The 57,671-nt window shown below is 34.5% G+C and carries 56 protein-coding genes, 1 tRNA gene and 3 pseudogenes (1 of these 60 running past the window's edge); 29 read left to right on the top strand and 31 right to left on the bottom strand.

Going from position 1 to position 57,671, the window contains the following annotated elements; translation table 11 throughout:
• The 4 genes from H3S88_RS09770 to H3S88_RS09755 all read right to left on the bottom strand — a co-directional run.
• Positions 1 to 1,468, bottom strand: partial view of a glycoside hydrolase family 3 protein gene (locus H3S88_RS09770; RefSeq protein ID WP_086327541.1) — the 5' portion only. It extends 494 nt beyond the left edge of the window; the window shows 1,468 of its 1,962 coding nt (coding positions 1-1,468); the start codon lies at positions 1,466 to 1,468; its stop codon lies off the left edge, out of view.
• A 407-nt stretch (positions 1,469 to 1,875) separates the two neighbouring features.
• Positions 1,876 to 2,499: a LysE/ArgO family amino acid transporter gene (locus H3S88_RS09765; RefSeq protein ID WP_370528604.1), complete on the bottom strand. Its 624-nt coding sequence runs from the start codon at positions 2,497 to 2,499 to the stop codon at positions 1,876 to 1,878.
• 90 nt (positions 2,500 to 2,589) lie between these two features.
• On the bottom strand, positions 2,590 to 3,939 hold the full coding sequence (locus H3S88_RS09760) for an APC family permease (RefSeq protein ID WP_198228776.1): 1,350 nt from the start codon (positions 3,937 to 3,939) through the stop codon (positions 2,590 to 2,592).
• 111 nt (positions 3,940 to 4,050) lie between these two features.
• Positions 4,051 to 4,470: an OsmC family protein gene (locus tag H3S88_RS09755; protein ID WP_198228775.1), complete on the bottom strand. Its 420-nt coding sequence runs from the start codon at positions 4,468 to 4,470 to the stop codon at positions 4,051 to 4,053.
• Positions 4,471 to 4,766: 296 nt separating this feature from the next.
• Between H3S88_RS09755 and H3S88_RS09750 the strand changes: the two genes are divergently transcribed.
• Positions 4,767 to 5,573 carry a sulfite exporter TauE/SafE family protein gene (locus H3S88_RS09750; RefSeq protein WP_198228774.1) on the top strand — a complete coding sequence of 269 codons (807 nt, stop codon included), beginning with the start codon at positions 4,767 to 4,769 and terminating at the stop codon, positions 5,571 to 5,573.
• A 1,210-nt stretch (positions 5,574 to 6,783) separates the two neighbouring features.
• On the opposite strand, the gene mltB is transcribed toward H3S88_RS09750, so the two are convergent.
• Positions 6,784 to 7,863, bottom strand: coding sequence for a lytic murein transglycosylase B (gene mltB / locus H3S88_RS09745; RefSeq protein WP_144091616.1), 1,080 nt, complete (start codon positions 7,861 to 7,863; stop codon positions 6,784 to 6,786).
• A gap of 53 nt (positions 7,864 to 7,916) precedes the next feature.
• Positions 7,917 to 8,921, bottom strand: a complete 1,005-nt coding sequence (locus tag H3S88_RS09740; RefSeq protein WP_144091615.1) for a 2-hydroxyacid dehydrogenase — start codon at positions 8,919 to 8,921, stop codon at positions 7,917 to 7,919.
• Positions 8,922 to 9,183: 262 nt separating this feature from the next.
• Here H3S88_RS09740 and H3S88_RS09735 point away from each other — a divergent pair, with 262 nt between their 5' ends.
• From H3S88_RS09735 to H3S88_RS09670, 14 genes are all read left to right on the top strand, one after another.
• Positions 9,184 to 10,446, top strand: coding sequence for an AmpG family muropeptide MFS transporter (locus tag H3S88_RS09735; protein WP_086327044.1), 1,263 nt, complete (start codon positions 9,184 to 9,186; stop codon positions 10,444 to 10,446).
• Between the two features lie 8 nt (positions 10,447 to 10,454).
• Positions 10,455 to 11,111: an NAD(P)H-dependent oxidoreductase gene (locus tag H3S88_RS09730; protein ID WP_198228773.1), complete on the top strand. Its 657-nt coding sequence runs from the start codon at positions 10,455 to 10,457 to the stop codon at positions 11,109 to 11,111.
• A 488-nt stretch (positions 11,112 to 11,599) separates the two neighbouring features.
• Positions 11,600 to 12,553 carry a thioredoxin-disulfide reductase gene (gene trxB, locus H3S88_RS09725; protein ID WP_198228772.1) on the top strand — a complete coding sequence of 318 codons (954 nt, stop codon included), beginning with the start codon at positions 11,600 to 11,602 and terminating at the stop codon, positions 12,551 to 12,553.
• Positions 12,554 to 12,567: 14 nt separating this feature from the next.
• Complete coding sequence (cydD, locus tag H3S88_RS09720) at positions 12,568 to 14,283, top strand: cysteine/glutathione ABC transporter permease/ATP-binding protein CydD (RefSeq protein ID WP_198228771.1); 1,716 nt, start codon at positions 12,568 to 12,570, stop codon at positions 14,281 to 14,283.
• Positions 14,277 to 15,920, top strand: coding sequence for a cysteine/glutathione ABC transporter ATP-binding protein/permease CydC (gene cydC / locus H3S88_RS09715; protein ID WP_198228770.1), 1,644 nt, complete (start codon positions 14,277 to 14,279; stop codon positions 15,918 to 15,920). Before cydD ends, cydC begins: the two co-directional genes overlap by 7 nt.
• Positions 15,921 to 16,058: 138 nt before the next feature.
• Entirely contained in the window at positions 16,059 to 16,376 is a 318-nt protein-coding gene (gene rsfS, locus H3S88_RS09710) for a ribosome silencing factor (RefSeq protein WP_086326647.1), read from the top strand.
• A gap of 4 nt (positions 16,377 to 16,380) precedes the next feature.
• Positions 16,381 to 16,851, top strand: coding sequence for a 23S rRNA (pseudouridine(1915)-N(3))-methyltransferase RlmH (gene rlmH / locus H3S88_RS09705; protein WP_025314901.1), 471 nt, complete (start codon positions 16,381 to 16,383; stop codon positions 16,849 to 16,851).
• Between the two features lie 23 nt (positions 16,852 to 16,874).
• Entirely contained in the window at positions 16,875 to 17,342 is a 468-nt protein-coding gene (gene ybeY / locus H3S88_RS09700; protein WP_039128837.1) for an rRNA maturation RNase YbeY, read from the top strand.
• 82 nt (positions 17,343 to 17,424) lie between these two features.
• On the top strand, positions 17,425 to 18,288 hold the full coding sequence (gene corC, locus H3S88_RS09695; protein ID WP_039128840.1) for a CNNM family magnesium/cobalt transport protein CorC: 864 nt from the start codon (positions 17,425 to 17,427) through the stop codon (positions 18,286 to 18,288).
• Between the two features lies 1 nt (position 18,289).
• Positions 18,290 to 19,831: an apolipoprotein N-acyltransferase gene (gene lnt, locus H3S88_RS09690; protein WP_039128843.1), complete on the top strand. Its 1,542-nt coding sequence runs from the start codon at positions 18,290 to 18,292 to the stop codon at positions 19,829 to 19,831.
• Positions 19,832 to 20,058: 227 nt separating this feature from the next.
• On the top strand, positions 20,059 to 20,967 hold the full coding sequence (locus H3S88_RS09685) for a glutamate/aspartate ABC transporter substrate-binding protein (protein ID WP_039128847.1): 909 nt from the start codon (positions 20,059 to 20,061) through the stop codon (positions 20,965 to 20,967).
• Between the two features lie 80 nt (positions 20,968 to 21,047).
• Entirely contained in the window at positions 21,048 to 21,782 is a 735-nt protein-coding gene (locus H3S88_RS09680; RefSeq protein WP_039128850.1) for an amino acid ABC transporter permease, read from the top strand.
• A 1-nt stretch (position 21,783) separates the two neighbouring features.
• Positions 21,784 to 22,485 carry an ABC transporter permease subunit gene (locus H3S88_RS09675; protein WP_039128854.1) on the top strand — a complete coding sequence of 234 codons (702 nt, stop codon included), beginning with the start codon at positions 21,784 to 21,786 and terminating at the stop codon, positions 22,483 to 22,485.
• Positions 22,482 to 23,207 (top strand): amino acid ABC transporter ATP-binding protein, encoded by a 726-nt coding sequence (locus H3S88_RS09670; protein ID WP_144091608.1) that lies wholly within the window; start codon positions 22,482 to 22,484, stop codon positions 23,205 to 23,207. The genes H3S88_RS09675 and H3S88_RS09670 overlap by 4 nt, the downstream gene beginning before the upstream one ends.
• A 106-nt stretch (positions 23,208 to 23,313) precedes the next feature.
• Here H3S88_RS09670 and recD read toward each other — a convergent pair whose 3' ends face one another.
• From recD to H3S88_RS09655, 3 genes are read right to left on the bottom strand one after another with little or no spacing between them, the layout of a single operon-like run.
• A complete protein-coding gene (gene recD, locus H3S88_RS09665) occupies positions 23,314 to 25,164 on the bottom strand; it encodes an exodeoxyribonuclease V subunit alpha (RefSeq protein ID WP_198228769.1) in 1,851 nt (616 codons plus the stop codon).
• A gap of 9 nt (positions 25,165 to 25,173) precedes the next feature.
• Complete coding sequence (locus H3S88_RS09660) at positions 25,174 to 25,557, bottom strand: DUF4139 domain-containing protein (protein WP_198228768.1); 384 nt, start codon at positions 25,555 to 25,557, stop codon at positions 25,174 to 25,176.
• 23 nt (positions 25,558 to 25,580) lie between these two features.
• Complete coding sequence (locus H3S88_RS09655; RefSeq protein WP_198228767.1) at positions 25,581 to 25,721, bottom strand: hypothetical protein; 141 nt, start codon at positions 25,719 to 25,721, stop codon at positions 25,581 to 25,583.
• Between the two features lie 242 nt (positions 25,722 to 25,963).
• On the opposite strand from H3S88_RS09655, the gene nadR reads away from it, so the two are divergent.
• Together nadR and pnuC are read left to right on the top strand one after the other, a co-directional pair.
• Complete coding sequence (gene nadR / locus H3S88_RS09650) at positions 25,964 to 27,199, top strand: multifunctional transcriptional regulator/nicotinamide-nucleotide adenylyltransferase/ribosylnicotinamide kinase NadR (RefSeq protein ID WP_198228766.1); 1,236 nt, start codon at positions 25,964 to 25,966, stop codon at positions 27,197 to 27,199.
• 2 nt (positions 27,200 to 27,201) lie between these two features.
• Positions 27,202 to 27,891: a nicotinamide riboside transporter PnuC gene (gene pnuC / locus H3S88_RS09645; RefSeq protein WP_086327552.1), complete on the top strand. Its 690-nt coding sequence runs from the start codon at positions 27,202 to 27,204 to the stop codon at positions 27,889 to 27,891.
• A gap of 362 nt (positions 27,892 to 28,253) precedes the next feature.
• On the opposite strand, the gene H3S88_RS09640 is transcribed toward pnuC, so the two are convergent.
• Genes H3S88_RS09640 through H3S88_RS09615 form a run of 6 tightly spaced genes read right to left on the bottom strand, consistent with a single transcriptional unit; the run spans position 28,254 to position 31,770 of the window.
• Positions 28,254 to 28,883, bottom strand: coding sequence for a protein-L-isoaspartate(D-aspartate) O-methyltransferase (locus H3S88_RS09640; protein WP_198228765.1), 630 nt, complete (start codon positions 28,881 to 28,883; stop codon positions 28,254 to 28,256).
• A gap of 5 nt (positions 28,884 to 28,888) precedes the next feature.
• Complete coding sequence (gene truD, locus H3S88_RS09635) at positions 28,889 to 29,911, bottom strand: tRNA pseudouridine(13) synthase TruD (RefSeq protein WP_198228764.1); 1,023 nt, start codon at positions 29,909 to 29,911, stop codon at positions 28,889 to 28,891.
• 21 nt (positions 29,912 to 29,932) lie between these two features.
• The gene (gene ispF, locus H3S88_RS09630) at positions 29,933 to 30,418 is read right to left on the bottom strand and encodes a 2-C-methyl-D-erythritol 2,4-cyclodiphosphate synthase (RefSeq protein WP_039128040.1); all 486 of its coding nucleotides are present in this window, start codon (positions 30,416 to 30,418) and stop codon (positions 29,933 to 29,935) included.
• 18 nt (positions 30,419 to 30,436) lie between these two features.
• Positions 30,437 to 31,138 carry a 2-C-methyl-D-erythritol 4-phosphate cytidylyltransferase gene (gene ispD / locus H3S88_RS09625; protein WP_370528603.1) on the bottom strand — a complete coding sequence of 234 codons (702 nt, stop codon included), beginning with the start codon at positions 31,136 to 31,138 and terminating at the stop codon, positions 30,437 to 30,439.
• Positions 31,135 to 31,431 carry a cell division protein FtsB gene (ftsB, locus tag H3S88_RS09620; protein ID WP_039128044.1) on the bottom strand — a complete coding sequence of 99 codons (297 nt, stop codon included), beginning with the start codon at positions 31,429 to 31,431 and terminating at the stop codon, positions 31,135 to 31,137. Before ftsB ends, ispD begins: the two co-directional genes overlap by 4 nt.
• Before the next feature lie 21 nt (positions 31,432 to 31,452).
• On the bottom strand, positions 31,453 to 31,770 hold the full coding sequence (locus H3S88_RS09615; protein ID WP_198228762.1) for a TusE/DsrC/DsvC family sulfur relay protein: 318 nt from the start codon (positions 31,768 to 31,770) through the stop codon (positions 31,453 to 31,455).
• A 192-nt stretch (positions 31,771 to 31,962) separates the two neighbouring features.
• Here H3S88_RS09615 and H3S88_RS09610 point away from each other — a divergent pair.
• The 3 genes and pseudogenes from H3S88_RS09610 to H3S88_RS09600 form a co-directional block, all read left to right on the top strand.
• Positions 31,963 to 32,050, top strand: a tRNA-Ser gene (locus H3S88_RS09610).
• Between the two features lie 70 nt (positions 32,051 to 32,120).
• Entirely contained in the window at positions 32,121 to 32,399 is a 279-nt protein-coding gene (locus tag H3S88_RS09605; RefSeq protein ID WP_198228761.1) for a hypothetical protein, read from the top strand.
• A 12-nt stretch (positions 32,400 to 32,411) separates the two neighbouring features.
• A pseudogene (locus H3S88_RS09600) lies at positions 32,412 to 32,663 on the top strand (Arm DNA-binding domain-containing protein); the annotation flags it as partial.
• Between the two features lie 271 nt (positions 32,664 to 32,934).
• Here the strand turns inward: H3S88_RS09600 and H3S88_RS09595 are convergent.
• On the bottom strand, positions 32,935 to 34,002 hold the full coding sequence (locus tag H3S88_RS09595; protein ID WP_198228759.1) for an NAD(P)/FAD-dependent oxidoreductase: 1,068 nt from the start codon (positions 34,000 to 34,002) through the stop codon (positions 32,935 to 32,937).
• A gap of 412 nt (positions 34,003 to 34,414) precedes the next feature.
• Here H3S88_RS09595 and H3S88_RS09590 point away from each other — a divergent pair, with 412 nt between their 5' ends.
• Positions 34,415 to 35,590: an efflux RND transporter periplasmic adaptor subunit gene (locus tag H3S88_RS09590; RefSeq protein WP_198228758.1), complete on the top strand. Its 1,176-nt coding sequence runs from the start codon at positions 34,415 to 34,417 to the stop codon at positions 35,588 to 35,590.
• Positions 35,591 to 35,598: 8 nt separating this feature from the next.
• Complete coding sequence (locus tag H3S88_RS09585) at positions 35,599 to 37,128, top strand: DHA2 family efflux MFS transporter permease subunit (RefSeq protein WP_198228757.1); 1,530 nt, start codon at positions 35,599 to 35,601, stop codon at positions 37,126 to 37,128.
• Positions 37,129 to 37,334: 206 nt separating this feature from the next.
• Here H3S88_RS09585 and H3S88_RS13565 read toward each other — a convergent pair whose 3' ends face one another.
• Positions 37,335 to 37,646: a hypothetical protein gene (locus H3S88_RS13565; RefSeq protein ID WP_370528602.1), complete on the bottom strand. Its 312-nt coding sequence runs from the start codon at positions 37,644 to 37,646 to the stop codon at positions 37,335 to 37,337.
• Between the two features lie 323 nt (positions 37,647 to 37,969).
• On the opposite strand from H3S88_RS13565, the gene H3S88_RS09575 reads away from it, so the two are divergent.
• A complete protein-coding gene (locus tag H3S88_RS09575) occupies positions 37,970 to 38,788 on the top strand; it encodes a helix-turn-helix domain-containing protein (protein WP_198228755.1) in 819 nt (272 codons plus the stop codon).
• Between the two features lie 11 nt (positions 38,789 to 38,799).
• Here the strand turns inward: H3S88_RS09575 and H3S88_RS13560 are convergent.
• Positions 38,800 to 39,656 (bottom strand): annotated as a pseudogene (locus H3S88_RS13560) (KilA-N domain-containing protein).
• Between the two features lie 766 nt (positions 39,657 to 40,422).
• On the opposite strand from H3S88_RS13560, the gene H3S88_RS09565 reads away from it, so the two are divergent.
• Positions 40,423 to 41,391, top strand: coding sequence for a DUF2971 domain-containing protein (locus H3S88_RS09565; protein WP_198228754.1), 969 nt, complete (start codon positions 40,423 to 40,425; stop codon positions 41,389 to 41,391).
• 746 nt (positions 41,392 to 42,137) lie between these two features.
• On the opposite strand, the gene H3S88_RS09560 is transcribed toward H3S88_RS09565, so the two are convergent.
• From H3S88_RS09560 to H3S88_RS13450, 4 genes are all read right to left on the bottom strand, one after another.
• Positions 42,138 to 42,596 (bottom strand): lipocalin-like domain-containing protein, encoded by a 459-nt coding sequence (locus H3S88_RS09560; protein ID WP_198228753.1) that lies wholly within the window; start codon positions 42,594 to 42,596, stop codon positions 42,138 to 42,140.
• A gap of 48 nt (positions 42,597 to 42,644) precedes the next feature.
• Positions 42,645 to 42,941, bottom strand: a complete 297-nt coding sequence (locus tag H3S88_RS09555; protein ID WP_198228752.1) for a hypothetical protein — start codon at positions 42,939 to 42,941, stop codon at positions 42,645 to 42,647.
• 3 nt (positions 42,942 to 42,944) lie between these two features.
• On the bottom strand, positions 42,945 to 44,669 hold the full coding sequence (locus H3S88_RS09550; protein WP_198228751.1) for a CocE/NonD family hydrolase: 1,725 nt from the start codon (positions 44,667 to 44,669) through the stop codon (positions 42,945 to 42,947).
• A 71-nt stretch (positions 44,670 to 44,740) separates the two neighbouring features.
• The gene (locus H3S88_RS13450) at positions 44,741 to 44,866 is read right to left on the bottom strand and encodes a hypothetical protein (protein ID WP_307785770.1); all 126 of its coding nucleotides are present in this window, start codon (positions 44,864 to 44,866) and stop codon (positions 44,741 to 44,743) included.
• Between H3S88_RS13450 and H3S88_RS09545 the strand changes: the two genes are divergently transcribed.
• Both H3S88_RS09545 and H3S88_RS09540 read left to right on the top strand, forming a co-directional pair.
• Positions 44,818 to 44,937: a LysR family transcriptional regulator gene (locus H3S88_RS09545; RefSeq protein ID WP_307785769.1), complete on the top strand. Its 120-nt coding sequence runs from the start codon at positions 44,818 to 44,820 to the stop codon at positions 44,935 to 44,937. The genes H3S88_RS13450 and H3S88_RS09545 overlap by 49 nt on opposite strands.
• 34 nt (positions 44,938 to 44,971) lie before the next feature.
• Complete coding sequence (locus H3S88_RS09540) at positions 44,972 to 45,694, top strand: LysR family substrate-binding domain-containing protein (protein WP_198228749.1); 723 nt, start codon at positions 44,972 to 44,974, stop codon at positions 45,692 to 45,694.
• A 371-nt stretch (positions 45,695 to 46,065) separates the two neighbouring features.
• On the opposite strand, the pseudogene H3S88_RS13555 reads toward H3S88_RS09540, so the two are convergent.
• From H3S88_RS13555 to H3S88_RS09530, 3 genes and pseudogenes are all read right to left on the bottom strand, one after another.
• Positions 46,066 to 46,348, bottom strand: a pseudogene (locus H3S88_RS13555) (YciI family protein).
• A gap of 123 nt (positions 46,349 to 46,471) precedes the next feature.
• The gene (locus H3S88_RS09535) at positions 46,472 to 46,612 is read right to left on the bottom strand and encodes a hypothetical protein (protein WP_172397845.1); all 141 of its coding nucleotides are present in this window, start codon (positions 46,610 to 46,612) and stop codon (positions 46,472 to 46,474) included.
• Between the two features lie 307 nt (positions 46,613 to 46,919).
• The gene (locus H3S88_RS09530) at positions 46,920 to 47,663 is read right to left on the bottom strand and encodes a DNA-binding transcriptional regulator YciT (protein ID WP_198228787.1); all 744 of its coding nucleotides are present in this window, start codon (positions 47,661 to 47,663) and stop codon (positions 46,920 to 46,922) included.
• Positions 47,664 to 48,138: 475 nt separating this feature from the next.
• Between H3S88_RS09530 and H3S88_RS09525 the strand changes: the two genes are divergently transcribed.
• Entirely contained in the window at positions 48,139 to 49,014 is an 876-nt protein-coding gene (locus tag H3S88_RS09525) for an aspartyl protease family protein (protein WP_198228748.1), read from the top strand.
• A 90-nt stretch (positions 49,015 to 49,104) separates the two neighbouring features.
• On the opposite strand, the gene H3S88_RS09520 is transcribed toward H3S88_RS09525, so the two are convergent.
• Both H3S88_RS09520 and H3S88_RS09515 read right to left on the bottom strand, forming a co-directional pair.
• Positions 49,105 to 51,537, bottom strand: coding sequence for a formate C-acetyltransferase/glycerol dehydratase family glycyl radical enzyme (locus tag H3S88_RS09520; protein ID WP_198228747.1), 2,433 nt, complete (start codon positions 51,535 to 51,537; stop codon positions 49,105 to 49,107).
• A 14-nt stretch (positions 51,538 to 51,551) separates the two neighbouring features.
• Complete coding sequence (locus H3S88_RS09515) at positions 51,552 to 52,451, bottom strand: glycyl-radical enzyme activating protein (protein ID WP_198228746.1); 900 nt, start codon at positions 52,449 to 52,451, stop codon at positions 51,552 to 51,554.
• 345 nt (positions 52,452 to 52,796) lie between these two features.
• Here H3S88_RS09515 and H3S88_RS09510 point away from each other — a divergent pair, with 345 nt between their 5' ends.
• Positions 52,797 to 53,072 (top strand): ROK family protein, encoded by a 276-nt coding sequence (locus tag H3S88_RS09510; protein WP_198228786.1) that lies wholly within the window; start codon positions 52,797 to 52,799, stop codon positions 53,070 to 53,072.
• A gap of 72 nt (positions 53,073 to 53,144) precedes the next feature.
• Positions 53,145 to 53,315 carry a hypothetical protein gene (locus tag H3S88_RS09505; protein ID WP_198228745.1) on the top strand — a complete coding sequence of 57 codons (171 nt, stop codon included), beginning with the start codon at positions 53,145 to 53,147 and terminating at the stop codon, positions 53,313 to 53,315.
• Between the two features lie 334 nt (positions 53,316 to 53,649).
• Here the strand turns inward: H3S88_RS09505 and H3S88_RS09500 are convergent, their stop codons facing one another.
• From H3S88_RS09500 to H3S88_RS09485, 4 genes are all read right to left on the bottom strand, one after another.
• Positions 53,650 to 53,934: a hypothetical protein gene (locus H3S88_RS09500; protein ID WP_198228744.1), complete on the bottom strand. Its 285-nt coding sequence runs from the start codon at positions 53,932 to 53,934 to the stop codon at positions 53,650 to 53,652.
• An 825-nt stretch (positions 53,935 to 54,759) separates the two neighbouring features.
• A complete protein-coding gene (locus tag H3S88_RS09495; RefSeq protein WP_198228743.1) occupies positions 54,760 to 55,563 on the bottom strand; it encodes a PoNe immunity protein domain-containing protein in 804 nt (267 codons plus the stop codon).
• A 20-nt stretch (positions 55,564 to 55,583) separates the two neighbouring features.
• On the bottom strand, positions 55,584 to 56,990 hold the full coding sequence (locus H3S88_RS09490; RefSeq protein ID WP_198228742.1) for a hypothetical protein: 1,407 nt from the start codon (positions 56,988 to 56,990) through the stop codon (positions 55,584 to 55,586).
• A gap of 118 nt (positions 56,991 to 57,108) precedes the next feature.
• The coding region (locus tag H3S88_RS09485) for a DUF2345 domain-containing protein (protein WP_198228741.1) at positions 57,109 to 57,671 on the bottom strand (563 nt) is incomplete at its 5' end.

Here is a 57,671-nt window from a genome sequence, read left to right as displayed (position 1 = left end):
GTGGTAAAGTTTGTTGTTCATTTTCAAGCAATACCATTGAGTTAAATTGTGCCTTATTTGCAATTTGTTGGAATTGTTGATTGCCAACAAATTTGCTTGCTTCAGTTGGATCATTATAAGGTGTTTCAAATTGGCCTAAAGCAAATTTTTGCGTCAAAATTGCCAATACTGCACTGTCTATTAGTTTCTCATCTAGTTTTTTATTTTTAACTGCCGAGACAATAGTTGAACTGTCGCTTACGCCTCCAAATTGTTGAACACCCGCTAGGATAGCTTTAATAAAACGCTCTTCTACTGTTAGATCCTCAACCCCCCAAGGCATTCCTTCTGCTTTAGGTGCAACACCTTGAGGTGATCCATTAATACATACTTCATTACAATCTTTAGTAATATTCCAATCACTCATGATGACACCTTTAAATTTATAGGTATCACGTAATAAATCTTTCAATAAATAATTATTAAAACCTGCACCAACAGGATCGATTTCATGATTATTTATTTGAGCATTTTTCAATATGGAATATGTCGGCATTATAGCGGCCACATTCACCTCAAAAGCACCAGTAAATGGAATAATATGCTGTTTCAAACTATCATTTTGTGTAAATAAAGCATATTTGCCATAAAAACTATGGCTATCTAGCCCTTCTTCGGCAGCACCATACCCCACCCAATGTTTAACAACGGCAGAAACACTTTGTGAATTTAATCCATTTTTACCATTTTGCATGCCTGATATATAACCGCGCACCATCTTTTTACTTAATTCAGGGTTTTCGCCAAAGGTACCCTCAAAACGAGCCCAACGCGGTTCAGTACCTAAATCGGCCATCGGTGATAATGCTTGAGTTACTCCCAAAGATCGATATTCTTGTCGAATAATATCGCCATATTCATTAATATCTTTTTCACTGCCAATTGCAGCCATTCCTAATGTACCCGGCCATTGGCTAAAACCACTTTTACTGGTCACTTCATTACCATAATAGAATGTATTTCGAGGATCGACACTGATAGTTAAAGGAATAGAGAGGCGTGATAGTTCAGCAATTTTTTGCAACTGATTATTTTGTTGTGCAAAATCTTCTGGGCTGACTTCTAAACGAGTGATTAAACTATTTACTTTATCATTTAATACTAGATCCTTGATCTCTTCTAAATTATATTTATCACCATGACCAAGTTCATCATTTAAACTTCGAGCATTGCCATGCATCATCATGCCTGCTTTTTCTTCAAGCGTCATTCTAGCAAGTAGATCTTTTGCGCGCTGAGCCGGTGTTAAACGCCAATCTTCATAAGGCGTTAGTTTGCCATCTTTATTCATATCTTTAAATTTAAGATTATCAACGGTAATGATTTTTAATTCTTGGCTTTCAATTTTAACCTGCTCAATTGCCCATAATGTGTTGGATACAAGTGCAGCGCTAATCAACAATGCTAGCTTTATGGATTTACATTTCATATTATACTCCTTGAATAACTTATTATATTTAAGCTAATTTTTGTGCGCTTAAAACAACAAAAACCTAAGCACTTTGCTAACCAAAGTGCTTAGGTTTTGCCTGCATACTTGTTAAGTTTTACAGTAACAATCCAAAATTATGCTCAATAAATTAGCATTAATCATAGAAATAAGAAATCAACAATTAAAACTAAATGATACAATTGTGATAATAATCACATTTTTTATGTTATTACTTCAACAAAACATCAATTTTATATATCTCTTTAATATTTATGGAAAAAAGTGATATGACAAAGAAAGGAAAGAGAAAAGAGTTTAAACAAATCAGAACAAAAATAAGGCACAATATGCTTTAGCTAATGCTGTAACTCACTGAAATTGCGCTTAGAATAGATAATTTTAGCCTAATTACCACAATATACGTACATAATTAAACGATAAGCAATATAAAACATTACCAGACCAACTAAACAATCTAAAATCACCCACATTCTTTTTTGTTTAAATAAAGGAGTAAGTAATCTTGCACCATAACCAATACTGAAAAACCAGATGAATGAAACACATACAGCCCCAATCAGAAAAGCAATTTTTTGTTCACTGCTTAACGTTCCAGCAATACCGCCAACAATAACGACAGTATCTAAATATACGTGTGGATTAAGTAAAGTAATGGCCAATGTTGCCAAAATCACTTTGACTAAACTGTTGTCATTTGAGTTTTGAGATTGAACTTGCATACTACTGGTACCTTTAATTGCACTTTTAAACGCCTTAAAGCCATACCAAAGTAAAAAAAGTGCACCTAATATTGCTAATATATTCGTAATTAAGGGATTAGTACTGATAAATGTCCCAACCCCAAGAATACCAATTGACATCAATACAAAATCACAGATAAAACAGATCCCCGAAACATAAAATATATGATTTCGTAATAATCCCTGTTTTAATACAAATAGATTTTGTGCACCAATGGCAATAATTAAACTCGCTGAAATTAAAGCCCCTCGTAATATTTCTGAAATCATTTTGTTATAATATTGAGTTAAAATGGACAAGCATTGTTATATAATTAATATCATTAATCAATAGTTCAAATTATTTCAATCAGATAACTAATATTTAACTTTTTCTAACCAATTTAATTGAGCTTTATATCTATTAAAATAAAGAATTATCAAACCGATTGCTAACCAGACAATACCTACAATTTTTGCATAATTATCAATGTGTAATAGCACGGGTAATAGCACTAAAATACCCACAATAGGTATAAACACATCAAGAAACCATGAAAGTGCTCCTTTTGAAGCTTTCTTGAATTTAAAGTAACCAATAACTGAAATATGTAACATAATAAATGCGGTTAAGGCTCCAATATCAACAAATGACACTAACGTCGGTAATCCCTTAGCATTATTAGCAGCAATAATCACTAAACATAAATTAAATAGAGCTGCAAATAAGATTGCCATTGTCGGAACACCGCTTTTCTGGCTTACTTTAGCAAAAAAAGGTGGTAAGCGCTTATCACGTCCCATACTGAATAAAAGACGACTTGCGGCAGCCTGCCCTACCATTGCAGCAAATGATGCTCCGATCGCTTTCATTAAACTTAATGCCCATCCCAACCATAAATTTATCTCTTGATTGACAATATGATAGTAAGCTTTTCCTTGTAGTTCAGGATGATTACGCAAATATTCAGAATCATAAGGAGAAAGTAAGGATGCAACGTAAATCTGCAAAACAAATAGACAACCGGCTAGAATTAAACAAGTAATAATAGCCTTACTAACTAAGTTGCGCTGACCACTATTTTCTTCCGAAAAAGTGGCAATAGCATCAAATCCCAAATAGGATAAAACAGCAATCGATACGGCATTAAATAGATTACTCCAAGTAAATGCTGCTCCACCAATAAAAGATTGTAACCAATTTCGGTTAAGATCCGTAGTCACTATGATCCAAATACCCACCAATAACACCACAAACAGTACTAGGATTTCAAGTAACAAAATGATTAAAGTAATTATGGCAGATTTTTTTGCTCCAATTAAATTTAGAGTAGTTGTTAACACTACCGCCAAACAAGTCCATAGCCATACTGGCACACCAGGTATCAAAGCGTTGAGTGAAATTCCACTAAATAAGTAAGCAACGGCTGGAATAAACATGTAATCAAGAAGTAACAGCCAACCGACTAAAAAACCCGCATTGGGATGAATGCCTAAAGAACAATAAGCATAAACGGCCCCGGCATGAGGTAAAGCATTCGTCATTCTGGCATACGAATAAGCAGTAAATGCCATCACTAAAGTTGCAACAATATAAACTAAAGCAATAGCACCATCGCTTATCGCATCTAAAACACCAAACAAACCCACTGGTGCGGCAGGGCCAATAAAAAGCAATCCCAAAATAACCATATCTCGAAATCGCATATTTTTACTTAACTGTTGCATAATCATTCCTTTGTAACAATCTATCAATTAAATAAAATGTTAAATGATTACTGCAAAACTCACTAATATTAGCTAGTTATTAGATTATAATTTTTTGTTATAAGAAGATATTTACTCATGTACACGTATTTCATAGGTGTAGGACATTTTCGCTGTCTTACCTAACATGATAGAGGCACTGCAATATTTTTCAGAAGCAAGTTTTATCGCATTTTCAACCGCTTCGTTATCCACATTCATACCTGTAATTACGATATGAAAATTAATTGCGGTATAAACTTTTGGTGAAGATTCTGCCTGAGTTTTATCAATTTCAATCCAAAGATCACGCACATCCTTTTTTTTATTTTTTAATATAGCGATAATATCATACGCCATACAACCAGCAGCGCCGTGCAATAAAAGTTCCATAGGACGAGCACCACGATTACGCCCACCATGCTCAATTCCGCCATCCATCACTAATGAATGACCACTTGCGGTTTCGCCTAAAAAACCAAAATCATCAATCCACTTTAAACGATCTTTCATTTTTCACTCCTTTCAATTTAAATTTTTCTTAAAACTTTTATCAATTAGGCTAAATAACATAAGATTTTTTAAGCACTATGTCATCTTTTAGCTGATTACTTTGTTAATCAATTAAAACTTAGCGTTAATTACTTTGCTAATCGATTTCTCGTTATATATTAAACAACTCGGATAGAATAACCAAATTATTTGCAACAAGAATGAAACATATTTACAATCAATTGGCTAGCTTAGATTTTTATTTTTGAAACAAATAGGCTGGCTAATGACGTTATCCCATCTTAAGGATTAAAAATATGATTTTTGAGTTTGTTATCTTCCTCATTATCGGTGCTGCGACTGGTTTGCTTGCAGGTATGTTCGGCGTTGGTGGGGGAGCATTGATTGTACCGGCTCTAATTTTTACGCTCAATTATTTCAATCTGGGTAACCATTGGACTCACCATATTGCTATAGCTTCATCCTTAGCGACAATTATTGGCACTAGTTTATCATCAAGTTGGACCCAAAATAAAAACAAAAACATTGAATGGTCAATTCTAAAAAAGATGGTAATAGGTTGCATTATCGGTACAATTGCCGGTTCTTACATGACCCCTTATATTCCAGGTATATGGTTAAAATGGCTATTTATCGTTTTTCTAATTTATGTTGGTAGTAAATTTATTTTTAAAACCAATAAAGTGATACAAAATCAAATATCTGAAGTAACTTCGTTGGGTAACAGTATTTTTATTGCTGTTGGTACATTAATTGGTGTTTTTGCTGCGCTGGTCGGTGTGGGTGGCGGTGTACTGGTTGTACCGTTTTTGAAAAAATGCGGAGTCGATATGCGTAAAGCAATTGGAACATCAGCAGCATTCACCTTACCCGTCGCTTTTGGTGGCACTATTGGTTACATTATTGCGGGTTGGAATATCCAAGAACTTCCTGAATATAGCTTAGGTTTTATCTATTTACCTGCGGTATTTTCAATTATGCTCACCAGTATACCTATGGCAAAAGTCGGTGTGCAAATTTCGCAAAAATTACCAGTAAATAAACTGATTACCTATTTCGGTATTTTTTTATTAATGCTTGCAGTAAAGCTTATTGTTTCTTAACGTTCACCCCTACTCTTGTTAAGTTTTTTGAAAGAGTTAATTTTTATATTTAAACAGATCGCATTAGTGACTTTTTGTTTGGATAGAAAAACACGGTAGGCTTAGTGCCTCTTTTACCGCTAAGTTTTTGCCATACCGCCATAAGATGCGAGCAGTGGTTATAGCATGTGATGACGGAGAAGTTTAGAGAGTTTCTTACTAATAATATTGATATAACAGATAGCTTTGTAAAAATTATTCAGGAGTCTATACCGTTTCAATTTTAAATAATTAAAAAGGTCGCTAATGCAACTTATTGATTTAGTTACTAAATATGCTAGGAATTATCGCGCCTTTTTCACCGCTAAGTTTTTTGCCATACGGCCATAAAATGCGTGCAGTGGTTATAGCATGTGATTGCAGAGAAGTTTAGAGAGTTCTAACTAATGATATTGATATAACAGATAACTTTGTAAAAATTATTCAGGAGTCTATACCATTTCAATTTAAAACAATTAAAAAGGTCGCTAATGCAAATTATTGATTTAGTTACTAAATATGCTAGGAATTATCGCACTTCTTTCACCACTAAGTTTTTTGCATACCGCCATAATAGGATCAGTAGTTATAGCATGTGATTGCAGAGAAGTTTAGAGAGTTCTAACTAATGATATTGATATAACAGACAGCTTTGAAAAAATTATTCAGGAGTCTATACCGTTTCAATTTTAAATAATTAAAAAGGTCGCTAATGCAAATTATTGATTTAGTTACTAAATATGCTAGGAATTATCGCACTTCTTTCACCACTAAGTTTTTTGCATACCGCCATAATAGGATCAGTAGTTATAACATGTGATCACAGAGAAGTTTAGAGTATTCTTACTAATTTTATTGATATAACAGACAACTTTGTAAAAATTATTCAGGAGTCTATACCATTTCAATTTTAAATAATTAAAAAGGTCGCTAATGCAAATTATTGATTTAGTTACTAAATATGCTAGGAATTATCGCGCCTCTTTCACCACTAAGTTTTTTGCATACCGCCATAATAGGATCAGTACTTATAACATGTGATCACAGAGAAGTTTAGAGTATTCTTACTAATTTTATTGATATAACAGACAACTTTGTAAAAATTATTCAAGAGTCTATACCGTTTTAATTTTAAATAATTAAAAAGGTCGCTAATGCGACCTTTTGTTTCAGTTACGAAATATGCTTGGCATTATCGCGCCTCTTTCACCGCTAAGCCTAATTGCCATACGGCCATAGCATAATGCGTACTATGATTGTATCGAGTGATGACATAAAAGTTTGGTAAGCCATACCAATATTGATAGCTATCGCCCATATCCAACCGCAATAAACTGACCTTATTATGGCCATCTAATGAACTTTTTGGTTTTAGTCCTGCTTTAGCTAACGTTTCAACGGTGTATTTTGTACTAAAACCCGTATCAAGTGATAGCGCTTGCCCATCGGCGATAACCGCGACTTTTTTACCACTTTGCCAACCATGTGCTTTAAAGTAGTTAGCCACACTGCCGATTGCATCAACCGGATCCCACAGATCGATGTGTCCATCATTGTTAAAATCGACAGCATGATTTCTGAACGCTGATGGCATAAATTGACCATATCCCATCGCCCCAGCGAATGATCCACTCAGATCAAATGGGTCAACGCTTTCATCACGGCACATAACTAAAAAGTGCTCTAACTCATCTGTAAAATATTGTGCTCGTCTTGGATAATAGAAAGCAAGAGTTGAGAGTGCATCAATGATTTTGGTTTTACCCATCACTCGCCCCCAACCCGTTTCTACACCAATAATGCCCACAATAATTTCAGGTGGTACACCATATTGGTCATACGCTTGTTGTAACTCTTTTTTATAATTATTCCAAAATTCTACCCCACGAGGTAAATTACTTGGCGTGATAAATTTGTTTTTATAACGGATCCATGCACCATTAGGTTTAGATACTGTAGAAGAACCTGATGTTGGCGCTTGCTTATCCATTAAATTAATTACCCAGTCAAGTTTGTTGGTTTGCGAAAGCACTTCGCGTAATTGCTCACGATTAAATCCATGTTTATTGACCATTCTGGTAATAAAATTTTCTTGATCAACAGCCAACGGTTCACTGTTGTTTTTTGGAGGATTGTGTTCTTCTTCTAAATAGACACCCCCTTCGACATTAGGATGTCCGCGATGTTCTTGCATAGGCGATATTGAAGATTTCTCACTACCACAAGCTGTAAGCAACAATATTATATTAATTAGAATGATGATTCGCTGCATATAAAACCTATATTTTATGTTATTAAAAAATCGTTAACGTCAAAAAGTATTTATTATTTTTCAACAATATTTGGACAATCTTTACCTTCAGCAACCTGTTTAATATTCGTTAAAGTCGTATCAGAAATATTTAACAGTGCTTCTTGAGTTAAAAATGCCTGATGTCCAGTAAAGATAACGTTATGACATGATGATAAGCGACGAAATACGTCATCTAATATTACATCGTTTGATTTATCTTCAAAAAATAGATCGCGTTCGTTTTCATATACATCCATACCGAGAGCGCCGATTTTGGTCTGTTTTAATGCATCAATTGCGGCTGTAGCATCCAGTAATGCTCCTCGGCTAGTATTAATAATCATGACGCCATCTTTCATTTTTTGGAAAGATTCTTTATTCAGTAAGTGATAATTTTCGGGTGTCATTGGACAATGTAATGTGATGATATCCGATTTGGCATAAAGTTCGTCTAATTCGACATATTGTGCGCCAAGTTCGACAACAATGTCATTTGGATACGGGTCATAAGCCAAAATATGCATGCCAAAACCTTTTAAGATGCGAATCGCTGCTTGTCCAATTTTACCTGTGCCAATCACGCCTGCAGTGCGGTTGTGCATATTAAAGCCTGTTAATCCATCTAAAGAAAAATTAGCATCGCGTGTGCGTTGATAAGCCTTATGGGTACGGCGATTAAGAGTCATCATTAACGCAACTGCATGTTCAGCAACCGCTTCAGGTGAATAAGCGGGTACACGCACAACGGTAATACCTAATTTTTTTGCCTCAGCAAGATCAACATTATCGAATCCAGCACAACGTAATGCTAGAATTTTTATGCCATATTCAGCCAATTTGTGTAAAACTTTTTTATCAACTTCATCATTCACAAATACACAAACTGCATCATAACCTTGCGCAGTAACCACCGTTTTTTGGCTTAATTTGTGTTCATAATATTCGATATCGAAACCAAATTTTTTATTGGCGATTTCAAGATGCTCTTTGTCATAATGTTTACTACTGAATACAGCAATTTTTGTTGGATTTTTCATATTATCACACCCCTTTGAATGGTGATTAGTTGATCTATTAATCGGTCGTTTTCTTTGATGCTTGATTAATAACAGCGTTTTGAAGCATTTCTTGCATGCTCCAAATAAGTGAAGTTTTTATTTCAAAACATCCATTGTCACAGTTTTCCTACTTTAGAATCAGGCTTGAGATAATCCGTTTTATCTTGGCTTGCAGAATTATTTTTTATAGTTGTATGCTATGATAACACTTTGCGAAAAAACTAATCAATAAAGTTAAAGAATGACTAATGAGCAAAATTCACTTATAAAAACAATTTTTACCGAAAAAATGCTAATCTGTATTTTTACTGGATTTGCATCTGGTTTACCTTTTTATTTATTGTTGCAATTATTACCTGCTTGGCTAGAGAGCGAAGGTATCAATATCAAAACAATTGGCGCGTTTTCGTTAACACAATTTCCCTATATTTTGAAATTTGTCTGGGCGCCATTTATGGACAATATTTCGCTTTTCAATATAGGTAGAAGACGAGGATGGATGCTTGCTTCGCAAATTGTATTAGTATTCTTTATCACAATTTTAGGTTTTTTCTCGCCTACATTAAACATTTGGGTAATCGCTGCTATCTGTTTTATTATTGCTCTATTTTCAGCCACACAAGATATTGCCCTTGATGCATTTAGGCGAGAATTACTTTTAGATAACGAACAGGGACTTGGCAACAGTATTCATACCAATGCTTATCGTGTTGCTGGTTTAGTACCAGGTTCGCTATCATTAATTTTATCCAATTATCTACCTTGGAACAGTGTTTTTATTATTACTGGGCTATTTATGTTACCAGCAATTATTATGACATTGAAAGTTAAAGAGCCTATCAATCAAGCGCCAAAAAACCATAGTATTGAAGATATCATCATTAAGCCATTTAGTGAATTTATTAATCGTCAAGGTATAAAAAGTGCACTCACGATTTTGGCTTTTATCTTCCTTTATAAATTGGGTGACAGTATGGCAACCTCACTAGCAACTCCTTTTTATTTACAGATGGGTTTTAGCCGTTTGGATATTGGCTGGATTGCTAAAAATGCATCATTATGGCCAAGTGTATTTGGTGCATTAATGGGCGGCATATTGATGATCAAAATTGGGATTAATCGTGCACTTTGGCTATTTGGTTTTGTACAAGTTATTTCTATTTTAGGGTTTGCATGGTTGTCTGTTGAAGGTCCATTTACTGAAATTACCTACCACGCTAAAATTTTATTAGCTTTAGTGATTAGCTTTGAAGCGTTAGGCGTTGGGCTAGGATCAGCGGCCTTTGTAGCTTTTATAGCAAAAACAACTAATCCCCTTTATACAGCAACACAATTTGCATTATTTACAAGTATTGCTTCTATCCCAAGAACATTAATTAATGCCACTACAGGCATTATGGTTAATTATTTAGGATGGACAACTTTCTTTGGTTTATGTACGATTCTTGCCATACCTGGTATGTTACTATTATTAAAAGTTGCCCCATGGAATACAAAAGAATAGGAGAAAACATGGATAAATTAACACAAGCCTTATATTTTCGACACGCATGTAAAAAATTTGACAAGACCAAAAAGATTGATCCTGCTGAAATTGAATATATTTTAGATGCAGGTCGCTTATCCCCTTCAGCATATGGATTGGAGCCTTGGCATTTTGTGGTGGTTGATAGCCCTAAAATTAAAAACGAATTATCTGAGGTTTGTTTCAAGCAAGAGCAAGTGACCAGTTGCTCACATTATGTGATCGTACTTTATCGTAAATCAAACAGTTTTTCGATACAAAGTGAGTATTTCCGTAAGGCGGTTGCTCGTACTTTACCTGACCCAGATGATCAAAACAGTATTGATGTTATGTGTCAATCAAGGCTCAACTTTTATGAAAATGGTTTAGCCAGCGGCCTAACTATGAATCATTCATTTGAAATGCAGGCTTATCTAGCTTGTGCCAATATGCTCACAGCTGCCGCTTATCATAATATTGATTCCTGTGCGATTGGTGGATTTCAACATGATGGTGTTATTAAAATTTTAGAAAATCACATACCATCATTTAGTGGTGAAAATTTCGGTGTAGCACTCTGTTTAGCATTTGGCTATCGCATCAATGAACCAAAACCTAAAATACGCTGGCCACTCAAGGATATCACCACATATCTATCTGAATAAATATAAATCGTCTGTTACTTTATGCCACAAAGGTATAAAGTAACAATAAAATTAATGGATATTTAATTGATTAATAACGTGCCAAGATCGTTTGTAACTTAATCCACCCAAAACAAATTTCTCAAAAGAAAATAACTCGTTGGTAACTTATTAACCTTTTGGTATTATGGGCTTTATATTTCTTTTTCTGAGTTATTTTTTATACAACTTCTAAATTTTTCATGAGCAATCTATCTTTCTTTCATTCTTTTTATAAACAATGTCAAACAAATCGATAATTTAAATTCATTTATTAATTGTTTTTAAAAATTAAGTGAACAATAAAAGAAGATAACTTTTGCCAACTGTTGAAAAAATATCTTATCGTCATTACCTATCACTATAATAATCAATTTTTTTGCACTATAAAGATTGATAATGTTAGACTTAACAATTATTAATTGAGCGAGTTCTGTGTTAACAGCCAGAATATAAATAAGGATTTAAAGATGAAAACTAAACATGCACGTTTACTAATACTTGGTTCTGGCCCTGCTGGCTATACCGCAGCCGTTTATGCCGCTCGAGCAAATCTTTCACCTGTTTTAATTACTGGGATACAACAAGGTGGTCAACTCACAACCACGACTGAAATTGAAAACTGGCCAGCTGGAGCACCTGAATTAACTGGGCCTGATTTAATGGTTAAAATGAAAGAGCATGCCGAAAGATTTAATACTGAAATCATTTTAGATCATATCGATCAAGTCGATTTTAGTAGCAAACCTTATAAACTCTATGGCAGTGAAACAGAGTACAGTTGCGATGCATTAATTATTGCGACCGGTGCCTCTGCTCAATATCTCGGTTTACCCTCTGAAGAAGCGTTTAAAAGTAAAGGTGTATCAGCATGTGCAACCTGCGACGGGTTTTTCTATCGCAATCAAAAAGTAGCAGTAGTAGGAGGCGGAAATACTGCCGTTGAAGAAACGCTTTATTTAGCCAATATTGCCAGTGAAGTACATTTAATACATCGTCGCGATAGCTTTAGAGCAGAAAAAATCTTAATGGATCGTTTAGCTGAAAAGATACAAGAAGGTAAGGTAATCTTACATACTCATCAAATTGTTGATGAAATATTAGGTGATAATATGGGCGTTACAGGGGTTAGACTGCGTAGAACCCAAGATCCTAATCTTACTGAGGAACTATCTGTTATGGGCGTATTTATTGCCATTGGTCATAAACCCAATACCACTATTTTCGAAGGTCAACTTGAATTAAATGGTGGCTACATCAAAGTTAAATCTGGTACACATGGTAATGCGACACAAACCAGTGTCGAAGGTATTTTTGCCGCAGGTGATGTGATGGATCATATTTATCGCCAAGCGATCACTTCAGCTGCAACTGGATGTATGGCTGCACTCGATGCTGAACTTTATTTGGATAATTTGAAATAAACTAAAATATCATCATGTCACTAGATAAAAAACGTCAAACTTATCTACTTGGCTGGTTGAAACAGCATGCAAAAATGCATAAAGCAGATTTGCGTGCTTCTGCTTTAACTGGTTTTGCATTGACTTTATTGGTTATTATGCAAGCGGCTCTACTCGCTGTTATTTTACAAAAACTGATTATTGAGCAACAACATTTTGTCGATATCCTACCTTACTTTGGCTCACTTATTATTATTTTATTAGGTAGAGCGCTGTTAATGTATGTGCGCGAAAAGATCAACTTTGCACTAGGGAAAAAGGTACGAAAACAAATTCGCAATGACTTAATTAATCAACTTGAAGCTTATGGCCCTGCTTATTTAAATCAAAGTACTACAGGCGCTTGGAGCACGTTACTTATAGAGCAAGTAGAAAATCTGCATGACTTTTTTGCTCGTTATCTGCCACAAATGCGTTTAGTCAGTATCGTCCCTATTTTAATTTGCATTGCTATTTTACCGTTTAACTGGGCAGCAGCCGCTATTTTGTTATGTACTGCCCCACTGATTCCAATCTTTATGATTTTAGTTGGTATGGGCGCAGCAGATATTAACCGTCGTCATTTTAAAGCTCTGGCATATTTAAGTGGTCACTTTTTAGATCGCTTAAAAGGACTTAATACTATCCGTCTATTTAATCAAGGAGAAAAACAAGCCAACGAAATTGCTCAAGCATCCGAAGACTTTCGCGTTAAAACCATGCAAGTATTAAAAATGGCTTTTTTATCCTCAGCTGTGTTGGAATTTTTTACGTCAATTTCGATCGCTATCGTAGCGGTGTATTTTGGTTTTTCGTATTTAGGTGAATTTAATTTCGGTTCATATAATGGTACTGTGACCTTATTTGCGGGTTTTTTTACGTTAATTTTAGCACCCGAATATTTTCAACCATTGCGCGATTTAGGAACTTACTATCATGCCAAAGCCGAAGCCATTGCAGCAGCGGACAATATTGAAGCTTTTTTAAGTAAAGATATCTTGTTAAATCAAGCTCATCATGATGCCAACCCAATTCAAATCAATCAACCATTACATACTATTGAAGCAAGTAATTTGATTGTACTGTCTAGCGAACAGCAACCCATTGTTGGACCATTATCATTCACTTTACAAACACCTTTTAAATTAGCTTTAGTCGGTAAAAGTGGTGAAGGTAAAACTTCGTTAATGCACGTTTTGCTTGGCTTTTTACCTTATCAGGGTTCGTTAAAGATTAATGGGATCGAATTTAATCAATTAGATATTACCCATTGGCAACAACAAATCAGTTGGATCGGACAGAGTCCTTATCTTATTAATGGTTCAGTGCGTGAAAATATTTTATTAGGAAAACCGAATGCTTCTGATGATGAAATTGAAACTGTAATTGCCAAAACCCAGTTAGTGTCTGTTATTGATAAATTACCTCAAGGATTAGATACCCAAGTAGGTGAAGACGCAGTGCGTTTGTCAGTCGGACAAGCACAACGTGTGGCAATCGCTCGAGCAATGTTAAAACCATGTCAATTACTCATTCTTGATGAGCCTACGGCAAGCTTAGATAGACAAACCATGCAAAACATAGATCAGCAACATATCGCACCAAATACAATTACCATTACCCATCAAACCGATGATATGCACATTTATAACCAAGTTTGGCAGTTAGCAGATGGTCAGTTACATTGTGATAGCAAGGAGGATTTATGTTAGCCATATTACGTCCTTATATCGCACTGTATAAACACTATTTTTGGCAGATTTTGTGTGGTCTATCTTTAGCGCTTTTGACGCTTTTTACTAGTGTATTTTTACTCTCTTTATCGGGTTGGTTTCTAGCTTCAACGGCAGTTGTTGGGGTTGCTGGCTTATATACTTTTAACTATATGTTACCGGCAGCGGGAGTGCGTGGGGCAGCAATTACTCGCACAGCAGCACGCTATATGGAACGCTTGGTGGATCATAATACGACATTTAAGATCTTGGCCTATTTAAGGACATTAGCTTTTCGTAAGATTTTACCACTGAGTGCCAATCAGTTAGCTCAATATCAAAGAGCCGATTTACTTAACCGCTTTATTGTTGATATTGATGCGCTGGATCATCTTTATCTCAAACTGTTTTCGCCTATTGTGACCGCCTTGCTCACGATTGGTATAATCTTTATTGTGCTAAGTAATATCAATCTACCGGTAGCGCTTGTTATCACTATTATTCTGACCCTTACTTTATTAGTCGTACCCGTTATTTTTTACCAAGCTGGAAAAGAACTGGGCAAGAACTTAGCAAAGCAACAAAGTGAATATCGCTTATTACTGATCAATTATTTACAAGGACAAGCTGAACTTACTCTTTTCAATGCTCAATCACGCTATCGTCACAAACTGGATGAACTGGAAACAAATTGGCTTCGTAATCAACAGCAGCAATCAACTTTAATGGCACTTTCAAGTGCATTAGTATTATTGATCGCTGGCTTTTTAACTCTATTGGTTCTTTGGTTAATTACGCAATATACCCTTTCACCTCTAGTTGCCTTATTTGTATTTGTGAGTCTTGCCAGTGCCGAAATTCTAGCACCAATTCCTGGTGCGTTTATCTTTTTAGGGCAAGTATTAACCTCCGCTACGCGCACAACAGCAATTTTTAATCAAACACCTGATATTAAATTTATCTCGGAAAGCGAAAGCAAAAAAGTTGATTTAAGTTCAGCAACACTACAATTTGAAAACATCAATTTTAGTTATCCCAATCAACCTTTCGCGGTATTAACAGATTTTTCGTTAACGGTTAATCAAGGGGAACATATTGGATTAATTGGAAAAACTGGGTGCGGTAAATCAACATTATTAAATCTCGTTAATCGCGCTTGGGAACCCACCTCAGGCAATATCTATTTTAATGGTACACCATTGAATCTATTGGACGAAAAAACCTTACGACAGGCGATTGCGATGGTACCGCAAGTTATTGCAATTTTTAGTGATACCTTAAGGCAAAACTTGTTGATAGGCAATGCACAAGCTACTGAGCAACAACTTATCGAAGTCTTAAAACAAGTTGAACTTGAAAAATTGTTAAATACAGATCAAGGTTTGAATTTGCCTATCGGTCAAGGTGGTCGCGCTTTATCGGGTGGAGAAATTCGTCGTATTGGTATTGCCAGAGCTTTACTGCACAACTCTCCACTCATTTTGATGGATGAACCAACAGAAAGCCTTGATCAGCAGACCGAGCAACAAATTATTCAATTGATCAAACAAACTTGTAAAAATAAAACGTTAATTATGGTTACCCATCGTTTAACGGATAATCCATTATTTGATAGAGTAATTGCTCTTAATAGTTAAATTGATACAATAATTTTTACTCAAACGTATAGTGAATCTGAAACTTCTTGACAAAATATACAAGGTCAATGTTATCTTCACCGTTATTTTTTAAAAATATGATATACTGATGCTTTAATTTTTTATGATAGAGAGATTATTTTGCAACAGTCGTTACAAGATTTTATTATCGATAAGATTGATGATCTAAAAGGCAAAGATATTGTTACTTTAGATGTGCGTGGTAAATCAAGCATTACCGATTATATGATTGTCTGTACGGGCACTTCAAACCGTCATGTCTCATCCATTGCCGGGCATTTACTTGATGAAGCGAAAAAACATGGGCTTCTTGTTTTAGGTAGCGAGGGCAAAAATGATGCTGATTGGGTAGTGGTTGATATGGATTCAGTCATTGTACATATTATGCAAGAAGAAACCCGTCAACTTTACGAACTCGAAAAACTTTGGAGTTAGTGGCGTGAAGATACAGCTTATCGCTGTTGGCAACAAAATGCCAAGTTGGGTTACCACCGCTTTTGAAGATTATCGTTCGCGCTTCCCTAAAGATATGCCACTAGAACTTATCGAAATTCCAGCTGGAAAACGAACTAAAAATGCAGATATTGCCCGAATTTTAGATAAAGAAGGCGAACAAATGTTAGCAAATTGCGGTAAAGGCAACTGCATTATCACATTAGATATTCCAGGTAAACCTTACACTACGCATAATTTAGCACAACAGTTAGAACGTTGGAAAACCGATGGCCGTGATGTGAGCTTGCTCATTGGGGGGCCTGAAGGCTTATCTCCTGCTTGTAAAGCTGCGGCAGAGCAGAGCTGGTCGCTCTCGCCTCTTACGCTTCCACATCCTTTAGTGCGTGTCATTGTCGCAGAAAGCCTTTATCGAGCATGGAGCTTAACCACTAACCATCCTTATCATCGTGAATAAATAAATTAGGTAAACACAGTAAAATGAGTGCAATTATTTTAGATTTGCAAATAGCTACAGACGATAACCAAAATTTGCCAACTGAAGAACAAATTATGCAATGGTTAAACGTGATTTTGCCTCAATTTATGGATAATGCTGAAATCACTATCCGAATTGTGGATGAACAAGAAAGCCAGCAGTTAAATAATACATACCGCCACAAAGATAAACCCACCAATGTACTCTCTTTTCCATTTGAATCACCGATTGAAATTGAGGTACCACTGTTGGGTGATTTGATTATTTGCAAACAAGTGGTGGAAGCTGAAGCGAAAGAACAACATAAATCGTTAACTTCACATTGGGCACATATGATCGTGCATGGTTGTTTGCATCTATTAGGATATGATCATATTCTTGACGAAGAAGCCGAAGAAATGGAAAATATCGAAATTGATATAATGCAACAACTAGGATTTAATAATCCATATCAACCGATTGACGAATAACTGTGTTTAGTTATCATCATTGATGATAACTAAACTGAAGTAAAAATAATTAAATACAATAAATTAGTAAAGGAAAAAGCAAATGAGCGATGATAATCCCCGGAGATCCAAAAAAGGGTTTGCCTTATGGTTAAGTCAGTTATTTCATTCAGAACCCAAAGATAAAGAAGAACTGATTGAAGTTATACGCGAAGCTGAAGAAAACGAACTTATCGATCCAGACACACTTGATATGATTGAAGGTGTCATGGATATAGCCGAACAACGCATTCGCGATATTATGATCCCCCGCTCACAAATTGTTACTATCAAAGACAATTATTCACTCGATCAATGCTTAGATATTATTTCTGAACATGGTCACTCTCGTTATCCTGTCATTAGTGAAGATAGAGATCACATTGAAGGTGTGTTACTGGCGAAAGATTTACTCATATTTATCCGCCAAGGTATTGACGGTTTCGATTTAAAAAAAATACTACGACCAACGGTTATTGTGCCAGAAAGTAAACGTGTTGATCATATGTTAAAAGAGTTTCGTATGCAACGTTACCATATGGCAATAGCGATTGATGAATTTGGTGGAGTATCAGGTCTTGTTACAATTGAAGATATTTTAGAGCTCATTGTAGGTGATATTGAAGATGAATATGATGAAGTTGAAGATCGGGATGTTCGTCGCTTATCTCCTTTGGTTTACACCGTACGTGCGCTCACTCCTGTAGAAGATTTTAACGAAATTTTTGCGACACATTTTAGTGATGACGAAATGGATACGATTGGTGGTTTGGTAATGCAACATTTTGGCCGCTTACCTTTACGTGGTGAAAGTATAATCATTGACGGTTATCAATTTAAAGTAACTATAGCCGATAAAAGACGTATCATCCAACTGCATGTAACTATTCCGGAAGATGCCACAGTGCCTAATTTAGAGTTGCCATAACATGCTTAAATATCTGCTACTAAGTTTTATTTACGGTTGCATCGCTGTTTTTAGTTATGCACCCTTTCATATTTGGCCTTTAGCATTTATCTCTTTTGCTGGCCTATTATGGCTTATTGCAAATAAAACTAAAAAACAAGCAATGTTATTAGGATTGACTTGGGGAATTGGTTATTTTACCTCAGGAGTCCATTGGGTTTATATCAGTATTAAACAATATGGGGAACTACCTACACCTATTGCGATGGTGATACTAGGCTTTCTGATCCTATATTTGTCACTTTACCCGATGTTATTTGCTTTTTTACTTAGAAATGCAGATCGTTTAGCACCTCAATTTTCATTCAAGCAATTGGCATTAGCTGCACCTATCTTATGGCAATGTACTGAATTTTTACGTGGTTACATTTTAACGGGTTTTTCATGGTTACAACTTGGTTATAGCCAACTTGATAGCCCACTGCGGGCCTATTTTCCTATCGTTGGTATAGATGGTGTGAATTTGCTAACTTGTTTTTTATGTGGACTAGCTATTTACAGTTTATATAAAATTAAGCAACATCAATCCCAAAAGCACGCGCTTGGTGCAATAATTGCACTATTAACGATCTTCATTGCACCAATTTTATTCAAAGATAAAAACTGGACCGAAGTTGATCATCATCGTATAGCGAATTTTTCATTAATTCAGGGCAATATTCCACAAACTTTAAGGTGGAGCAGTGAACAATTAAATAATACTTTAGAAACCTATTATCAACTTACCCAACAAAGTTTTGGTAAAGATAAGATTATAATATGGTCAGAAGCCAGCATTACAGATTTTGAAACCAATCAACAACCTTTTTTATATTATCTAGATAATCAAGCAAGAGCGAATGATTCTGAAATTGCCGTTGGTATTATTGATTATCGTTTTAATGAACCAGACAATCGAAATAAAGGTAATATTTATAATTCGTTAATTGTATTGGGCAAAAAAGAACCCTATCAATACCCAACAGCTCATCGTTATCAAAAACATCATTTAGTACCATTTGGTGAATTTACACCATTTGAATCTTTACTTGAACCCATTACTGAACTGCTTAATATTCCAATGTCTTCAATGAAAGCAGGCGATGAAACACAGCCCCAATTAACCATGAAAGGGTTTAAATTCACAACCGCTATCTGTTATGAAGTAATTTTATCCGATCTTATATGGGAAAACTTTAAGCCTGATACAGATTTTTTACTCACTGTCTCAAATGATGCTTGGTTTGGTGATAGTATTGGTCCAAAACAGCATTTGCAAATGGCACAAGCTAGAGCATTAGAGTTTGGTCGTCCATTAATTCGCAGTACTAATAATGGTATTACCGCAATAATTAACCAGCAAGGAAGAATCATAAAACAAATTCCAGCATTTACCACCACTGTTTTAACTGAGAGTCTATCACCAACTACTGGCCTAACTCCTTATGCTAGATGGGGAAATAAACCTTATTTATTGTTCATGATATTAATGTGTATCCCAATATTTATAAAAAGACGTTCATAATTTACGATAATGGCATAAATATTGCTTAACTATACCTAGTTTCAAATAAAATCATGTTCAGAAATAATTGCTTATAAAGCATAATTATAGCTACGCATTTGGAGCCAATGATATATAAATAAACAGTAAAAAGTACTTTTATGCTAAAAAATAAGTTATAATATACGCCCTTTGTAAAAATATTAAATAAATTTAATATGATACAAATCAAACAGTAGGAGACGAGAATGAACAAAAAGACAAAATTAACCAAATTAGTTTTATCACTTGCAATGTTAGGTCTAATGACTGGTTCGGCATTAGCTGAAGAACTTACTGGCACGTTAGCTAAAATTAAAGAAAGTGGTGTTATTGTTGTTGGTCATCGTGAATCTTCTATTCCATTTTCCTACTATGGCGATAAGCAAGAAGTGATTGGCTATTCACAAGATTACTCTAATCTAATCGTAGATGCAGTGAAAAAAGAGTTAAACTTACCTGACCTTAAAGTAAAATATTTACCTGTTACTTCTAAGACACGTATTCAACTTCTTAACAACTATACTTACGATTTTGAATGTGGTTCAACTACTAACAATCTTGAACGCCAAAAAACAGTTGATTTTTCAGACACCATCTTTATTGTAGGTACGCGCTTTTTAGTTAAAGCAGATAGTAATATCAATACTATTGAAGATTTAAAAGGCAAAAATGTAGTAACGACTGCGGGTACTACTTCTGAAATCCGTTTAAATCAAATCAACAATAAAGAAAAATTAGGTATCCGGATCATTACCCCAAAAGATCATGGTGATGCATTTAATGCACTTGAAACTGGTCGTGCAGCTGCATTTTTAATGGATGATGCTTTATTGGCTGGTGAACGTTCACGTGCAATTAATCCTGCTGAGTGGAAAATTGTTGGTGAACCTTTATCTTATGAATCTTACGGTTGTATGTTAAGAAAGGGTGACACTCAATTTAAACAACTAATGGACAACGCCATTGCTGAAGCCCAAAAATCAGGAAAAGCATTAGAGTCTTATAACAAATGGTTCACTCAACCAGTACCACCAAAAGGTGCAAATATGGAACTTGAAATTTCACCGAAAATGGTTGAGCTTTTTGCAAACCCTAACGATAAAGCATTAGATTAATACTTTTCTTATCTTTCTAATCCATGTACTAAATGCCGTAGCATTTAGTACATAATCTAAATTAGTGAATTAAATATATTATGAGTTTTAATTGGACACTATTTTTTGAACCCACCCCTTATGGTGATGGGATTTATTTAAATTGGCTGTTAGATGGCATTTTTGTGACCGTTTCATTAGCCATTACAGCATGGATCATCGCCTTTGTGCTGGGTTCATTGGTTGGTATCTGTAGAACACTTGACAACAAGTTTCTAAGTAATTTTGCGGCAAGCTATATTCAGCTATTTCGTAATATCCCCTTACTTGTACAAATGTTTTTATGGTATATGCTATTTCCTGAACTTCTGATAGGCAGTTTAAGAACGTGGTTTGTATCTGGTTTATCACCAAATATTAGTTCGTTCATCATCGCCGCAACTGCTTTAGGATTGTTCACATCTGCGCGAATTGCCGAGCAAGTAAGAACGGGTATTCAAACTTTGCCTAAAGGCCAAAGATATGCAGCAATCGCACTTGGTTTAACCAATCGTCAAGCATATAGATACGTTTTATTACCTAATGCTTATCGTCGCATTATTCCACCATTAACATCAGAAATGACTAATATTATTAAAAACTCATCTGTTGCTTCAACAATTGGGTTAATAGATTTAATTGGACAGATTGATCGTATTAATGAATCAACCAATAGTATTGTCGAAATTTTGTGTGGTGTAACGATCGCCTTTATGCTAATAAATTATGCGGTACTCACTATTATGCGTATTGTTGAAAAACATACTCGCTTACCTAACATGAATCATGGAGGATAAAATGCAGCTTTTTGATTGGATTGCAAATATACCTTCATTGGTATTTGATAATTATCATTTACTATTAAGTGGTTTATGGTTAACAACAAAAATCACCCTTAATGCGGTCATTTTTGGTATTGTTTGGGGTACTATGCTTGCGTTAATGCGTTTATCAAATAATAAATTGCTTAATATTTTTGCTAAATGCTACGTAAATTTATTTCGTTCCATTCCACTATTATTAGTGCTGTTATGGTTCTATTTAGCATTGCCACAAGTTATTAAATATATATTTAATTTACCACCTTATGCGGATGTACGTATTGTTTCAGCAATGATCGCTTTTGCACTTTTTGAAGCAGCTTATTATTCAGAAATCATTCGCGCGGGTATCAATGCAGTGAACAAAGGCCAATATCATGCTGCTTATGCTTTAGGTATGACTAAAGGTCAAGCCATGCGCTTAATTATCTTACCTCAAGCATTTCGGTCTATGGTGCCACTGTTACTAACTCAAGGTATTATCTTATTCCAAGACACCTCGTTAGTTTATGTGATGAGTTTAATTGACCTTTTCGGTGCAAGTGTAACTCAAATTGGTAATGTTCAAGGCGGTACGGTTAAATATTCAATGATTATTTTTGCAGCAGCAAGTTATTTTGTAATTTGTTTTACTGCTTCACTGTTAGTTAATTATTTTAAGAAAGGGATAAATCGATGATCTCCTTAGAAAATATATCAAAATGGTATGGACAATTTCGAGTTTTAAAGAACTGCACAACAAGAGTAGGTAAAGGTGAGGTTGTCGTTGTTTGTGGACCTTCTGGTTCAGGTAAATCAACATTAATCAAAACTGTTAATGGTTTAGAACCCGTACAACAAGGTAAAATCATTATTGAAGGGACAGAAATAACCGATCCCGCAACTAATTTAGCGAAATTACGATCAAAAGTGGGTATGGTATTTCAACATTTTGAACTCTTCCCTCATTTAACCATTTTAAAAAATTTAACGCTTGCCCAAATTAAAGTATTAGGTCGAGCGGATGAAGAGGCTCGTGAAAAAGCTCTTAATCTATTAGCACGTGTGGGTTTACTTGCTCATGCTGATAAATACCCTGCCCAGCTTTCTGGTGGTCAACAGCAACGTGTTGCGATTGCTCGAGCACTTTGCATGGATCCAATTGTTATGTTATTTGACGAACCAACCTCAGCGCTTGATCCAGAAATGGTTAATGAAGTACTTGATGTAATGGTTGAACTTGCTTATGAAGGCATGACGATGATGGTTGTTACTCATGAAATGGGCTTTGCGCGTAAAGTTGCACACCGTGTTATCTTTATGGATAAGGGAGAAATTATTGAAGATACCTCAAAAGAACAATTCTTCTCTAATCCACAATCAGATCGTGCTAAAGACTTCTTAGCTAAAATTATTCATTAATACCAATTACAGGGCGATATGCCCTGTACTCTCTTCGTGCCTATATAATTTTTTATTTTTAATATCTAATAAAATAATCAATCTGCTAACTTTTATTTATAGAACTTTATCCTTTATTCAGTAATAAATTAACTAAACCACTGTGCCTTTGTGTTTGAGATTTTATTGCTTCTTGCAGAATTTGTTCCGTTGCATAAATTGAAACCGTTTTTTTAGCGCGAGTGATAGCGGTATAAAGTAATGAACGATTAAGTAATGGTGAATAATCCGTTGGCAAAATAATATTTACATGATCAAATTCTGAACCTTGTGATTTATGGATCGTCATTGCATAAGCCGTTTCATGCTCAGGTAATCGGAAAGGAGAAAACCCTTTTATCGAACCGTCCGCAAATGGAAAATAGACTCGTAATTTTGAATGGTCATGCTCTGCCCTTAAAGTAATTCCAATATCACCATTATAAAGTCCTAATGAAATGCTATTGCGTAAAATCATAATCGGACGACCGACATACCAAGCTTCGTCATTCTTAAGGTGAATGAACTTTTTTTGAGCTAATAAAGACTCGATTTGCTTATTTAAACCACTCACACCAAACTGCCCTTCTCGAACTGCGCAAAGTAAGCGATATTGCGCAAATTTATCTAAAATCGTTGCAATATCATCAACACCGTGTTGATTTATTGCATTTAGATAATGTTGATATTGATCCACACTATCATGTAAAACAGCTTGGTAGGCTTGCTGAGATGAAAGTTCCTGATACTTAATATCACTCAATGAAGCATTGTTTAATAATTGTTTAACAACACCTGATTTCCCATCTTTTACCGCATTAGCAAGTAAACCGATACCCGATGCCTCATCAAATCGATAACTCTTCTGTAATAAGCAAATACTGTCAGTAATGTTGGCTGTTTGCTCTGAAATTGGCACATCATAACCTGTCACTTGGCTTAACTCTTTAGCTCGTAATTCGCTGTATCCATCCGTAATAAATGCACAGAGATCACCAAATACAGCACCTGCTTCGACCGATGAAAGTTGATCTTTATCACCAAGTAAAATTAAGCGTGCTGAGGATGGTAACGCATCTATTACTCTCGCCATCATATTTAAGTCTACCATTGATGCTTCGTCTATCACTAATACATCCAAGTTGAGTGGATTATCTTTATCATACGTGAACGAGCGATTATCCGCTTTGGCGCCCAATAAGCGATGCAAAGTAATTGATTCTGTATTAATATTTAAAGGTGATAAGGAAAGCTGTTCAATTGCTCGACTTAGCGATTCAGTTAATCTTGACGCCGCTTTACCTGTAGGTGCGGATGTAACTAATCGAGCTTTAGGATTTGTTTGTCTAATTGCAGCAAGTATTTTTGCAACTGTTGTGGTTTTCCCCGTTCCCGGCCCACCAGAAATAATGGCTACTTTACGGGTTAATGCAACTGCCACGGCAACTTTTTGCCAATCGATAGACTCTACATTATTGCTAAAAAGCTGATTGAGAATTACATTTAAGTCAATTAAATAATTGGATTCTTGGGCAAGTGTTGTGTGATTAAAATATTGAGCTACATTGACTTCATCAAACCACATACGCTGAAAATAGAGTTTATTTTGGGTAAAAATAAGGGGTGATAAGTTTCTGCCATCACTCACAACGTGTTTACTTTCAGCTTGTTCAAGTACAGCTTGCCAAGCTTGTTCACTCGGTGCCCCCAAATCCTGCCATAATTGTGGTTCAATGAATTGTTGATTTAAATTAGTCAGATCAAGACAGACATGACCTGCTCTCACTTCTTTACTAAGTGATAAGACTAAAAAACTAAAACGTTTAGCTGTAATATCATCATCTAGCTCTGCTTTATCGGTTAAAAACAGAGCTAAATGAATATCAAGTAAACTGATTTGGCTATTTTGTTCAAATTGGGTTAACCATTCTATTAACATGGGATATGTTCAGTTATTAACTTTTAGTCCCATTATATCGTTAACTTTATCTTTTGGATAAGTGAGTTTGAAGCTTAAATTAAGTTTTTTAGTCTCATTCGGATTCAAATCAAACTTCCATTTTATTAATCCTGTTTTTTTATCATAACTTGCACCGGTATACTTAATATCATCAAGCGTTACGATTTTATTGATAATAACTGGGATCTGATCATAGAAAACTAAATTTATTAGCATTGACTTGCCATTTTTCACATCAATAATGTAGGCATATTTTTGTGAAAGATAATTACCTACCGACAAAGATTTTAACGTTTCACTATTATCTCGATTGCGTAAAATTGAAATGTTTTTATCTTTACCTAAATAAAGATCCAAAGTATCTTTAGCCAATCTTGTGACAAAAAGGCTTTTGCCTACTTTAGTGATACCTTTGCTTGACCTTGTAATTCGGCATCCTGTAAAAATAAAGTCATTTTATTTAAATTAATATTATTATCGGCAAAAATACTACCTGAAACTAACGCAATTAAAAGAGCTGTTTTTTGAATTTTCATACTGTCCCTTTTTAATAATTTTATATTTTAATTATTTAAATATATTCATGTTATAAATATGTCTGTATCGCATATCTATCCATGATAACTGGGCTTAAAACAGTATTGGTTATTTCTGCTTAAATTTCCATAAAATTTAATTTTGTGTTAAATAAAAAATTAATTTAGTTTTATATATTGAACATTTAATTAAAAGAATGTATATTTTGTTAAAAATAAAAAACAAAGTATAAGGAAACACTATGAATAGCTTCAGTTATTTAAAAAAAGCAATTAAACGTAGGAATTTATCATTACAAACCGTTGCCGATGCTTGTCAAATGACTAAAGGTTATTTAAGTCAACTCGCTAACGATAAAATCAAAAATCCAAGTGCGCAAAAATTACAATCGCTTCACCAATATTTGCAAATTGAACAACCAACCAAAAACAAAAAAGTGGGAGTCATTTTTGGTAAATTTTATCCATTACATACTGGACATATTCACCTTATTCAACGTGCAATAAGTCAAGTCGATGAGTTATATGTGATTCTTTGTTCCGATACAGAACGTGATATGGCATTATTTGAAGAAAGTGCCATGTCTCGGCAACCAACAATCAATGATCGAATTCGTTGGCTATTACAAACTTTTAAGTATCAAAAAAATATTCACATTGAATTATTAGAAGAAGATGGTATCCCTGCCTATCCAAATGGTTGGCAGCAATGGAGTGAGCGCGTCAAAAAGCTGTTTAAAGAAAAAGGCATCGAACCTGAATGCGTTTATTCAAGCGAACCCCAAGATGTTACCATGTACAAGGAGTTATTTAATTTAAATACGGTACTTATCGATCCTCACAGAGAATTTATGAAAGTTAGTGGTACCCAAATTCGCAAAGCACCCCTCAAAAATTGGCAATACATTCCAACTGAAGTCAGACCATTCTTTGTTAGAACAGTGGCGATTTTAGGAGGCGAATCAAGTGGTAAATCAACACTAGTCAATAAATTAGCTAATGTATTTAATACTACCAGCGCTTGGGAATATGGGCGAGATTACGTTTTTTCTCAATTAGGCGGAGACGAACGGGCATTACAATATGCAGATTACGATAAAATTGCACTAGGCCATGCACAATATATTGATTTTGCAATAAAACATGCCAATAAAGTCTCATTTATTGATACTGATTTTGTCACGACTCAAGCTTTCTGTAAAAAATATGAAGGTAAAGAACACCCATTTTTACAAGCAATGATTAACAACTACCGTTTTGATCTAGTTATATTGCTTGGCAACAATACACCTTGGGTAGCCGACGGCTTACGCCATTTGGGGAGTCCGAAACAGCGCAAAGACTTTCAACAATTGCTCATCTCTATTTTAGAAAAAAATAACATTAACTATATTCGAATAGATTCACCTAATTATGAAGAGCGCTATTTATGTTGTATTGATTTAGTCAATCAACTTATCAACAATGAAGAGTATTAAATATGAATAAATTAAATCAACTTATAATATTTATTGGACGAAACAAATTCTATCCACTTTTTTGCATAATATGTGTAACGTTGGCCTTTTTATATACCGACCCATTTAGTCAATTTAATCTTCGTTACACCATTTCCTATATTGGCGCTTTTTGTGGATTGATCTGTGTAATATTATTGGCCAAACGTAAAAATATGGGAAATGTGATGGGCATGTTAGCCAATGTTGCTGAATGCTCTGCTAACTTTCTTAACGGTAATATTGGTGCTGGCTTACCAAGTATTTGCTATTTTGGTTCACACATTTATGGCTTAATTAATTGGCAAAAAAATCAAGATAACAATAAAAATGTTAAATCCAGAACCTTGAGCGAAAGTAATTTTTTATGTGCCATTATCGCGCTTATTGCAGCAGTATTTTTAAATATTTACATCACTGAATCGCTTGAAGTCAACAATAGTAGTTATCAGCTTATAACTAACTGCTTTATCTTTGGATTAGGGATTGTTGCCCAATTATTGTTGATGATGCGTTACTCATTCAATTGGTATTTTTGGGTGATATTAAATGTGTTGGTAATTGGTCTTAATATTTATACAGATAACATCGTTATTGCTGCACAATATTTAATTTATCTATTTAATGCAATTTATGGTATTTGTGAGTGGAGAAATTCTGAACAAACACAATAAATATGTCTGTCAAAAAGTTTCAGGAAATGCATACGTTTCAGTAAAAAATTATCCATGCAAACAGCATGGATAATTTTATATCTATTCAATGATATTTAGAAATTAATAATCGAAAGATTTCACCAGCCAACAATTAGAGTTTTTTAATTAAATAGTCATCACTTTAGTTGCCATTGCTATAAAGATAGGTACCCATGAGTATGGTGGATAATATTCAAAAGAAAATCAGCAAAATCTAATCAATCACTATTTGTTTATATTATTAAAAATAACAAAACACAGTAATATAAGATCAGTCAAAAAATACTGAGTATTCAATCTTAAATATCAACGAGCTCATTAAAGTTATTAATAAGGCTTTGTTATTCAATATCACCTTTAATAAGTGGGACAAATTTAACATCTTCGACATTTTTTACAATAAAACCGTCACCACTGCGTTTTATTAATTGAAGAACTTGATTGTCTTCATCACCAACAGGGATGACTAAGCGCCCTTTATTCGCTAACTGATCTAAAAGACTCTGTGGTACCTGTGTTGCAGCAGCAGTGACAATAATACCATCAAATGGACCACGTTCCGGCCATCCTAACCAACCATCTCCATGTCGAGTAGAAATATTGTGAATGTCTAATTGTTTTAAACGACGTTTAGTATTCCATTGTAAACTTTTAATTCTTTCAACCGAACAAACATGGTTGACTAATTTGGCTAAAATTGCCGTTTGATAACCAGATCCAGTTCCAATTTCAAGCACTTTTGAGTTAGGTTCTAAACATAATAACTCAGTCATCTTTGCAACGATATAAGGTTGTGAAATGGTTTGCCCACTCCCTATCGGTAAAGAACAGTTATCATAAGCCTGATGGGATAGAGCCTCGTCGATAAAGTGTTCTCGTGGTATAGAGGCAAAAGCTGTTAAGACACGCTCATCTTTGATTCCCTGCTGACGCAATAATTTAATTAGAGACTGCATTTTTAAACTTTGCATATGTATTACTCATTTCCTATTATCAATTCACGTATCACACTTGTGGCATAACATCCTGACGGTAAATAAAAACGCATAGTAAGACTATTATCATTCAACCATTGCCAGTTAAGTTCTAAAGGATAGACCACTATAGAGCGTCTTGCAGTTTCAATACGCTCTTTTTTAAATAATTCAAGAAAAGTCATCCAATTTTTTAAACAATTTTGCTCAAATTCAAGTGCTTGAGACATTGTTCCTAGTGGGGAATCGCCCAGCATAGGTGCAGTAATGGTAATTTCACGATTTTCTAAACGGTGTTGCAATAAGTCGAGTTCTTCTGTTTTCGCAACAAACCAACTTCCACGCCCAGCAAGTTGTAATATATCACCATCGAGCGCGGTACGATGCAAATTTTCTGCAATTCGTTGACTGACAATATCATTAAAAATCGCACTACGTGCTGCTGAAAGGCAAAAACTGCGTTTTTTACGATCTTTAACGGAAATCTCGCCATTTGCCCATTTGATAGCTTGAGTGATATTATTTTGTTCGCGACCAAAACGCTGTTCGCCAAAATAATTTGGCACCCCATTTTCTTTAATTAACGCTAATTTAGTCTCAATCCCTGATTTATCACTTAGCATTTTCAACGTAATATCAAAATAGTTGCCTTTCAAAGCCCCTATTTTTAATTTTTTATTATGTCGTGTAATTTTTAAAATTTCACATCCGTCTAAATTAAAATCCGAAAAATCAGGTGTTGCTTGACCTGGCATATGTAAACTAAACCACTGACGAGTGACCGCTTGGCGATCTTTTAATCCTGCATAACTGACTAACTTGGCTGAAATACCCACATATTTAGCTAATTGCTCAGCAACAAATATCGTATTACAATCACGTTTTTGAAGATAAACCAAGACGTGTTCACCATCACCGGTTAGCTCAAATCCGAGATCTTCAGTAACAATAAAATCTTCATATTGTTGTTTATATTGTCCTGTTACTGTTGGTTTACCATAAAAATAATTCAGTTCTGTTAACACGAATGCTACCTATCTTTTGATTTAATTGACTTTAGCTATTTTAGTAAGTAATACGACTGCTTCACAGGCTATACCCTCTTTACGCCCGGTAAAACCTAATTGTTCTGTAGTGGTTGCTTTGACACTAATTTGATCAAAGTGAACATTAAGATCTTCAGCAATATTAACTCGCATTTGATCGACATGCCCACGCATTTTAGGCTCTTGAGCAATAATAGTCGTATCTAAATTAACAAGTTCATAACCTTTGTTTTGAATAATGCTATAAACTTTTCTTAATAATATTCGGCTATCAATTCCTTTATATTGAGGATCGTTATCAGGAAAAAGTTTACCAATATCTCCTAACGCTAATGCACCAATTAACGCATCAGTTATGGCATGTAATACCACATCCCCATCGGAATGAGCAACCAGACCATATTGATAAGGAATTTTCACTCCTCCAAGCGTTATGGGGCCTTCCCCTCCAAATTTATGAACATCAAATCCATGACCTATTCGCATAATTCTACCTATTGTCATTTATGTAGTTAAATAAAAAGTGGCCAACGCTAAGTCCTCAGGTCGAGTAATTTTGATATTATCGCGGCGACATTCAACCAGTAATGGATGACCACCACAATATTCAATGGCAGAAGCTTCGTCAGTAATTGTCATATGATTATCTAAAGCCTGCTGCAAACATGATTTTAGCTCATTTGCTTTAAATAACTGTGGCGTTGCTGCTGCCCATAAATAATTTCTGTCTTCGGAGTATTCAATAATATTATCATTATTTTGATAAGCACGCTTTATGGTATCGCTGACGCGAGTAGCTAAAATACCGCCTTGTTGTGCATTGAGTACAATATCAATTAATTGTGTTATATCATCATGGCAAACACAAGGTCTTGCTGCGTCATGAACCAGCGCCCATTGATTATCATATAATAAATGCAAACCCGCTAATACCGACTCGGCACGGGTTTCTCCACCTATAGTGACTTTTATCTTATCATGCAAAGCAATTGCAAGTGTTTTAAATATTACATCTTCGCGATTAATAACGACAATCACCTGTGTAATTTTAGGATGCGATAATAGCTTATTTAAAGTATGCTCAATGACCGTCATGGAGCCAATTTTCAAATATTGTTTTGGTATTTGATTATTCATACGGCAACCGATGCCAGCAGCTGGAACAATTGCGACAATATTACTGGTACTATTCACTTTACGCCTTATTGAGATTGCGGGTTGGGATCTTTAATAATTCGATAGAAATATTCATTCGGTTTTACCATACCTAAATGGTTGCGCGCACGCTCTTCTATCGCTTCAGAACCTTGCTGCAAACTATTAATCTCGGCAAACATCTGTTCATTACGATCTTTTAATCGTGCATTTTGCTCATGAAGATCAGCCAACACTTGTAGATTATCTTGATAATCATAAATATTATTTTTGCCATACCATAGCGAGTATTGCAAATAACCAAGCACAAGAAGTAAAATTAAAGGCAATTTCCATCTAATCATGAGATTATTCTATTCGCTTATTTAGATACATTTAACGGGTTTTGGTAAGCCTGCAAGTTTAGTTGCTTGTTTAGCAGGGCCATCAGGAAATAATTTATATAAATAACGGCTATTACCCTTTTCTACACCAAATTTTTTTTCCATCGCTTTAACTAACGCTCTAATCGCTGGCGATGTTTTATACTCTAAATAAAAATCACGGACAAATAAAATCACTTCCCAATGTGCTTCAGTTAATTCAATAGACTCCTTTTTTGCCAATAAAGGAACCAAATCAACAGTCCAATCCTGCCAATTTTTTAAATAACCATTATCATCAGTTTGTATTTGCTCTAACATTTTTGTAAACACGCATTTTTATTTGTGCCATATTATACCCGTTAAAATAAATTCCAACACTATTTTGATAGTGAAAGCGCCATATTTACACTAATTATGGCTAGATTTGATGAAAATTAAAGCAAACAATCAAAAAATTTAAAATACCTATTTACAAATAAGTAAGTCTACTTTAATATGCACAGCCATTGCGGAAGTGTGGCTGAGCGGTTGAAAGCACCGGTCTTGAAAACCGGCGAGGGGCGACCCTCCCAGAGTTCGAATCTCTGCGCTTCCGCCATCTATTTTTTGTGGCGGGTTCCACAGCAATCCAGAGAAATTCATTTTGACCTTTATCATAAAGGGTTTAAGTGAATTTTTTTTTGCTTTCATTTTTATTATTCATTCCATACTCATCCAGAGTAATCCATTTCAATCCACGCTTAGAACGCCCATCAAAACGTCCAATGAAAAATACTCGAACTGTTTTGTATTTTTTATTAAATGCGCCTATCTCGTTCTACATAATTCAACGCATTAAAAAAATGTTGGGGGGATTACTCATGGCAAGGCTAATTGAAAAACTGACAACTTTATCTGTGAAAAAAATAAATAAAGCAGGTGATTATAGCGATGGTGCAAGACTTTGACTTCGCGTTAGTCATGAGGGAGCTGAATCTTGGATGTTTCGCTTTAGCTTTGAAAAAAAAGAACATAAAATGGGACTTGGTGCTACACATACTGTTTCTTTGTTAGAAGCAAGAGAAGAAGCGCGCAACAGTCGAAAGTTGTTAAGAGAAAAGATCAATCCACTGCAAAAACGCCAAAAAACTGTTATTCAGGAAAAAATTGAAAGAGACAGCCAAAAAACATTTGCTGAATGTGCTCATCAATATGGCGAGGTATTTATTTAGCTTGTTAATTAGTAGTCTCGGAATTTATATTAAGTAATGTAGCGAGTGTAAGTTCTCTGGGATAGTAAAACATCTGTCTGATTCGATTGAACTGAGCTAGAAGTAGCAGAGAAATTCGAATCATTCTCTGCAATCGGTGTAGTTTTATTCTTCTAGACCTTGTTTATTCCATTTATCAATTAAATCAGCTCATTTTTGCTTCATAACGTGGTGGTGTTCTGTATATTTCACACGATTATGAGTCTACCTGACTTTGTTGCAGACATATAAATCACTTGTTTTTTAAAGCCATTTCAACAAAATTAGCTACTCGTTGAGCATCATTGACACTTCCATAAATTAGTTCTGATGCACGACAACTTAACCATTTTTTTCCAACAATAAATAAGTCGGGATAAGGAGTCTTACCTCCAGCATTATGTCCAACTTGACAAATAAACCCGTCTGAATTGGAAGAATGAGGAATAGTCAACCAATCTGTATCTTCTTTATATCCTAGACTCCAAATAACAATATGTGGTTCACAGTTTTCGCCACTTTCGGAAATTAACTTTTTACCATCTACGCTAGTAAGTTTAGAGTAAAGCCTAACTCCTTTTTTATTCAGAATTTTATTGGTAATATTGTTACAAGGTATTAAATTTCGTTTCCTAAGCCAACGACCTATAATGCTTCGAGAGTCAGAATTTAAAATAGACAATTTTTTTAATAAAATTAATGTGTTTATTCCAAACAGTTCCTGAGGAGCAAATGGACGAGGAGAGCCACAAAACAAAGTTACATTATGTGTTTCAGCTAACTCTTTAGCAACTTGGCGGCCACCAGAACCATCACCAATTATTGCAATATTTTTTGAAAACAGTTGTTTTGGATTTTGATACTGATCTATTGTCAGCTGCTGTATCTCTGCTGGAATATCTCTGGAAATATCAAGAACATTAACTTTCTGATTTGCCCCTGTTGCATTGACCAAACACTTTGCTTGAAAAGTTTCTCCATCTTGAGTTTTTAAAGAATAAATTTGATCATTATATTCTACAGAATATACATTTTTATTTAGCAATACATGTAATTTGTTATGTTGAGCGTAAAACTCTAAGTAATCAGCCACTTCATGCTTATCTGGATACCCTTTTTGATCACCAGCCATAATTAAACCTGGTAGCTGATTCATTGCTCTTGGTGTAAATAACCGCATACTATCTGGTCGTCTACGCCAGACGTCTCCTATACGTTCATCTCTTTCTAATATGAGAACAGTGATATTTTTTTTAGTCAGAAATGATGCTAAACACAGTCCAGCTTGTCCAGCACCAATGATTACACAGTCGTAAGTCATGAATTTTATCCTCTAATTGAATAAACTAGCTATATTAGATCTCTCATTCTTTTTTTTAAATAAAAATAATTGTCAAAGAATAAATAACTATTTGAAATATAGATAGTTAAATAAATCAATGATTTTTTTATAAAATGAAGTTAGCTTATTTGTTCAAGACAATATTACTTACCCATTTATACAATGCCGTTAACTTTTCACAATCTAATAACCAAACAAGAGATGAAGTAACATAATGGAAAATAATAAGGAAATGGCTATGTCTGTGAATTTTTTACTCGGTTGTGGGGGTAATTATATTACGGGTCAAACTCTAGTTATGGATGGTGGAACGTCTGCTTAATGAAACAGCATTTTGTGATGCTGTTCATAGAAGTAATGATTAAAATGAAAGATGTAAATGGAGTGTACGATGGAAAACAACACTGATGGCCGACAATTCAATAGTTTAACACGATATAAAAAATTGATTATTTTATCTGTTATTTTCCTAGTTTCAGGGATAGGATACTTCATTTTTTGGTACATGTTTTCTCGGTTTACACAATCTACAGATAATGCGTATGTTATGGGAAATCAAATTCCAATTCATACTCAAATAAGCGGAGGAATCTCCTCCATTTACGTTGATGATAATGACTTTGTGAGAAAAAAAGATGTTATCGCTCAATTAGAATCAATTGATGCTGAAAATAATTTTAGTTATGCAAAAAATGAATTAGCCAAGGTAATAAGAGAAACTCAACAGATCAAACTGACAACTGAAAAATTGTTAGCAAGTATTCAATTAAAGCAAGCGACATTAGATAAATTAGAAAAAGATTTAGCTCGGAGAGAAGGCCTTTGGTCTCGTAATGCTATTTCACAAGAAGAAATAGAGCATGCTAGGCAAGATGTATTAATTGCGTCAAATGACTTAAATATTTCCAAGCAAGAGTTAGAAATTAATAATGCTCTATTAATGCAGAATTCATTATTAGAACAGCCACGTATTCAGCAAGCTATTTCTAAACTAAAGGAAGCTTGGCTTAACTTAAAACGAGTAACAATTGTTTCCCCTGTCACTGGATATGTTTCGAGGCGCCAAGTCCAAGTTGGAACACAGGTTAATAGAGGAGAACGATTATTAGTTATTGTTCCTTTGGATCAAGTTTGGGTAGAAGCTAACTTTAAAGAAGTTCAACTAAAACACATTCGATTAGGACAAAAAGTTAAGTTAACTAGTGATTATTATGGAGATGATATTAAATTCGACGGGGTGATTACAGGAATTGCTATGGGAACGGGAAGTGCATTTTCGTTATTACCAGCACAAAATGCAACAGGAAATTGGATTAAAGTAATTCAGCGTTTACCTGTCCGTATTGAATTGAATAAAGAGCAAATTAAGGAATATCCATTACGGGTAGGGTTATCTATGTATGTAACAGTGGATACCAGTGATGTAAGTGGAAAATTACTTACTGATATTTCACCTCAAGAAATTAAATATCAAACAGATGTGCTTGCTTACGACCTAGATGAATTCGAGCAACTAGTACGAGAAATTATGCAAAATAACTTAATTTTAGAGAGTAATATTCAGTGAATCATAAAATGTCACCATTATATCTATCAGGTGCAAAATTAATTTGGCTTATTGTTGCATTGGCAACAGTGGCTTTCTTACAAATTTTAGATTTAACAATTGCCAATGTAGCACTCTCTACTATTTCTGGAAACCTAGGAACATCAACTAGCCAAGCAACATGGGTAATTACATCATTTGCCGTATCTAATGCCATTTCAATTCCTTTATCTGGATGGCTAGCTAAGTACTTTGGGGAAGTTAAGTTATTTTTGTTTTCAATTTTTTTGTTTGTTTTAGCCTCTTGGTTATGTGGTGTCTCCAACAGCCTTGAAATTTTAATTATTTCACGAGTACTACAAGGTGCGGTTTCTGGACCAATTATTCCTCTTTCTCAAAGCTTATTATTAGCTAACTCTCCAGATTCCAAAAAAAATATGTCTTTAGCAATATGGTCGATGACTATTATTATTGCTCCCGTCTGTGGACCTATTTTGGGTGGATGGATAAGTGACAATTTATTTTGGGGCTGGATTTTTTTACTAAATGTGCCAATTGGTCTAATAGCTTGGATAAGTATTAAAATATTATTAAAAGGACGAGAAACAGAAATAAGCAAATCTCGAATAGATACTATTGGGCTTGCTTTATTAATATTTGGTGTTGGTAGTTTACAGCTTATTTTAGATAGAGGGAAAGAACTGGATTGGTTTAATTCATCTGAAATTATTATTTTATCTGTGATAGCGTTAGTAACACTTTCTTTTTTTGTTCTTTGGGAAATGACATCGAATGATCCAATTGTTGATCTATCTTTATTTAGATCAAGAAATTTTACAGTAGGGACGATTTGCATAAGTTTGGCATTTTTGCTACATATAGGGACATTAGTTTTACAACCACAGCTATTACAACGAGTTTTTGGTTATACTGCAACGTGGGCAGGATTAGCATTGTCTCCCATCGGTTTAGTTCCTATCGTTCTTGCTCCAATAGTCGGCCGTTTTGTTCCTTATTTAGATATGAGGAAGCTTGTGACTTTTGGTTTCATTGTTTTTGCTTTGTGCTTTTTTTGGAGAGCTTACTCGTTTGAGCCTAATATGGATTTTTCGAGTTCTGCATGGCCCCAATTCTTTCAAGGATTTGCGATAGCTTGCTTTGTTATGCCTTTGAATATAATAATTTTATCTGATATACCTTCTCACAAGGTAGCGGCAGCAGGAAGTTTATTTAATTTTTTTAGGACATTATCTACTTCCATTGGTACTTCTTTAACAAATTCATTATGGGAACATCGTGAAGCAATTCATCATAATCAACTAACTGATCTAATGAATCAAAATATACAAACGCTAGAATACTCATATCATCAGTTTCAGTTGCAAGGTTTTTCTGAAACTCAAGCTTCGGCTAAATTAGCACAAAATATTACTAATCAGGGGCTGGTAATCGCAACCAACGAAATTTTTTGGCTATATGGAATTATTTTTCTACTATTAATCATAGTTGTTTGGTTTGCCAAATCAACCATTACATCAAAGAATGGAATAGAAAAATAGTTGGTTAGATAAGTACGTAAGTCATAACAAGATTATAATATTTTGAAAAATAAAAATGAACTTCAAAAACTTTATTGATCGGATTACCTACATGTAATGTATATGTTTTTTTTCTTTGTTTATACCTATGCAAAAAATATCTTCATATGAAAGTGTAATACCAGTTGAGCTAAACGCCTTATATAAACTCTCTTGGGCTGAAAATACTAAAGTAATGTATGTGTTATGTCCATTATCATGTCACTGGGAGTAGGGCATTTTAGGATCGTTTGACTTAAATCAATTGCTTTTTGAGTGGACATTATTTTTTCTATATCAACTCCTATGCTTTGAACCTCATTTGAATGTTTTATTGTAACCGCAGTTACAAAATTATTAGAGTGAGATATTGAACCAGCTATGTTTTTAGGCCATAAAACGGCTCCGTTGGAACTTTTTAGTATCCAGTAATATTCTCCATCACGCAATAAGTTTTCTAATGCCGTAGCAGAACACACTCCACCAGCTAAGAACTCTATTTTTCTTCTTACTGGAAAGTATTGAATATCTTTTTTTTTAATTTTAATGGTAAATCATCAAAATTATTAATATTAAAATTATCTACTGAAAAATGGCAAAAAGATTGCGAAATATTTTGAGATCCTATAATAAAGTTTTTGGTGATAGGTTTAAAATATCCAAAAATACGTTTGTATTGTTCTTGATTAACTTTATACATGATATGTGTTATCCTTTAGTTAGTTTAAGTTAATCGAATTACGTATATATGTATAGTCTTTACATATGATTTATGTTACTGTTTTTAATGACAAAGATGTTTATTTAGCAAGGATAAAATATCATGTTAGACAATGATTTGTTAGTTAAAGTGCACCGACAAAATTTATCTACATTGCTTTTTATAAACAATATCACGACAGATTGGCATCGTCACCCTTCTCTTCAATTGACAATATCATTGCACAATATGTCTTTTGAGCTAGAAACACCAGATGAAAAAAAAGATGTGTTTGGTTTTATTATTCAATCAAATGTTCCCCATAAACTGAGCGCACCAGATGTCTGTTGTATTAATTTGCTTATTGGCCCAGAAGATCCCTATTACCACTTATTATCGCATTTTACTGAAACTAATCCTGTTTATTTCCTTACTCACAAAGAAGCATTAAAAATTGCCAGTTATTTTATAAAATCTGTTGCTATTAGCCAACCATTTGAGCTTTATCACGTCTATAAGTTATTATGTGAGTCAGATCCTAATTGTTCATGTGATCAAGATAACCGCATTAATAAAGCAGTCTCTATTATTTCATCATTACCCATAAAGCAAATTTCATCGAGGGAAATCGCCGAAAAAATACACCTTTCTGAAAGTCGCTTTCTTCATCTTTTTCGTTCTGAGTTGGGTATTAATTTCAGGGCTTATCTATTGTGGAAAAGATTACAGGATGTAATTGATATACTCGACTCCCCTACAACACTGACAAAATTAGCCAGTGATATGGGATTTTCTGATTCGGCTCATTTTAGCAGAACATGTTTATCTAATTTGGGGCTGAGACCATCACAACTGAAACGAGCTTTAATAATTGATAATAATGACATTATGTGTGGAAAACATTACTGTTTGTACAGCGTATTTCAGGCATTACATACCTAAAATACACTGTATTATCGTTTATATACTACTAACTGAATAATAATATTCTTCGTTTCAGAAATATTGACCAAAGATTGCATTTGATTAATCGCAATACTATTGAGTTGTATCAAGCGTTCGCAAGCACTTATACCTAGATGAATTAAGACTGAGTTAATACTTTCCAGATTAGATAAAACGACCAATTGCTCTAATGTAACAACATCACGTATGTTTCCTTTTTGATCAGGATTGGCTTGTCGCCATTGTGCTGCTGTCATACCAAACAAAGCCATATTCAGTAAGTCTGCTTCACTGGCTTACACTTTCCCTGTCTGTGCATTTGTTAATTGTATCGGAATCAAGTGTTCTTTAATGGCATCTGTATGTATACGGTAGTTGACCTTAGCCAAAGTACGTTGGAAATTCCATTCCAGTGACATTGCTTTGGCTTATTCATCTTTAAATATTTGAAATTCTTTAATTAGATAAAGCTTGAATTCAGGGATGAGCCATGATCCGAACTCAAAAGCAATATCTTTATGGGCATAATTGCCACCGTAACGACCTGCCTTGGCTTGTAGGCCAATAGCTCCAGTGAGATCACTCCATTTCTTAGCAGAGAGGTAGAAACTGTTTCGACCTGTTTCATTTTTAATTCCCTCGAATTCGAGGGAATTAAAACAGGAGTTATTAATTTTTTCCCATACACCTAAAAATAGTACTGTGTCTTTATTTTTCAACCATTGCTCAATAAAGCACTACTATCCTCAAAGTTTTTCACCATATTAATCAGTGAAATATAATCTTGCTCATGATTGTTTGTAATCGTAACAGGCGTTCCTTGCACCACAATACTACGGCTTTTCTTGATGTTTCCAATTGGCATATCAAAAACTCCTAATGGGTTTGATTGGTTCAACTTTATCTGTATATTTAACAAACTCAACAAAGAAAAGCTAAAATAGTTAGCCAATAAATAATTTGAAACACTCAAAATTTAGGTTTAACTTTGATTAAAAATAATATTATTTTACTCAAAATAAGTTCTATATTTGAACGTCCAACGAAACGTCCAATGGGATTTTATGGAAATTTTTTAACGTATAAATATTATTAAGAATCAATATTATAGATTTAGTGACGGGTGGCTTTTATTTTTTCTACGCTTTCGCCATCTTCTTTGAATATATCTTAAAACCCTACCAAGAAAAATATTTCTTTCTAATTTATCTTTGGAGTCCATATTATACTTTTTATTATCATTTTAATTTATTTCTAAAATAGTCAAAATAGTTTAATTTTTATTTGAATATTAAATTAACACTAAACACCGTTTATATAGAATCGACGACAAAGTAACATTAGTTCTTTTGAGACTTTTTTCTGTTTTATGGCAATAACAGTAAATAACAATATCTAACAACATCTGAATAAGTAAAAAACTAGTCAAATTATTAGAGTTTTCTCATGATGTTTAAAAAGCTTTTGATTAGCTTTAGCTATTTCATAAATAACCCTTTTATTCTATTTAGAGTAAATATCAGGTAATAATATCTAAATTAAAATTTTTCAAATTTTTTGTAGTTAAATCTATTTAAATAAAAAAAATAAATTTATAATCAATTTATTGTCAATTATTGATAGAAAATTATATGTTGTATAGATATAGGTCTTTAGAAATTATAGACAGAGAAATTGATGCACTAAAAAATAGTTATCTCTATGCAGCTTCGTTTGATAAAATGAATGATCCAATGGAAGCTTTTTATGAGTTAGGAGGAGGAGAAGATGTAATTATAAATAGTTTATTTCCTACTATTCCACTTTTTTCAAGCAAAATATATTCACTTCATGAAAATTATATTAATCAATTAGGTTTATTATCATTTTCTAAATCTAATCTGAAATATCCTATGTGGGCTTATTATGCTAATAATTTTTCAGGTATCTGCTTAAAATTTGATAAATCGGTTTTAATGCAAGGTTCATTAAATGGTGAAATTATAATACCGATCACATATTCAAATGAAACATTACCACCTATATCAATGTTAGAACTTATTGGACCTAGCCAAGAGCAAGTGCTTAAAACTATTTTACTGAGACTTACTAGAAAACGAAAAGATTGGCAACATGAAGATGAAGTAAGGATTGTGACAGGGAAAATAGGAAAAAAATACTATTTTGAAAATGCATTAAAAAAAATTTTTTTAGGTCCTAAAATTAATGAAAACCATAAAGATCTTATCTGTTCTATTTTCGAAAATAGGCCTACTGAAGTACTAATGGGGAAAATTGAAGGATATGAGCTAAAGTTTGAAACAATAAAACCAGCAAAACAATTAGAAAAATCAGAGAAAGTTGGTCAAGGTTTTTTTGTAATGGATGATGCATTATATTACTCTGAACAAGAAGTGCTTTCTTTCCTTGATGTACCTTTTAATTCTTTTGAATCATTATGTAAACAACTAACAATGCATCCGAATATGGAAAAAATACACTTGATAAATATCGAAGATAATATGTTACATTTTCACATTGAGTACAAAACTAGAGGGACACCTATTCCTCATACACATCTTTATTATGATAAAAAATTAAATTTAATCAAAATACGTTAAAAAAGAACTTTATAATACATATAGAGAATATGTAAAAAACTCATCCCTAAATATTTTGAGCGTGAATAATTTAGAGATTAAATTATAGAAAAAATTAACTCATCGACAGGTTTATTTTAGGTCATTAAAATCATAGAAGATTAACTATTGAGATTATGTAATAAGAGAGTAAGTTATTGTTGATATTATTGATTATATTGAACCGATTTATAATAAAAAACGAAAACATTATAAACTTGGATTTATTTCATCATCAAAATTTGAGCATAATTTACTTAAAACTGTTTAAAACTGTTTCCTACTTTTGTTGATCATTATACTTCCTTACTATCTCTTTTTTAATTGAATGCTTGATATGTAATGTATAAAGTATTTTGAATAACGTTTCTAGTTTTTAATGTTTGATGCATTTTCGAAATGCAGATACTAATGTTTGCCTAATACCAATAATTTTCTTTAATATCTGTTTGGGTTAGTTTTTTTTAATTCGATAATTGCGAAATTTATTAGTTAATATTTTGCTGGCTGTGAGCTTGATATATAACCCCTATAACAGATAAAACTAAAATATACGCTATAACAAATAAATCCAATAGATACGTTATAGCGTATCAAGTCAATTGTGTTCAAACTCTAATGTGGAAAAATAAAAAAATTTTCTGCTATCTTTCAAATAGATTCCTTACCTCTATTTTTATGCCACTATAATTATCTGTAACAAACCGCAGGATTTAGCAAATAGTATACTAAATTTGTCCACTGCACTTTTGCCATTCCAGCGTAGCATCAATTTCAACACCGCCAGAGCGTACCGGTTCTACTGAAGACAGAAAGAGACGGTCACCTTCAATGCGTGCTCGGCGAAGCTGTCGTTGACCACACCAGTTTGGGAAAAGCGACACATCCATGCCGTGAACAATTGTTCCGGGCTCCTCGCCCAGTTTCCATGGGCCACTATAGGCGATATATGTAGTTGCTTCCGCCTTGAACTCCTCAGGAGAAGCGACAAACCAGTCTCCCGATGCAAAATGAGAGCGATCAGGAGCACAAAGTTGTGCCGACATGTAGCCATCTGGTGTGTAAAGGATCAATCCTTGGGGGCGATCGGTCATAGGTTGGCGTATCGGAGATCCATCTCTCGGTCGTTCAATGTAGCTTACAAGGCGCCATGCCCCGATTAATTGTTCACGAAGAATATGAGTCATCAAAAATTTCCTCTTTTTTAGGCATAAAGCCGGTCAGTATTGGTCGATTTAAAGTTTCTTCAACGGCACAAGGAGATAACTATCACACTCAGCACCAAAATGGATATGATGAACTCCCTTGTTACGGGACGGTGGCATCGCTTCTTGAGACTTGGCCCATGCTGGCATCGTTGCTGGTCCACCGCCTGCCAGATGGATCATCTCTGGCTCTGTACCGGGTTCAAACGTAAAGCTGTTCTTCGGCAGATCAATCGCCGCCTGTCCGAAAGGTAAGTTAACAGGATCATTACGGAAAGGTTCGATTGTGAGTTTCAACTGTTCACCTGGATGAAACTTCATTGCCAACGGTCAGATGCCTATATCAACAGGTACCACTTCTTTAGGTGAAAGTCGCTGTTCACCTTGTAGAAGAAGTACAGGGTCTATCTCAGTTGAAAGGACAGGATCTAGAGCTCGACGTGAAACCCTCATATAACTTGCCGTTCTGGTTGGTGCAGCGCCACCAGGATATGTCTCGCGAATAATGGCTCGTCCCGCAGAATCCACTTTCTCTAAATAAATAGTAAGATCCATGTCATTCGCCCCATCGGCTTCGACAAATAAACGCAGCTTGCTATAGCCAATAAGCTCCGCCTCATGATCAATCGGTAATAAGAATGTAGCTGAGCCACCATTCACATTGTAAGAAACGACACCCGATTTCTTGGATGACGTAGTTGACAGTGAAGAGGAGTCAACTATATGCAGTTTGATATGCTCATAACCATTTGGAGGAAACGCCTCGACAATACGATCAACCTCATCCTTGTGCCCGGGATCGAGAACCGAGATACGAACTTTTGGGGTTTCTTCCCATCCATTTTTCTCGCCTTTCAGATATCGATCGAAAAAGCGTTTAAGTTCAGCTTGATGAGCAGGATCGTAAAAATCCGGCCACTCTTGCTTATTATGAACACGCAGCCATTTCTCTTTGGATGAAATTCTGCGCCACGCGTCAAACGTTCCATATGTATGAGCGACATTATCGTAGCTAGCAACGATATAGGCTGGGACTTCAATGCGCTCAAGGCGCGCAGCTTTATCTGCCCAGTAAGGCGTCATATCCTGTTCAGTCGCAGCCATACGCGGCATATCTTCCAAAAAGTGCTCACCACCAAAGCTTTGGATTAGCGCTTCTGGGAATGCAGTGCGAGGAATGCCACCACGAAGAAAATCACCGCGGGCAATATCGGTGCAACCCTCCCATGGTGCTATGGCAGCTAAGTGCGGTGGTTGTTCTGCTGCGATAAACCACTGCGAAACACACAGCCAGCTATTACCTGCCATACCTACTTTACCATTTGACCAACCTTGACTTGCCACCCAGTCAATTACGTCACAGCCGTCTTCGGCTGTCTGCCGACCCCAGCCGACAATATTTCCACCAGAGCGATAGGCACCACGAATATCGGGATTGATCACGGCGTAACCAGCATTGACCCAGTAAGCTGGATCAGGGCCTTCCCATTTCATCATTTCAGACGTCATACTTAATTTGACACCATAACGTTCTGGAATTTCATCCAGCCATTGGCCACCAATCTCTTTGCCATATGGACTCCAAGCGAGAATTGCTGGATGGACAGCATCGCCGACAGGACGGAAAACATCCGTATAGATCACTGTACCATCACGTAGGGTGATCGCGAGATCGCGCTCAAACATAATGTCGCAGGGTAATGGCATCGCACCCTCACGTCGAATGGTTCCTTTACGCAGAATTTCCGATCCTGGCTTGAATCCGGGATAACGCACTCGTGGTACATCCAAAGGTAATGGACGACGGAAGTAAGTCGGATAAGCATCGTTGCCATAGATACGAAGAGGCAGCTTTTCGGAAAAAGGAACCTCATTTTCTGATGACGCTGCAAACGCCGAGTTAATTGGCTTTCCGATGAATGGTAAACCGAACTGACTGGCGGCAAGAGCCCCGCCAGCGATCCCCATTGCACTCAGGAAGCGTCGTCGGCTTATGGACTCGGTAGTATTGATGCAAGGTAGATGTATGGTCGGAGACTGTTTTGATTTAGTCATAGCAGATCCTCTCTTTGGTTTCGGTTATTGTTGACAATAATAAAATTCGGTACTTATAATGTCCAATGACATTATGTTCCCCCTGTAATTCCAAGAGGTAATAATGGAACTCCGCCATCTGAAATCTTTTGTCGTACTGGCTGAGGAGCTGCATTTTGGAAGAGCGGCGAAGCGTCTGCACATCGTCCAGTCGGCACTGAGCAAGCAAATGCTGCTCCTTGAGGAATCTGTAGGATGCCGCTTACTCAATCCGCTTACTCAATCGTAATCGTCGAGGTGTGACGCTTAGCGAAGCGGGAAAGGTGTTCCTTGAAGAGGCAAATCAAGCCCTTGAACATGTTGAGCGCGCGATCGAAACTGCATGGCGCGTTAGCAAGGGGCTATTAGGACGTGTACGGATCGGCTATTCAGCCATCGCAGTTCATTCTGGTATTTTGACATCAGCCCTCACGCGGATCGAACACGCCATGCCTGAGGTCGAAGTACTGCTACAACAAATTGAACCATGGGAACAGAATGAAAAGCTTATGACCGATAAGGTTGACTTTGTATTCGCTCCTGTTCTTGACAACTATCAACAGACGCTTCGAGTGCACCACCTTACAAAATTGCCTGTAGTCGTGGGTATGTCGGTTCATCATGTACTTGCTTCCAAATCCGTAATTGAACTTGAAGACCTCAAGGAAGAAGTGTTTATCAAATTTGCCAATAGTGACGATGAGGCTCTTGACGTAGTGAAAAGTCTTATTGGTCTTCATCCCCAAACAGTCATCGCAAAATCCGACCCGATCGCAGTCCTAGCACTTGTTCAAGCTCAGCATGGCATCTGTGTATTACCTACAGTACTTCAGCTACCTAATTTTCCACAGGTCACCTATAAACCTCTTACAACGAACTGCACGGTTCTGCTGTCACTTATCAGCAGACGAGATGGAGATGATCCTTTACTAAACAAGCTCAAAGAGATCTTGATCGCGCCAACTATTTTAGCTCAAGATCATCCCAGATCGGTATTGGTCAAGTAAATTAGAATACACACTTAGCGTTTTTCCAAAAAAGTGTTTCTGATTGAGTGGATGTTAATCCACTATTGTATTAATGAGGTTTAAGTCGAGTTAACAGAGACAAGAAAGAGGCGTTAAATATATTTAAATGCCGAGGCATTAGGGATTTGGAAGAGAATGCGAAATCACTTATTGAATTAGATTTTTAGTATTTATTAGGCAATAGATGATTATATCCTAGGAATAAGACTACACAGAGGAACTTACGGCAACAAAAACAGAGAAATTAAAAATATACAACAATATGAATAATATTATTCACTCGATATATGTTAAGAATCTCAAGTAATAAAGAGATCCTTTAATTCATTAAATAAGAATATCAAAAAGTTTTATTTTTGCAATAAATTAGATGAAAGTTTAGTAGCCGCAAAAAAAGTATAGTCGAAATTTACCAAATCATGAATGTAAAAAGGATCTGTTTTCATAATATTTTGTGCTTCTTCAATCGAATCACTCATTACTAAAATTATACCCCCCCGGATTTATCTTCCAGAAGCCCAGATGCTAGAAATTTATTTTTTCAAAATAATCATCTAAAAATACATTGTGCTCATCGAGTTTTGCAAAAATTTCTGGCATAGGTTTTTTAAACTTTAAAGTTACAATTATCATTTTTATTCTTTATTTAAAATCTATTTAATTCAATATAGTAAATTTCGTATTTCAAAAAAATCACCTGATGTAATTTTCAGTGTTTATATATTATTTAAAAACATGAAATAGATCTTTTGCTCTTTATCCTGCAATCATTACATAATCATCTTCATAAGATAACCTTTTGGCTAATTTTTTAAAAGCGCCTACTTTTTCTGCTTTGTTTGGCCTTTCATATGAATTACTTTTATTACAATTATTGCCATTCATCAATATAGTCATTTTTTCATCTTTAACTATTTTATATTCGATATAAAAGTTTTACTCTCTTCAAAAAAGTTTTTATAGCAGAATTATAATTGTCTTCGCCTTGTCCCTAATGAATTAATAGAAGTTAAACCAATATGGCTTTTGCGATTAAAAAATAATCAAAAGGCTCGTTAAAAATAGAATTAACCTGAAATGAAGTATATTACCTATCTTTTCCAAAAACAATCTTCATTATTCTCCAGAAATAGAGGATGAATTTGAGAAAGAATAGCTGGAGTTAAATCTAGCTATTTTTTTATTTAAAAATTTTTATGCTTAATTAAATAACTTTATCAACAATAATTTTTTTTGCTGTTAGATATTGTTCATCATTAAGATTAATCGCTTGATCGGTGATCACTCGATGGATTGATTCGATCGGCTTTAATTGATAGGGTTGTTTTTGACCAAATTTTGAGGAATCGGTAATGATAATATTTTCACAAGGTTTGGTTAAGATTGTATTGACTAATTCGGTACGCATTTGGTTTCGTCCTGAAAAACCTGTAGTTGGTAAAAAACCGTCAATACCAATAAACGCTTTGTCGAAATGTAAATGTTTTATCGCAAGGCAAGCTAATTCACCCACAACGCTTTCACTTTTCTTTTGATATTCTCCTCCAATTACAATCACTTTTAAATCGGTATTTTTCAGTAATTGAGCAATGTAATAACTGGAAGTAATTAAAGTAATTCGGCGAGTGTAGGCTAAATGCCTTGCTAATAAGGCGTTGGTACTCCCTCCTTCAATAAAGATATGTTCATCATTATTGACTAGCGAAGCCGCATATTCTGCTATCTTTTGTTTTAATGGGAACTTTATTTTCATGCGAGCATCAAGATTGTCGCTATCGACCGCAACAGCATAACCATGCTCTCGTTTTAAATAACCGTTTTGCTCTAAAAAATTGAGATCATGACGAATGGTCACAACAGAAACATTAAATTGCTCAGCTAAATCATTGACACTAACTTGATTGAGTTCATTAACTTTATAAATAATCTCTTGTTGCCGTTCATTCATTAAATAAAGCATAGTCACCTGTTATAAAATTGCCATATCCATATATTAATATATGAGTAAACACATAGATAAAAATAGTAATGAATTAAATCGTATTTGTCATTATAAAAGTGGCAAAACTCGATTTAGTTATAAATTTCTGTATTAATCTTTTAAAAACGCTCATGTTAAGTCAAAAAAAGACCCACATAAGTAGATCTTTGCTTTAATTTCTGAGGTTTATAATTATCATTAATTAGATATCTTGCTCTGTTCTTGCGATAATATCATCGTGAATATCAGGTGATAGAGCTGTAAAGAATGCTGAATAACCAGCAACATAAACAACTAAATCACGATATATAAATTTTATTATTGAATAAAAACTTGATACTATTATTATGACAAATGTAAAAAAGGATAAATAACAAACATTTATCAATAATATCAAATCGAAAAAATATATTAGGAATGAGAATACATTAGGGAAGATTCTGTGAATAAAAAAATACTATTTTTAATCATGCTATTTATGAGTCGTTTTGCGCAAAGTCTGGAGGTAACTTGGGATCTAACTTTTGATAACGGATATAATTTACCTTCAGTAATAATGGACTTTCAAGATAAAAAAATTCCATTTATATTGGACACGGGATCTAAATCAGCTTTACACCTACCAATGGCTTTAATTAATAAAATTCCGAATAAAACTGAAAATTCAGAGAAATTAAAATTTAATGATTTAACAGGTGATATTAAAGAGGTTAGATCGTTTATTGTCGACAAGTTAAAATTAGGATCTTTTATTTTTAACAATGTACAAGTCCTTGAATATAAAAGTTGGGGCTTATTTATATCAAGTGATCTTAATAAGAGTAATCCTGAAAAAAAGGGAATTGATGCAGAAAAATCAGTGATTGGACTTGGTCTGTTTAAAGATTATGTTTTAAATATCAATTATCCTGAAAATAAAATAACAATATCAGATGATATAAAGATTTCTGATGACTTAAATAAAAATTGGTTTTCCATTCCCTTTTATTTAAATAATTATGGTTTAGTTATAAATTTGTTTGATGGTATAAGAAACTACGAAATGATATTAGACACAGGAGCTGCTGTGTCAATCATAAAAGAAAAATCACTTTCACCTTTTTCAAAAAAACTTACCATACCTAAATATAATTTTAGATATACAGCACTTGAAATGGCAGACGTAGATAGTGTTAAAGTTGAAGCAATTATAATTGATTCACTTCCTGATGTATTTGAACCTGATGGGATACTAGGATCAAATTTTTTTCGTGAAAATATAGTTAAGATTGATTTTAGAAATAAGCAAATGTGGATTCAACCTGTTATTACAGAATAATTTCAAATTAATAAACCTAATTAAATCATTAAAAAAGACCTACGTTAAGTAGGTCTTTGCTTTATTGCTGAGGTTTATAATTATCATTAATTAGATAACATGCTCTGTTCTTGCAATAATGTCATCCTGAGTATCAGGTGATAGTGCTGTAAAGAACGCAGAATAACCAGCAACACGAACAACTAAGTCACGATATTGATCCGGATGTGCTTTAGCAGCAAGTAACGTATCACGTGAAACAACATTATATTGAACATGCCATCCTTTATGAACCTCAAAAAATGTTCGTAGCATCATCATGAGTTTTAACTTATCACGCGGATTGTCTAAGGTTGATGGATTGAGTTTTTGATTTAAAAGCACGCCACCAAGAATCTTATCCGTTGGTAATTTGCCTAATGAGTTAAATACTGCTGTTGGCCCTAAGGTATCAGTACCGGATGATGGGCTGGCACCTTCAGCTAACGGTGTCCATGCTTTACGCCCATCTGGTGTTGCCGCAGTTTGTGCACCAAATGGCACATTGGCAGAGATAGATGAAGTACCGGCATAATAAGTACCGCCAATTGGACCACGACCATAGCGAGGGTTGCGATAATTTTTTAACTCATCAATATAATAGTTATATAGTTCAGCTAAAAGATAATCCACTTCATCGTTATCATTACCGTATTTCGGGGCATTATTGAGTAGACGTTGACGTAATTGTTCGCCCGCAGAACCTTCAAAGTTTTCAGCTAATGCTTTAGCTAAATCGGATTGTTTGATGGTGTGTTCATCAAAAATTAATTTTTTAACTGCTTCAAAGCTGTTAGTAGTATTGGCTAGTCCGACTTGTAAGCCTGATACCCAATCATATTTCGCGCCACCTTGTTTAAGCGTTTTACCGCGTTCAATACAATCATCAACTAATACTGAGCAAATAATGTCATGCGCATTTTCTTCTAAGATAGTATCAATCACATACTCAATTTCGATTGATTTTCGAGTATAGTAGCGGATTTGTTTATCCCATTGGGCTTTAACTTCGTCAAAACTTTTGAAGTTATTTTTACTGAGTGCTTGTTCTTGCGGTAGGTAAACAACACCACTGGTTGCATCTTTACCACCCTCTAAAGTTGCAAGTGCAACACGAGCAAAGTTAATAAAGCTCATCCCCGTGCAGCGATATCCCCATTTACCCGGCACCGCAGTTTCAATACAGCCGATAGCAGAATATTGGTAAGCATCCTCACGTTCTACACCGAGTTTAATAAATTCAGGAATAACGATTTCGTCATTATTAAACGCTGGCATACCAAAACCACAACGAATAACTTGTACGCAAGCATCTAAAAAGTCATCACTTATTCCAGCATGATAGCGCACACTTAAATTAGGTTGAGTTGATTTTAATCGTCCGCAAGACTCTAAAATAGCATAAGATAATGAGTTAACTGCATCAACAGCGACATCGTCAACCAGCTTTTGACCACCAATTGTCACGTTTTGATACATCGGACTACCGGCTGAGCTTTTAGAGTGTGAACCTGAACGGATTTTATTGACTTCTAATAGTTTTAACCAACAGCTGTGCAATAACTCAATTGCCGCTTCGCGAGATAATGTTTTTTCTTGCTCAACATCTTTTTCATACCATGAAGAAAGATATTGGTCCATGCGACCGAACGATACTGAGTGACCATTTGATTCAATTTGTAACAATAACATAACAAAATAACATAATTGTACAGCTTGCCAGAATGTTTCTGGTGGTCTATGAGAGATAACATCACAGTTCTTAGCAATCTGTAATAATTCATCTTTACGCCATGAACGTTCTTCTTTAATTGCCATTTCACGGGCTAATTGAGCATAACGTTCAATGTATTCACTCATAGCCTGCATTGAAATTTCAGATGCTTTTAAGAAATGATCTTTATGGAAATCATCAAAATCAGTGGTATTGATGCGACTACGACGTTCTTTAATTTTGTCAATAATACCATCAATACCTTTTTCCAAAATAAATGGGAAGTTAACAGCAAGATGAGCATCACCGGAATTCATATTCCCTTCGGCTTTGATCATAACAGTATCAAGCAATGATTTGTGTTCATCACTGAATAGTGCATAACAGCGGTCAAGTACCGTTTGGCCATGCCACCATGGGCAAACGCGGTGTAAAACTTCTTTATCGTGTTCGGTAACTTCAAATCCTGCACCAGGGCGATCACCTAATACATCTATCTCTTTTTCAACCCAACCAACGGTATATTCTGGAAATATTGGTGCGGCTCTTGGTGAACTCGCTTGATTACCAACGATTAATTCATCGTGTTTTATCCAAATTGTTTTTTTACTTAAATGATTTGCTAATGCATAAGCGCGACGTAATACAACTGGCTTTGCCAAATGTTCTTGGTAAGATTCGGTATAATGTTCTGCGCGTTCTACGCAAATCGGTGGTTTAATAATATGAATCAATGCATTTTTATGTGCTTTAATCCTTGGTGTGACAGTTGTAAGGTCTAGAGTAGACATAAGGTTCTCCTTGGTTATCCTCGTAAAACAGCGGTTAACTGTTTTTGTTTGGCATAATTGGTTGCAAAATCAATGATATTTGCGTCGTTTAGTGGCTCTTTAGGTGCGTGATAAGGCAGATCGAGCATTTTGTATTTGTTTATACCTAAAGTGTGATATGGTAAAAAATGGATCTCATTAGTCGGTATTTCACTAGCAACAAAATCGACAATACTTTTTATCGATTTTTCATCAGCATTGAATCCTTGAATTAATGGCACTCGAACGGTGATTTTTTTGTTAGCATTAGCAAGATGTTGGAAGTTTTTTAAAATCCGTTTGGCTGAGCCTTTGGTCCAAGCATGGAAAATAGATTCGTCAGTATGTTTTAAATCAGCCAAGAAAAGATCTAAATACGGTAATGAAGCTTCTATGTTCTTCCAAGGAACATGCAGGCAAGTCTCAACTGCGGTGTGATAGCTTTGTTGTTTGCAAGCAGCTAGAATTTCTTGACTTAATTTGGGTTGCATAAATGGCTCACCGCCAGATAATGTTACCCCTCCACCAGAACGTTGATAAAAAGGACTATCCTTATTAATGGTTTGCATAACCTCTTGTACTGATAACAATTCACCACATACAGTTAATGCTAAACTTGGACAAATATTTTGCATTTTTTTATAATCGGCTTGTTCAAATTCTTTCCGATTAATCCGAATGTGTCCATTTGATTTATTAATTAAATTTGGGCAAGATGCAGAACAAAGCTCACAATCACTCATGCAAAGCCTTTCATCAAACAGAATTTCTTGCTTAGCGGATTGACTTTCTGGGTTCTGACACCAAAAACACCCTAAAGAACACCCTTTTAAGAAAACTACTGTTCGAATTCCTGGTCCATCATGAGTAGAATATCGTTGTAAATTAAAAATCATACATTGCCTCAATATTTTTTCTACATAGTAATAACTTTCGAACGAAAGTGTCTGTGATTTAGATCTCATTTTTAGGTATTTAAATCAAAAGTAAGATCTTGATCACGTTTTAAACTGAATCATTTTTTTGTGAATTATTAATCTTTCGGTCTTAAATTTATTTAAACCTTAATTAAAAAAATATGAGGAAGAACAAGAATATTTTTTAGGTATTAATGTTGGTGGTGCTAAAACCGCATGCGGGCTTTTTAATAGCAATAAAAATTTAATTTTTAAAAATAAACTACCAACTAATCCTAATTTAGATGCACAAGCTTTTTTGATGAGAATGCCGATAATGTCAATATAATTCTTAAGGATAATGATGTTCAGAATTCTAATTTTTGTGGTGTTGGCATAGGTATATCTTTTTATATTTTTTATAAAGAAAGTCGTATTATGAAAACGACAAACTTACTGAAGACAAAAGATTTTCCTGCCCGCAGTTATTTATATAAAAAATTAGGCGGAAATATTAGAATCATGCTTGATAACGATGCACATACAGCAGCATTAGCTGAACATCGAAAATGGCGCTGGACGTGGTTTTACACCTATGCTTTATTACTAAATTATTACTAGATTTTTGAGAGGTATTTTATTAATAATAAATTATGTTATCGGCGTTATTATAAGGCAGGAAAAACCAAACATATGGTTACAACTGATATTGAAAAGAAAATGCATCTAGTGGCAACTGAGTTTTGTTCAGAAAATGACACCATGAAAAATATGCCAAGTAATGTTCAACCTCAAGATGTTTATGCAGCTTTAATTGCCGCTAACCAATATGGTGAAAATTATTCATCAAGAAAAAATAAGTAAAATTTGCCCTAACCCTAATTAATAATTGAAATCATAGAAAAATTATATAAATAGTTTCTCTATTAAAATATAAATAACAATTTTCGAAAATCTTTTACTTAACAAGTTCACTCCTAAAAATGTTACTACATAATTTTTTATTTGAATTATAGAAATCATTCCAAACTATCTATTTTTGATAAATATCTTACAACTTGATAAATATAGCGCTACCGTAAACGAAATTAAGATTAAAGGTAATCATTCATCGCACTTAAGCAGTTTATTATTTTCTACTGGGACTTTGGCGGATATATCACAGTAAATAGAATTTTATCCAGTACAGTTGTAGCGACTAATTGATTTGATGCAGTTTTGTTGATGCTTGTGTTGTTATAGCAAGGAGTAGCCAATAACTTAATATTTTATGTGGATAACAAAAATAGTTATCTAACTGAAAAATAGTGGGATTATCCATCTCACTTAAGATTATTCCATATTCAAGAAATAATATTTTCAAGTCAGTGACTGCATTTTCAGTGAACGGACTACACCAAAGTTTTTTAATATGACTAAATACTGGTTGAACTTCATGCTGTTGTGAAATCGCTTTAGGAAACTCATCCCAATTAGTTTGCATTGATCGCAAAACATAACTTTTCGCTCTTAAAAAGGGTATTTTTTAAATAAAGACTCATTAGCCAGAAATAAAGCCTCATAAATGCAGAACTACCTGTAGGCTGTACATTATCTTTAATAATTAAATAAAACGTGGCTCCTCATTATCAATGAGCTGATTAATATCAATCTGCTCTTTACCGAAAGTTGTTTAATAATGAAACTCTAATAGATGATTGCAGTTTAAAAGCTTATATGCTTATAGAATCAATCTCGATTGTTCACTATGAAATTCAGATGATCCCTATAATAAAACAGTAATTTTATAATTATCGTCTATTTGATTCAGACTCTCATAGAGATAAGAAAATATCTACTCATGCGATTCGATATAGAATTGGTCATTAATTTTATTAAAACTAAACAGTTCATGGAAAGTAAAACACAATTCCCTTTTATTTTTTAATAGATCATCTACAGATAAATTTTGAGGAGTAATAATGACACTATTAAGCATTGCTAACGACTGCATTGACTTTTTTGACCATTGCTTATCGTGATTTTTTATTTATTCATCCCAAAATTAAAATTTTTCTCAGTCAATCCATAGATAAATAGACGTATACTAAATAGCATTGATGTTATAAATACTGAAATTCCACTAAGAATCACTAATAAAAGGGTATTGTTACTAATATTTATAGGAGTAACAAATATTGTAAGAGAGAATAAGCATATAAATATTAGTACTATGATGATCATCCAGCCTCGCAATCTAAATGGCTTAGGTGCCTGTAATCTTACAATATTCGTTTTAGACCACTGCGTTACTCCTAGTGCTTATATTTTATGATATTAATCGACTACGCGCATATTCAACCATATCTTTAGGATAATAAATAAAGCGGTGAAGAGTACTATCATCAATATTTTTTAGGTATGCTACCGCTGCGGCTTCAAAACACCAGTAGCCAACAAAAGAACAACAATCTCGAGAATCGCCTTGTTGATTTAAATGACTATCTATGTAGCCATATCCAGTTTTACGTAATCCATCATACCAGCATCGCAAATATTCGTCTAAAAATTTCAATGTGTCTTTCGGTTTTTCGGCATGAATGGCTTTATAAAGGGGATTACGGAAACTCAACATTCGTGGCGTTTTTTCTTCAGTAATAGGATAATCAGGAATTTTCATTGCAATTAGACTATCTATCGCCTTTTCTCTATTTTCTTGATCATAATCAACAGATTTAACAATTATTTCAAACCAATCTTGGCGTTCAAATAAAATACATAAACCTAAGAAATTTGACAATTTTTCAGTTTCAAAATATTCAGTTAATATCATAATATTCATTTTATTATCTGGATTAGCTAAATTATATCTGTCTACATAATCATTTGATTTCTTTATAAGCTTTATAATGTATTCCATTTTATTAAATAATTCATTACAACTCTTTCCTACGGTATAATCTAAACAAAATTGTTGATATTGCAGATCCGCCATAAATTCAGCATAATCATCTTTTTCTCTTTTCATATCACCATCAACTAGACCAATAAGTTTGGTAAGCCTTTTTTGAAAATAATGGTAAAAATCTTCATCTAATAGTTTCTGACGACGTAGTTGTTCAAATTCCGACATAATTATTTCATCTCCTAAATTTATTTTTTATTCGGTTTTTTCTGCTTATTTGTACCCTTTTTATTTTCAAGACTTCGATGTTTCTCTAAAATAATATTTTCAATGGTTGGTTCACCAAATTTATGAATCACAAAACCATCCTTACCATGATTACTATGAGTAAGGGCGGATTGATTGCCATTAAGAAGCGCATTAATATGTGATAATCCAGGATCTACTGACAACGATACAATTATAATATGACGAGTATACATCCTTTTATATCCATCTATATTCCCAAATCTTCCAAAATCACGTTTAATGTCATCTCCAAGCTGTGCTAGTTCACGTTTTATTCTTTGACCAATCCAATAATGATCCATTTGGACAATAGGTTTATTATTATGACTTCCAGAAAGCACACCTAATCTACTTGCGACATATTTAGTAGTTGCCCTTGCCACTTCTGTCGTCGCTTTTGCTTCAACCACTGCATATTTTTTACCTTGATTAGTAGAAAGCTTTGCCCGCCAAAAACCGTCAATTCCTGTTTCATTATTTATTGTACTATTACGTTTAAGTTTTTTAAGATTATTTAACTTACCTAAATTTGATGCACTCGGTAATTTTTTCCATGTTCCTTTTTGAGCTTTGTCATGCCCATCCCATTGATCTTTGCCCCAATCTAGGTGTTCCAAACAATAATAATCAGCAATATGTTCACCAACACCTCCAATAGCAGAAGTAATATTCGGAAACTTGCTTCGAATTCTAGCTATCAAATTACCTCGACTTCTTGTTACCGTAGGTTTACTACTACCTTTATTCGTAGTATTGGTCTTTTTAGTATTGGTTGATGTCGTAGTATTGGTCTTTTTAGTAGTAACATTGCTTGGTCTTGCGGAATTTTTGCGGTGAAGAGCGCGATTAATGGCAGCTAGAACTGCAGGAGCTAGTACATTTCTTATTATATCTTCTAATTGATTACTAAGTTCACCTAAAACACTATCTACTGTTTCAGGAAGGCCTACCCAACGAGCAGCTTTATATTGTCTAAGTTGAGCAACATATTTGATGCGAATTTCATTCAAATACTTTCGTATGTAAGGCGCATCGATTAATTTTCGTAAATACCCTTCTGGATTTAATGGGTAGTTATAATTCCAACGCTTATTAGTTTCTTCAATAATTGCGATACTCAAATCAAATATTATCGGACCATAAAAATCTGGTTTTTTAATTAATGATTTTAACGCAAGACGAAAGCCACCACCAATACCAGGAATAAAAGAAATAATACCCATTAATAATTGAAATTTTGCTTGGGAGCGCACTTTAGGGTCTTTCTCCTTATACAAACACCAAGTAGCTTCACCCACTTCCGCTGCTGCTAGTAATATTGACGCTGGTGGCATACTTGATGCTACAGCTTTAGCCATGTCACTCATGAATTCCTTATATTCTTTTTCTGAAGTCAATTTCTCTCTACCTCGCTGATTTAAATATTAATAATCAATACGTTATAACATAATTTTATCATCGCATTCATCAGTCATTATCTTTTTTCTATTCGTTATTTTGTTCTGCGATTTCTAGGTATTCTTCTGTATATTCTACGTGACAATCGATAAAGGCATCTAATTCTTCAGGTGTTATATTAATATATTCTTGCAATTGCTCAATTACGCCAGCTTTTGAATAATCTTTCGCATCATATTCCACATCCGGAAAAATAGGATCATCAGTACTGTAACCAAAAAAGACATTAGCATAACCAGTAGGTGTATTCTCAAGTAAGACCTCTCCATTATCATCTAAAATACCCTCTCGAACAGAACCATCTTCAAATTCAACGCGATAACTCGCTCTAGGAATAGGATTTAGATTACTGTCATGATAAAAAATTTTAAGCTGCCCAGTTTCATCAACAAACGGAACAGGTAGATTTGGAGATGGTAAATTTAGATGATCTACCCCCATTTTTTGTAATGCATTACTTTTTATATAAACATTACCCGCCGTACCCAGTTCAATCCCTGCACTACTAATTTTGATGTATGAACCGCCACACATTAACGTCAACTCTTTACTTGCGGTAATCGTCAGCTCACCATCGACACTGTCTATTT

Source organism: Gilliamella sp. B14448G11 (assembly GCF_016101765.1).
Taxonomy (GTDB): Bacteria; Pseudomonadota; Gammaproteobacteria; order Enterobacterales; family Orbaceae; genus Gilliamella; species Gilliamella apicola_N.
This window is presented reverse-complemented; position numbering and strand designations above follow the sequence as displayed.

Bases quoted from the DNA above. Each gene is read 5' to 3' on its own strand.
- H3S88_RS09760 (WP_198228776.1), bottom strand. From the start codon at position 3,939: ATGCAACAGTTAAGTAAAAATATGCGATTTCGAGATATGGTTATTTTG.
- H3S88_RS09755 (WP_198228775.1), bottom strand. From the start codon at position 4,470: ATGAAAGATCGTTTAAAGTGGATTGATGATTTTGGTTTTTTAGGCGAA.
- H3S88_RS09750 (WP_198228774.1), top strand. From the start codon at position 4,767: ATGATTTTTGAGTTTGTTATCTTCCTCATTATCGGTGCTGCGACTGGT.
- mltB (WP_144091616.1), bottom strand. From the start codon at position 7,863: ATGCAGCGAATCATCATTCTAATTAATATAATATTGTTGCTTACAGCT.
- H3S88_RS09740 (WP_144091615.1), bottom strand. From the start codon at position 8,921: ATGAAAAATCCAACAAAAATTGCTGTATTCAGTAGTAAACATTATGAC.
- H3S88_RS09735 (WP_086327044.1), top strand. From the start codon at position 9,184: ATGACTAATGAGCAAAATTCACTTATAAAAACAATTTTTACCGAAAAA.
- H3S88_RS09730 (WP_198228773.1), top strand. From the start codon at position 10,455: ATGGATAAATTAACACAAGCCTTATATTTTCGACACGCATGTAAAAAA.
- trxB (WP_198228772.1), top strand. From the start codon at position 11,600: ATGAAAACTAAACATGCACGTTTACTAATACTTGGTTCTGGCCCTGCT.
- cydD (WP_198228771.1), top strand. From the start codon at position 12,568: ATGTCACTAGATAAAAAACGTCAAACTTATCTACTTGGCTGGTTGAAA.
- cydC (WP_198228770.1), top strand. From the start codon at position 14,277: ATGTTAGCCATATTACGTCCTTATATCGCACTGTATAAACACTATTTT.
- ybeY (WP_039128837.1), top strand. From the start codon at position 16,875: ATGAGTGCAATTATTTTAGATTTGCAAATAGCTACAGACGATAACCAA.
- corC (WP_039128840.1), top strand. From the start codon at position 17,425: ATGAGCGATGATAATCCCCGGAGATCCAAAAAAGGGTTTGCCTTATGG.
- lnt (WP_039128843.1), top strand. From the start codon at position 18,290: ATGCTTAAATATCTGCTACTAAGTTTTATTTACGGTTGCATCGCTGTT.
- H3S88_RS09685 (WP_039128847.1), top strand. From the start codon at position 20,059: ATGAACAAAAAGACAAAATTAACCAAATTAGTTTTATCACTTGCAATG.
- H3S88_RS09680 (WP_039128850.1), top strand. From the start codon at position 21,048: ATGAGTTTTAATTGGACACTATTTTTTGAACCCACCCCTTATGGTGAT.
- H3S88_RS09675 (WP_039128854.1), top strand. From the start codon at position 21,784: ATGCAGCTTTTTGATTGGATTGCAAATATACCTTCATTGGTATTTGAT.
- H3S88_RS09670 (WP_144091608.1), top strand. From the start codon at position 22,482: ATGATCTCCTTAGAAAATATATCAAAATGGTATGGACAATTTCGAGTT.
- recD (WP_198228769.1), bottom strand. From the start codon at position 25,164: ATGTTAATAGAATGGTTAACCCAATTTGAACAAAATAGCCAAATCAGT.
- H3S88_RS09655 (WP_198228767.1), bottom strand. From the start codon at position 25,721: ATGAAAATTCAAAAAACAGCTCTTTTAATTGCGTTAGTTTCAGGTAGT.
- nadR (WP_198228766.1), top strand. From the start codon at position 25,964: ATGAATAGCTTCAGTTATTTAAAAAAAGCAATTAAACGTAGGAATTTA.
- pnuC (WP_086327552.1), top strand. From the start codon at position 27,202: ATGAATAAATTAAATCAACTTATAATATTTATTGGACGAAACAAATTC.
- H3S88_RS09640 (WP_198228765.1), bottom strand. From the start codon at position 28,883: ATGCAAAGTTTAAAAATGCAGTCTCTAATTAAATTATTGCGTCAGCAG.
- ispF (WP_039128040.1), bottom strand. From the start codon at position 30,418: ATGCGAATAGGTCATGGATTTGATGTTCATAAATTTGGAGGGGAAGGC.
- ftsB (WP_039128044.1), bottom strand. From the start codon at position 31,431: ATGATTAGATGGAAATTGCCTTTAATTTTACTTCTTGTGCTTGGTTAT.
- H3S88_RS09615 (WP_198228762.1), bottom strand. From the start codon at position 31,770: ATGTTAGAGCAAATACAAACTGATGATAATGGTTATTTAAAAAATTGG.
- H3S88_RS09595 (WP_198228759.1), bottom strand. From the start codon at position 34,002: ATGACTTACGACTGTGTAATCATTGGTGCTGGACAAGCTGGACTGTGT.
- H3S88_RS09590 (WP_198228758.1), top strand. From the start codon at position 34,415: ATGGAAAACAACACTGATGGCCGACAATTCAATAGTTTAACACGATAT.
- H3S88_RS09585 (WP_198228757.1), top strand. From the start codon at position 35,599: ATGTCACCATTATATCTATCAGGTGCAAAATTAATTTGGCTTATTGTT.
- H3S88_RS09575 (WP_198228755.1), top strand. From the start codon at position 37,970: ATGTTAGACAATGATTTGTTAGTTAAAGTGCACCGACAAAATTTATCT.
- H3S88_RS09565 (WP_198228754.1), top strand. From the start codon at position 40,423: ATGTTGTATAGATATAGGTCTTTAGAAATTATAGACAGAGAAATTGAT.
- H3S88_RS09560 (WP_198228753.1), bottom strand. From the start codon at position 42,596: ATGACTCATATTCTTCGTGAACAATTAATCGGGGCATGGCGCCTTGTA.
- H3S88_RS09550 (WP_198228751.1), bottom strand. From the start codon at position 44,669: ATGACTAAATCAAAACAGTCTCCGACCATACATCTACCTTGCATCAAT.
- H3S88_RS09535 (WP_172397845.1), bottom strand. From the start codon at position 46,612: ATGACTATATTGATGAATGGCAATAATTGTAATAAAAGTAATTCATAT.
- H3S88_RS09530 (WP_198228787.1), bottom strand. From the start codon at position 47,663: ATGAATGAACGGCAACAAGAGATTATTTATAAAGTTAATGAACTCAAT.
- H3S88_RS09520 (WP_198228747.1), bottom strand. From the start codon at position 51,537: ATGTCTACTCTAGACCTTACAACTGTCACACCAAGGATTAAAGCACAT.
- H3S88_RS09515 (WP_198228746.1), bottom strand. From the start codon at position 52,451: ATGATTTTTAATTTACAACGATATTCTACTCATGATGGACCAGGAATT.
- H3S88_RS09505 (WP_198228745.1), top strand. From the start codon at position 53,145: ATGGTTACAACTGATATTGAAAAGAAAATGCATCTAGTGGCAACTGAG.
- H3S88_RS09500 (WP_198228744.1), bottom strand. From the start codon at position 53,934: ATGCAAACTAATTGGGATGAGTTTCCTAAAGCGATTTCACAACAGCAT.
- H3S88_RS09495 (WP_198228743.1), bottom strand. From the start codon at position 55,563: ATGTCGGAATTTGAACAACTACGTCGTCAGAAACTATTAGATGAAGAT.
- H3S88_RS09490 (WP_198228742.1), bottom strand. From the start codon at position 56,990: ATGAGTGACATGGCTAAAGCTGTAGCATCAAGTATGCCACCAGCGTCA.